This is a genomic window from Helicobacter salomonis, from assembly GCF_900197775.1.
In the GTDB taxonomy this organism is placed as follows: domain Bacteria; phylum Campylobacterota; class Campylobacteria; order Campylobacterales; family Helicobacteraceae; genus Helicobacter; species Helicobacter salomonis.
This window is the reverse complement of the sequence record NZ_FZMA01000005.1, coordinates 1-42,117: the sequence shown is the minus strand read 5'-3', so window position 1 is coordinate 42,117 and position 42,117 is coordinate 1. Positions and strand designations below refer to the sequence as shown.

35 protein-coding genes and 1 pseudogene are annotated in these 42,117 nt (G+C 46.2%); 18 read left to right on the top strand and 18 right to left on the bottom strand.

The annotated features are described in order from the left end of the window. Positions 1–199, top strand: a 199-nt coding sequence (locus C6H04_RS08070) for a hypothetical protein (RefSeq protein ID WP_233711812.1), incomplete at its 5' end; no start/stop codon positions are given. Here C6H04_RS08070 and C6H04_RS01505 read toward each other — a convergent pair. The 10 genes from C6H04_RS01505 to C6H04_RS01460 form a co-directional block, all read right to left on the bottom strand. Then, positions 172–1,854 carry a hypothetical protein gene (locus tag C6H04_RS01505; RefSeq protein WP_104732138.1) on the bottom strand — a complete coding sequence of 561 codons (1,683 nt, stop codon included), beginning with the start codon at positions 1,852–1,854 and terminating at the stop codon, positions 172–174. The two genes, C6H04_RS08070 and C6H04_RS01505, sit on opposite strands and share 28 nt — an antisense overlap. Before the next feature lie 285 nt (positions 1,855–2,139). Further along, a complete protein-coding gene (locus tag C6H04_RS01500) occupies positions 2,140–3,468 on the bottom strand; it encodes a tetratricopeptide repeat protein (protein ID WP_158653801.1) in 1,329 nt (442 codons plus the stop codon). Positions 3,469–3,554: 86 nt separating this feature from the next. Next, positions 3,555–4,283, bottom strand: coding sequence for a hypothetical protein (locus C6H04_RS01495; protein ID WP_104696195.1), 729 nt, complete (start codon positions 4,281–4,283; stop codon positions 3,555–3,557). After that, positions 4,283–5,317, bottom strand: a complete 1,035-nt coding sequence (locus tag C6H04_RS01490; RefSeq protein ID WP_199766206.1) for an N-acetylmuramoyl-L-alanine amidase family protein — start codon at positions 5,315–5,317, stop codon at positions 4,283–4,285. Before C6H04_RS01490 ends, C6H04_RS01495 begins: the two co-directional genes overlap by 1 nt. A gap of 28 nt (positions 5,318–5,345) precedes the next feature. After that, a complete protein-coding gene (locus C6H04_RS01485; protein ID WP_104696197.1) occupies positions 5,346–6,437 on the bottom strand; it encodes a nitronate monooxygenase in 1,092 nt (363 codons plus the stop codon). An 11-nt stretch (positions 6,438–6,448) separates the two neighbouring features. Beyond that, positions 6,449–7,651 carry a tyrosine--tRNA ligase gene (gene tyrS / locus C6H04_RS01480; RefSeq protein ID WP_104696198.1) on the bottom strand — a complete coding sequence of 401 codons (1,203 nt, stop codon included), beginning with the start codon at positions 7,649–7,651 and terminating at the stop codon, positions 6,449–6,451. 9 nt (positions 7,652–7,660) lie between these two features. Continuing rightward, the gene (locus C6H04_RS01475) at positions 7,661–9,997 is read right to left on the bottom strand and encodes a RelA/SpoT family protein (protein ID WP_104696199.1); all 2,337 of its coding nucleotides are present in this window, start codon (positions 9,995–9,997) and stop codon (positions 7,661–7,663) included. Beyond that, positions 9,972–10,187 carry a DNA-directed RNA polymerase subunit omega gene (locus C6H04_RS01470; RefSeq protein ID WP_104696200.1) on the bottom strand — a complete coding sequence of 72 codons (216 nt, stop codon included), beginning with the start codon at positions 10,185–10,187 and terminating at the stop codon, positions 9,972–9,974. Before C6H04_RS01470 ends, C6H04_RS01475 begins: the two co-directional genes overlap by 26 nt. Before the next feature lie 25 nt (positions 10,188–10,212). Beyond that, the gene (pyrH, locus tag C6H04_RS01465; RefSeq protein WP_104696201.1) at positions 10,213–10,938 is read right to left on the bottom strand and encodes a UMP kinase; all 726 of its coding nucleotides are present in this window, start codon (positions 10,936–10,938) and stop codon (positions 10,213–10,215) included. Positions 10,939–10,983: 45 nt separating this feature from the next. Next, on the bottom strand, positions 10,984–12,282 hold the full coding sequence (locus C6H04_RS01460; protein WP_104732136.1) for an adenosylmethionine--8-amino-7-oxononanoate transaminase: 1,299 nt from the start codon (positions 12,280–12,282) through the stop codon (positions 10,984–10,986). A 117-nt stretch (positions 12,283–12,399) separates the two neighbouring features. Between C6H04_RS01460 and C6H04_RS01455 the strand changes: the two genes are divergently transcribed. The 3 genes from C6H04_RS01455 to ftsZ are packed head-to-tail and all read left to right on the top strand — an operon-like array spanning position 12,400 to position 16,402. Further along, entirely contained in the window at positions 12,400–13,860 is a 1,461-nt protein-coding gene (locus C6H04_RS01455) for a peptidylprolyl isomerase (protein WP_104732135.1), read from the top strand. 3 nt (positions 13,861–13,863) lie between these two features. Next, complete coding sequence (ftsA, locus tag C6H04_RS01450) at positions 13,864–15,252, top strand: cell division protein FtsA (RefSeq protein ID WP_104696204.1); 1,389 nt, start codon at positions 13,864–13,866, stop codon at positions 15,250–15,252. A gap of 10 nt (positions 15,253–15,262) precedes the next feature. Beyond that, positions 15,263–16,402 carry a cell division protein FtsZ gene (gene ftsZ, locus C6H04_RS01445; protein WP_104696223.1) on the top strand — a complete coding sequence of 380 codons (1,140 nt, stop codon included), beginning with the start codon at positions 15,263–15,265 and terminating at the stop codon, positions 16,400–16,402. On the opposite strand, the gene tgt is transcribed toward ftsZ, so the two are convergent. Beyond that, on the bottom strand, positions 16,399–17,502 hold the full coding sequence (gene tgt / locus C6H04_RS01440; RefSeq protein WP_104732134.1) for a tRNA guanosine(34) transglycosylase Tgt: 1,104 nt from the start codon (positions 17,500–17,502) through the stop codon (positions 16,399–16,401). The two genes, ftsZ and tgt, sit on opposite strands and share 4 nt — an antisense overlap. 51 nt (positions 17,503–17,553) lie before the next feature. On the opposite strand from tgt, the gene C6H04_RS01435 reads away from it, so the two are divergent. From C6H04_RS01435 to bioV, 7 genes are read left to right on the top strand one after another with little or no spacing between them, the layout of a single operon-like run. Then, positions 17,554–18,969 carry a COG3400 family protein gene (locus C6H04_RS01435; protein WP_199766204.1) on the top strand — a complete coding sequence of 472 codons (1,416 nt, stop codon included), beginning with the start codon at positions 17,554–17,556 and terminating at the stop codon, positions 18,967–18,969. After that, a complete protein-coding gene (aroB, locus tag C6H04_RS01430) occupies positions 18,966–19,994 on the top strand; it encodes a 3-dehydroquinate synthase (RefSeq protein WP_104732133.1) in 1,029 nt (342 codons plus the stop codon). The genes C6H04_RS01435 and aroB overlap by 4 nt, the downstream gene beginning before the upstream one ends. Beyond that, entirely contained in the window at positions 19,985–21,487 is a 1,503-nt protein-coding gene (locus tag C6H04_RS01425; protein ID WP_104732132.1) for a mechanosensitive ion channel domain-containing protein, read from the top strand. The genes aroB and C6H04_RS01425 overlap by 10 nt, the downstream gene beginning before the upstream one ends. Beyond that, positions 21,484–23,085 (top strand): mechanosensitive ion channel domain-containing protein, encoded by a 1,602-nt coding sequence (locus C6H04_RS01420; protein ID WP_104732131.1) that lies wholly within the window; start codon positions 21,484–21,486, stop codon positions 23,083–23,085. Before C6H04_RS01425 ends, C6H04_RS01420 begins: the two co-directional genes overlap by 4 nt. After that, positions 23,063–24,310 (top strand): tRNA (N(6)-L-threonylcarbamoyladenosine(37)-C(2))-methylthiotransferase MtaB, encoded by a 1,248-nt coding sequence (mtaB, locus tag C6H04_RS01415; protein WP_104732130.1) that lies wholly within the window; start codon positions 23,063–23,065, stop codon positions 24,308–24,310. Before C6H04_RS01420 ends, mtaB begins: the two co-directional genes overlap by 23 nt. Further along, the gene (locus C6H04_RS01410) at positions 24,297–25,955 is read left to right on the top strand and encodes an AAA family ATPase (RefSeq protein WP_104732129.1); all 1,659 of its coding nucleotides are present in this window, start codon (positions 24,297–24,299) and stop codon (positions 25,953–25,955) included. The genes mtaB and C6H04_RS01410 overlap by 14 nt, the downstream gene beginning before the upstream one ends. Next, positions 25,955–26,512 carry a pimelyl-ACP methyl ester esterase BioV gene (gene bioV / locus C6H04_RS01405; RefSeq protein ID WP_104732128.1) on the top strand — a complete coding sequence of 186 codons (558 nt, stop codon included), beginning with the start codon at positions 25,955–25,957 and terminating at the stop codon, positions 26,510–26,512. Before C6H04_RS01410 ends, bioV begins: the two co-directional genes overlap by 1 nt. Before the next feature lie 219 nt (positions 26,513–26,731). On the opposite strand, the gene murA is transcribed toward bioV, so the two are convergent. Genes murA through gltX form a run of 6 tightly spaced genes read right to left on the bottom strand, consistent with a single transcriptional unit; the run spans position 26,732 to position 32,516 of the window. Further along, on the bottom strand, positions 26,732–28,009 hold the full coding sequence (gene murA / locus C6H04_RS01400) for a UDP-N-acetylglucosamine 1-carboxyvinyltransferase (protein ID WP_104732127.1): 1,278 nt from the start codon (positions 28,007–28,009) through the stop codon (positions 26,732–26,734). A 9-nt stretch (positions 28,010–28,018) separates the two neighbouring features. Continuing rightward, complete coding sequence (locus tag C6H04_RS01395) at positions 28,019–28,417, bottom strand: hypothetical protein (protein ID WP_104732126.1); 399 nt, start codon at positions 28,415–28,417, stop codon at positions 28,019–28,021. After that, complete coding sequence (gene galU / locus C6H04_RS01390) at positions 28,417–29,241, bottom strand: UTP--glucose-1-phosphate uridylyltransferase GalU (RefSeq protein WP_104732125.1); 825 nt, start codon at positions 29,239–29,241, stop codon at positions 28,417–28,419. The genes C6H04_RS01395 and galU overlap by 1 nt, the downstream gene beginning before the upstream one ends. A 1-nt stretch (position 29,242) precedes the next feature. Beyond that, the gene (locus C6H04_RS01385) at positions 29,243–30,883 is read right to left on the bottom strand and encodes a lytic transglycosylase domain-containing protein (RefSeq protein ID WP_233710903.1); all 1,641 of its coding nucleotides are present in this window, start codon (positions 30,881–30,883) and stop codon (positions 29,243–29,245) included. A gap of 3 nt (positions 30,884–30,886) precedes the next feature. Beyond that, positions 30,887–31,180, bottom strand: coding sequence for a YggT family protein (locus C6H04_RS01380; protein ID WP_104696216.1), 294 nt, complete (start codon positions 31,178–31,180; stop codon positions 30,887–30,889). Continuing rightward, the gene (gltX, locus tag C6H04_RS01375; protein WP_104732139.1) at positions 31,170–32,516 is read right to left on the bottom strand and encodes a glutamate--tRNA ligase; all 1,347 of its coding nucleotides are present in this window, start codon (positions 32,514–32,516) and stop codon (positions 31,170–31,172) included. Before gltX ends, C6H04_RS01380 begins: the two co-directional genes overlap by 11 nt. Positions 32,517–32,679: 163 nt before the next feature. On the opposite strand from gltX, the gene C6H04_RS01370 reads away from it, so the two are divergent. Then, positions 32,680–34,326 carry an alpha-keto acid decarboxylase family protein gene (locus C6H04_RS01370; RefSeq protein ID WP_104732124.1) on the top strand — a complete coding sequence of 549 codons (1,647 nt, stop codon included), beginning with the start codon at positions 32,680–32,682 and terminating at the stop codon, positions 34,324–34,326. A gap of 93 nt (positions 34,327–34,419) precedes the next feature. Here C6H04_RS01370 and C6H04_RS01365 read toward each other — a convergent pair whose 3' ends face one another. Continuing rightward, positions 34,420–35,304, bottom strand: coding sequence for an aspartate carbamoyltransferase catalytic subunit (locus tag C6H04_RS01365; protein WP_104732123.1), 885 nt, complete (start codon positions 35,302–35,304; stop codon positions 34,420–34,422). A 15-nt stretch (positions 35,305–35,319) separates the two neighbouring features. Here C6H04_RS01365 and C6H04_RS01360 point away from each other — a divergent pair, with 15 nt between their 5' ends. From C6H04_RS01360 to C6H04_RS01335, 6 genes and pseudogenes are all read left to right on the top strand, one after another. After that, complete coding sequence (locus C6H04_RS01360; RefSeq protein WP_199766205.1) at positions 35,320–35,820, top strand: hypothetical protein; 501 nt, start codon at positions 35,320–35,322, stop codon at positions 35,818–35,820. Next, positions 35,821–36,522, top strand: a complete 702-nt coding sequence (tlyA, locus tag C6H04_RS01355) for a 23S rRNA (cytidine-2'-O)-methyltransferase TlyA (RefSeq protein WP_104696219.1) — start codon at positions 35,821–35,823, stop codon at positions 36,520–36,522. Beyond that, complete coding sequence (locus C6H04_RS01350; RefSeq protein ID WP_104696220.1) at positions 36,491–37,351, top strand: bifunctional riboflavin kinase/FAD synthetase; 861 nt, start codon at positions 36,491–36,493, stop codon at positions 37,349–37,351. The genes tlyA and C6H04_RS01350 overlap by 32 nt, the downstream gene beginning before the upstream one ends. 45 nt (positions 37,352–37,396) lie before the next feature. Further along, positions 37,397–39,340, top strand: coding sequence for a transketolase (tkt, locus tag C6H04_RS01345; RefSeq protein WP_104732122.1), 1,944 nt, complete (start codon positions 37,397–37,399; stop codon positions 39,338–39,340). After that, positions 39,334–41,631: a PD-(D/E)XK nuclease family protein gene (locus C6H04_RS01340; RefSeq protein ID WP_104732121.1), complete on the top strand. Its 2,298-nt coding sequence runs from the start codon at positions 39,334–39,336 to the stop codon at positions 41,629–41,631. The genes tkt and C6H04_RS01340 overlap by 7 nt, the downstream gene beginning before the upstream one ends. After that, positions 41,628–42,117: pseudogene (locus C6H04_RS01335) on the top strand (hypothetical protein); the annotation flags it as partial. The gene C6H04_RS01340 and the pseudogene C6H04_RS01335, both read left to right, overlap by 4 nt.

The following is a 42,117-nucleotide window of genomic DNA, read 5'->3' as shown; positions in this document are numbered from 1 at the left end:
CCATGGTGTAACAGCTAAATACCTCTTGGCCCTCTTGGGTGCACACGCGCAAACGCCCCAGCGTGCCCGCCTCTTTTTTGCCTTTTTTAAAGACCTCACAATGGAGGGAGGTTTTGATCTAGGTTATCGAGTTTTTATCATACCACCGTATCTGAATCACCCATGTTTAAATCAGAATAAGTATTCTAGCATGAAATAAACACTGAGATCAGAAGGTTTGTTGTCTAAGAAATAGTGGGCATCTCGCCAGTCTATCATGAATGTCTTAGTCCCTGCAAAGGGGCTTCTAACCCCTAATTTGTAAACCCATCTAGCATGCTGGTATCTTAAACCGATATCAAACATAGTTTGATCCCAAAGAAATCTCTTGGAGCCATAGTCTGAAAACTGTAGCTTTTCGGCAAAACCCGCGTAGACACCAAAGAAGTTGGTTTTGCCTACAAGTAGATCTACGAGCAAATTAGCCGAAAAGAGCACATAAGCCGCATTCAGCTTTTTTAGTACTTGATCTGCGCTAGCGGGGTCATAAAAAGTGTAGCCCCCTAGAGCGCTAGCATCTATCCCCAGGTGTTTTAAAAAGAAGTATTGTCCACCGAACCCAGCTCCGACACTATAACTCTTATCTTGCCAAAATGAGCTAGTGTGGTGAGATAGAGAATTGATAAAAGTTTTAGCAGCAACACCCACAGAAGCAGGGAGGGGATTAAAAAATGGACTGGGGGGTGTTGTAGGAGTGCTCCAGCTAGGAGGGGCCGGTTTGGTAGGTGAAGGGAAATTAGTCTCTGGAGTGCCTAACACTCCCTTCAGACTGCTACCCTGTGTGGCATTGAGTACAGTTAATTGCGTGTCATACACAGCTTGAAGTCCTGCCAGGGCTATCTGGGCGACTCCTGGCCCAAGTTTCCCGGCATTTGCGAGTTGTTGAATAGTGAGAAGTTCGCGTTGAAACCACGCAAAAGCGGCGACCACCTCTTGGTTATTAACACCCCCATTAGGATCAAACGGGCTGGGTCCTCCAAAATTAAAACTTCTTTGGAAACACGCTTCAAAAGTGGTAGTCCGTGGGTCACACACGCTATTTTGGCCATACTTCACAGCATTCTCGTACTCACGAGGTGTCAGTATTCTATAGTTGTTACCATTATTAGCCATCTCTTCAAAGTTTTGCAACACCGCATTCATCTGGTTTAGCAAGGCTTGCATACTGACATTGTTATTAAAAGTCCCGTCTGGATTTACACCAACGGGATTTGTCAATTCATTTTTGATATTGTCTGCTACTGCCTGATACTGCTGGCGATCTCGGTCTACCTTAGCGACCTCTTGGTCATAATTTTGCGTGTCTTGATTCATAGTCGCATTATATTGTTTAACTGCCTCCAAAAAACTCGCGGTAGTTTTTTCATAGTTTTGGAGGGCTTGTTCCATATTTTGCAGGGTAGCTTTCTCGGGCACTCCCTTTAATTTTTGTAAATCTTGTTGCGCTCCCGCCAAGAAAGATTGGAGTCTTTTTAGCTGATCTGGGTTGATAGCCAGAGGAGATCCCGTTTTTTGTTGCGCATCTACGCTGGCTATCAATTGATCCAAGGCATTTTTAGCCTTACCTAGTTGAGCGCTGAAAGATTGCTGGAGTGCCTTAGCGGGAATTTGATTAAAAGTGGTAACTGGAGTGGGGTCCTTTTGGCGATTTGCCTCTATATTAGTGACGGCTAACTCTCCGGCTACGAAGAACCCATTTCTGATGTCTGCTCTTAATGAGGCGGTGGAAGCCAGAGTGAGAACTAGGAAGAACCCGCCACAAGGTAACGCCGAGTACCATTTTGATATCTTAGGTATTTGAGAATTTGCTAGCATTTCAATTCTCTTTGAAAAAGTTAAGGTCCATTAAAGGAAGCCTTTTTAGAGCCCCGCATTATAGTGGAATTTCGCTGAAGTCCTGCTGTCGTTAAGAAAAAACACCACCCTATCGGAATGACAAGACGGCCTTAGGGGAGCTCGAACAATCCATCTGGATAAACTGAAGAGCAAAACCTCGCAGGCATACGCCTTTAAGGTTCATTTGAGCCTGAGTGAAGTCCCCGCCCCCTGTGCCACGAAACTCCTAACTTTAGCTATGGGGAGTATGCCAATCTTTGGAGGTTAGCGCACTTTACCACATGCCTCTTCAAAGCCCATTTTGCAAGCAATTTTGTAATGTTCTTGTGCCTTTTCCCAGTTATAGTCAACTCCCTGCGCATTGTTGTACATCCGCCCGATTTCGTAGTAACTGGCTCCATTGCCCATCTCTGCGCCCTTTTGGTAGTATTCTAAAGCCTGCCCGTAATTTCTGTTAACAAACCACCCATGTACATAGACCCCGTTTTTGTAAATACTACCCAACATGGCATAAGCATTGGCATCTCCATTTTTCCCCTCTTCTTGGTAAAATCTAATAGCTTTTTGGTAATGTGCCGTGATTGCCTCTCTATCTCCAACCACCTCTTTAAGCTTACCACGCGCCAACATGGTTGCCAGGCGGTATTCCCCATCGCCACTTTTCAACTTAGAAGCCTCTTGATAATATTCCATAGCCTTTTGGTAATCTTGAGGCACGCCATCGCCCTCGTAGTACATATTGCCTAAGCGCACATACGCGCTCGCATCACCCTTATTGCCAGCTTCCAAATAGTGTTTCAAGGCTTGCTGGTAGTATTCGCGTGCCTTTTGATAATTTAAGGGTGCACCCTTGCCATTCTGGTAGATAAACGCTAAAAAATGGTAAGCCTGCCCGTCTCCTTTTTTAGCTGCCGCTTCGTAGTGTTCTAAAGCTTGGTTGTAGTCCTGATCTACCCCCCTGCCATAGTAATACATCACTCCCAGTCTATAATCTTTGGCTTGCCCCATCTTGGCAGCCTTTTGGTAATAACTAAAAGCCTTAGCATAATCCTGCTCGACCCCCTTGCCATTGTTGTAATACAAATCTCCGATGGCATTATATCCTCGCGCATCCCCCATTTCGCCCGCTTTTTCAAAGGCTTCTATGGCCTTTTTAAAGTCCAAAGTCACACCTTGCCCGTTGGCATGGTTTTCTCCTAAGCGCATATAGGCCTCAGCCCCTGCAGGCGCAGTTGCGTTTTTTGTCTCTGTGACTTTGGGTTGCTGCACCTGTGGCTGTGTTTTTATGCCAGATTGCGGATTCTCGCGTTGGGCATGGGCAATGTCCATCGCCTTTCGAAAGTACGCGCTAGCTTTTTGGCTGTCCTTGGGTACACCTGCACCAATTAAATACATATTTGCTAAGCCCCGGTAAGCATCTGCGCTCCCCAATTCCGCAGCTTGTTGATAATTTTCTAGAGCCTTGGCATAGTCTTTATGTCTATAAGCTTCCTTAGCTGCAGAGAGATATTCGTCTACCTTTTGATCAGCAAGAGCCACAGAAAAACCTAGCAACACGCCTAAAGTTACACGGCATGCACCACTCTTTGTCATGCTCATACCATCCTCCGCCATTGACAAAATTAAAACATTCTAGCATAAAATGCTACACTGTGTGGATTGTATCTGTACCAAATCAGCTAATGAAGCTTTGTGCTATGATCTGTGTTGCGCATGCTCTCATGCATCCACTCCCCCATCCATGCTAAAATCCCTAGCCAGAAAAAAGCCTGCCGTGCGTTTTCCTGATCCACGATTACGGGGGCACAGAGCATGAACACAACCAAGCCTGCGCTTAATACCAACAAATTCGCGTATTCATAAACTCCCAAATACTCTTTATGGCGGGCTATCAACCCCACAAGACCCACAAGCATAGCTACAAAGAAAACAAAATCCAGTGTATTACACTGGGGATATAAATAAGTTTGAAATCCACAAGCAAATACCCAGATGATACAAGTGTTGAGTGAGGGCGCGAAATTTAGCAAGATGGGAATACGGGCATAATGTGTCCACAATCCGCCCAAAGTTATAAGGACTAGTGCATAGGCTCCCCAAATAAAAAAAACATGCCCATCTAGTAAGGCTAAGTATAGAAATCCCACACAGCTCCCCAGTGCGATCAGTTTAGGCGTTAAGGCATTGTGTTTGGAAGCGCGTATAAAATAGAAAAGTGAGCCCAATGATCCTAGAAAATGGAGTGAATACACGAATTTAGGATAAAAGCGTTCGTTCAAGAGACTGAATAGCTGGACGAAGTTGTGGTTAAAATGCGAGAATAGCAAGGCTAGAGCATTGCACACTACCAGCACAAAGAACACAGAGGCAACGAAGACTTTATAAGGTGTAGCCTTTTTGGAAAACATCAAAAATTCTTGCTTACAAAGCTATCAATGCCATTGGCAATTCCCTTGGCCAATCCTTGCTGGTAGGTTTTATTCTGAATGCGCTTGGCCTCAAAGGGATTAGAATTATAGCCAATTTCAATGAGTACGGAGGGCATGAGCGCGCCGGCTAACACCCAAAATGGTCCCTCGCGCACCCCGCCGTCTACCACATTCTTATAGGTACGACGCAACTGACTCAAAATTCCAAATTGGATATCGATGGCAAGCTTATTGGAGGTAATTAGTCTTTGAGAATTTAGCGAATTTAAAAAGGAGAGTTTAGAAAAATAATCCATGACCTTGACATCATCTTGATTTTCTTGTTCAGCCACCTTGCGTGCGCGCTCACTGCGTGCTGTGGAGAGAAAATAGGTCTCTACCCCTTGAGGGTTAGTGGGGAAGTTTTTAGGGATGGAGTTAGCATGGATTGAGATAAAGAGATCAGCGCCTTTGGCATTGGCAAAGTCGGTGCGATCCTTGAGGCTAATGTATGTGTCGTTGTTGCGAGTCATAAAAACGATGTAGTTACGCCTTTGTAGTTCTTGTTGTAGATATTTAGCCACAGAAAGCACAATCCACTTTTCGCATGCGCCATTTACCCCCCTAGCACCACAATCATGTCCACCATGCCCGGCATCGACAACCACCTTGAAGCGTTTAGGAGAGTTGGAAGTCTGCGAGGGTGACGCGCTTTTAGTATGGAGTGTCGTAATAATAATGTAGAGATGACGACCCGTATGTTTGAGCTTGTAAGTGCCTTCTGGATAAAGAATGAGCACCCTAGTCATGCCCATCTTTTCATGAGAGATGCTGATTGAGGTTTGGTTCTCGAAGCGATAGTGTTTGGGGGGGACTTTAAGGTGTGCTTTGATTTCTAAAGCGCTTTTAAATTTACCTAAATGGATCTTTTTAAAGTGATGCTTATCAATATTCTGATCGAAACTCAAACGCACACTGCTCGTACCAAAGGGCACAACCTGCGTGATACTCAGGGCATGGGCATAGATTCCCATGAGCAAACAAAGTATAAAGCGCACCCATTCAACCCCTGATCAATTCTTGCACGAGTTCGTGCACACTTAAGATGCGTTCAACCCGATAACCATTCGCCCCTGTAAAATAGAGACCCTCTTCGCGATTGCCTTGATAACTGCGCCCTAAGCCATCTGCAATACAATAACCCACTTTCTTAGCTTCTACTCCGCGATGGCAAGGTGCGACGCAGTTACTCACACAGGCGATTTTTGGGGCATTACCCTCTTGGATACGTTTAAGCACTCCTGTATTGATAGCACGGGCAGGATAGCCCACGGGGGATTTGATGAGTAAAATATCTTCTTTTTGCAAAGAGGGCAAAATATCAGCGTAAACCTTGGCATCGCATTCCTTTGTGCCTAAAAAGCGAGTTGCCATCTGCACTCCACTAGCCCCTAGGCTTAACATGGTGTCAATATCTCTGCGATCCCAAATACCCCCTGCAGCAATGATAGGGATATTGCCCCACTCTTTGGAGGCCTCTACAATACCCGGAACTAAGTTTTCTAGTTGGAACTCTTCTTTGAAACAATCTTCGTATTTAAAACCCTGATGCCCCCCGCTCAAAGGACCTTCTACAATCACTGCATCAGGCACACGTTTATAGCGTGCACTCCAGCGTTTACAGATGATGTGTAGAGCCTTAATAGAAGAGATAATAGGCACAAGGGCAACATTGGGAAAGTCCTTGGTAAATTCGGGCATGTTGGTGGGTAAGCCTGCTCCTGTGATGATCACATTAGCTCCCGCTTCGCACGCGTCACGCACCACTCGTCCGTATTCGTTGATTGCATGTAGAATATTAGCACCCAGGGGATTGTTTCCACAAATCTTACGGGCATTTTTAAAAATCTCATTTAAAGCTTGTTTAGAGTAGAAATTCAAGGCTTCAAAGGGTTTTTTGGCGACGATTTTCTCGACAAAACGCATATTTTTATAGTAGCCTGTGCCAACTGCCGAGATCACGCCCAAAATACCCTCTTTGGCGGCACTGCCAGCTAATTCGTCCCAACTAATTCCCACCCCCATACCCCCTTGAAAAATGGGATATCTGAGGGTGTGTTTGCCGATCTTAAGGGGTTTGAGTGTGGACAGCATGCATGACCCTTTTAATGGATGTGAACTAAGGCGAATTTTCTTTTTCCCACTTGCACAATATAAGACCCTTGGCTAAATTGGTAGTGGGCATCTGTGAGCACCTCGTGGTTGAGACGCACTCCTCCTCCAGCGATGTCTCTGCGCGCCTGCGAGCTAGAGGGGCAAAGTTGACTCTCCTTGAGCACATTGCCAATCCATACTCCTTTTTCGAAATGCCATTCTGGCATCTTGCTAGGGGTCTGTTTTTGGCTAAAGACTTTGTCAAATTCGGCCTTAGCGCCTTGGGCTTCTTGAGCAGAATGCCATCTCGTGGTGATCTCTAGGGCTAACTCTTCTTTGACTGCTTTGGGGTGAAGGCGTTGATCTTGCACACCCTGCTGTAGGGAGGCAATTTGAGTGAGGGTCTTGGTGCTTAAGAGCTCATAGTAACGCCACATCAAGGTGTCGCTAATACTTAAAAGCTTGGCATACATACTAGCAGGTTCTTGCGTGATACCAATGTAATTATCTAAACTCTTGCTCATCTTGTGTGTCCCATCCAAACCCTCTAGCAAGGGCATGGTGAGCACACTCTGTTCTTTGTTGAGCCCATAGGCGCGTTGCAAAAAGCGTCCCACCATCAGATTAAACTTTTGATCTGTGCCACCCAATTCTAAATCGCACTCTAGGGCGACTGAGTCGTAGCCTTGTAAAAGCGGATAGAGAAACTCTACAATACTAATGGGTTGGTTGTTTTGATAGCGTTTTTCAAAATCATCGCGCTCGAGCATGCGCGCCACGGAGAATTTGGAAGTGAGGGCGAGAATCCCAGAAGCCCCTAGAGGGTTAAGCCAAGCAGAGTTAAAACACACCTCTGTGAGGGCTGGATCGAGCGCTTTAAACACTTGTTTTGCATAGGTTTTCGCATTTTTTTGCACTTCCTCTTCGCTCAAGGGTTTTCTAGTTTCACTCTTACCACTAGGGTCGCCAATGCGTGCGGTAAAGTCCCCGATGAGAAATTTCACAAACCCGCCATGCTTTTGCAGAGTAGCCAGCTTTTCTAAGAGCACAGCATGCCCTAGATGTAAATCAGGGGCAGTGGGATCAAAACCCGCCTTGACAATAAAGCGTTGCCCGGTTTGGTAAAAATGCGCTACACGACTCTGAAGATATTCAAGACCAATACACTCCCCCATGCCTTGGGTGATAGCACTCATCGCTTTCTCTACTTCCATGCTTGTCCTTTAGGCTTGATAGGCGTCTTTAAGACTAGAAAAGCTGACTAATCTTTCCTGGTATTTTTGCGAGAGGATCTCTCTGAGCGCACTCGCCTCTTTGGCTGTGTATTCTAGCAATACTTCGCAATGTGAAGAAAATTCATCACGGTAGCCACAATAATCCACGCCTGTGATCGTGCAATCATTTTTAGTTAAAAAATCTAACAAATGCATCAGCGCGCTCTTTTTATCCTCCAGATAGAAAATTCCCTTGTAAATTTCCCTTTTCTTCTTACTCCATTGCACAAAGACCATGGGCAAGCCCAAATCGATCTCTGCACCAATTGCCTTACATAGCTTATGGTGCACAATGACCTTGTGTTCCTTATAGCTACGCATGATAGCCACAATTTCATCGCCGTATTTAGGATGGCAACAATCATTAAAAAGCACCTGCTTGACATGCACATAAGGGTTTGTGTAGACAATGAAATTGTCTAAATAGGACTTTTTCAAACCAATATGAGGGTTGATGAGGTTAAGCATTTTGTGGGTCAGACGGAATTGCAACAAATTCTTCATGAGAAAACCAAATTCGTGGTACTGCACTTTTTTCTTCATGTGCTTAGGCGTTTCTCTGACTTTCTCTTGGATTTCTTCAACCAGTTTCTTTAGACTGCCAATATTTCTATTGGCTTCACTTAAGGAAATTTCCACCCCGCATTCAACCAGCTTTTTTTCAAACAGCGTGTAGTCTTTTGGTTCAATTTCCTCGGCGAAAATGGGAGCTTCAAAAATACAAGTTAAAATATTGATCATACTTTTAGCATCAATCTCTTTGAGCTGGTTTTTGCGTTGGAGCTTGAGATGGTTTTTAGCACGCGAAGTTTTGAGCTGATCCATCCAAATGTAGCGCGGAATCGATCGCTCCCCTTTGACAATCTTGACAACATCCCCGCTCCTGAGCTCTTGATTAAGACTAGCTTTTTTATTATTGACAAAGGCCTTTTTAGCCCGATCGCCTAGATCGCTGTGGATCATATAGGCAAAGTCCAGCACGATCGCCCCCGCAGGCAATGTGTAGGTATCCCCATCGGGGGAAAAAACCGTGATGTCTTCGCGATAGAGGTCGTTTTGCACCAGCGCGTAGAACTCTTTGGGATTGGATTTGGAATCGTGTCCTTGATACTTGAAGTTATGCAACCATTTGAGTGCCTCTGGTTCCGCACCCCCGGCTTTGTACTTCCAGTGTGCCGAGTTGCCATATTCAGCTCCCTCATGCATCTCAAAGGTGCGCACTTGAATTTCGTAGATGGAAGATTGATCAAAAATCGTGGTGTGGATAGTCTGGTAGCCATTTTCTTTGGGCAACGCAACATAGTCTTTAAAGCGTGAGATAATGGGCTTGAAGCGTAGATGCACAATCCCTAAAATGCGGTAACAATCCAGGGGGTTTTTAACTAAAACCCGCACAGCCATCAGATCCAAAATCTCATCCATGCTCACTGCCCCCTTGCGTTGCATCTTGAGATAGATGGAGTAGGGCCGTTTAATGCGCGTGGTGAGCTGGAAATCCCCTTCTCCAAATCCAGCTTCAAAAAACATTTTCTCCAATTTGCCCGCAAAACGATTGAGTTTCAAGGAAAGAGATTGGCGATTCTGATCCAAGTAAAGTTGGATTTTTTGATACTCTTGGGGATAAATATAATAAAAACTTTTGTCCTCGAGCTCGTTTTTGATGGAAGCCATCCCTAGACGGCTGGCAATGGGCGCGTACACCGCTAAAGTCTCTTTAGAGATACGGATTTGCTTATCTCTAGGGAGAGCATCTAGGGTCAAAATATTGTGCAGACGATCGCTGATCTTGACGATGAGAGCGCGTGGATCGTTGATTGCGCCCACTAAAATTTTTCTAAAAGTCAGAGCGGAAGCCAATAACTTAGAGTCTTGGGCTTCCATGGGAAACTCTTCTTTTCTAATCTCAGTAATTTTAGTCAGAGCATCGACGAGATTGGCCACATCTTCGCCAAATTCACGCGCCACATACTCGATGCTGCACTCGGTGTCTTCCACTACATCGTGTAAAAGGGCCGCACACAGCATCGCCTCGTCTCCATCACAAAAGGCGACAATACACGCAACGCAAATAGGGTGAGTAACATAAGGACCTCCCCCTTTGCGAGTCTGGCCTGCGTGAAAACGATGCGCCACCTCTAAAGCTTGCGCAACCCTTGGAGTGATTTCTGCGACATTTTCCAAGACATGCGTGGCCTCATGTGGCCCACAAACCTCCTTGAGCGCTCCTAGAATTTCAAGCAAATCCTCATAACTTTTTCTTTTAATATCTTGCGTCAATGCACTCAAGACTGATTTTTCCTTGTGCGATCTCCACGATCGCGATGTCTGTGAGCTTGTAATTCTTAGTGTCCATGGCCACCAGCGGTTTTGCTCCCGCGCCCAGCTGTTTTACTCTTGTAAAAACCAAGTTGGAAAGAATGTAACGATCGTTGTCTACTTTAGCAAGGGCTTGGGCTACAATTTCTTCTGTTCTCAATTGAATCCTTTTCTAGGTTAACTCCCTATTTTACCACAGAAAATATACCTTGATTATGTTTTACCACTTGCAGGAGATTATCTTTTTTAAACATATTGCACACGACAATGGGGAGTTTATTGTCTTTAGCTAGCGAAATAGCTGTGTCATCCATCACTTCGATATTCCCAATCAGGGCATCATTATAACTCATGGTATCAATTTTCTTAGCATCTTCAAACTTATTCGGGTCCTTATCGTAAATCCCATCTACCTTAGTGGCCTTCACGATCACATCGGCCCCAATCTCAATGGCGCGCAAGGTGGCAGCTGTGTCCGTAGTGAAAAAGGGATTCCCTGTCCCCGCTCCAAAAATCACAATGCGCCCCTTTTCTAAATGGCGAATAGCCTTCCTGTAGATGTAGGTTTCACAGATTTCTTTAACCTCAATGGCACTTTGCACGCGCACATCTAAGCCTAGATGTTCCAAGGCCTCTTGCATGGCCACTGCATTAATTACTGTGGCCAGCATTCCCATATAATCCCCACTGGTGCGCCGAATAATCCCTCCTTTAGCTGCACTTACCCCTCTGATAATATTTCCACCACCAATGACAATGCCCACTTCAATCCCATGATCTGCAAGCGTCTTGATCTCTTTGGCAATGTAGCTTAAAATTTGGATGTCGATTCCAAAATGACTCTCCCCTGCCAAAGCCTCGCCGGAAAATTTGACCAATGCCCGCTTGTTCTTATGCCCTTTGGTTTGCATGGACTCCCTTCAGTGATTGAAGGACGCATTCTATAGCAAAAAGACTTAAGATTGCGTCAATTCTACGACAATCTCTTTAAAAGTATAGGCAATGTGTCGGATTTGGGCTTCATCAATGCAGTAGGGGGGCATGCAGTAGATAGTGTTGTGTAGGGGACGCAAGAGCACACCTTTGCAAAGAGCCTTCTCAAAGACGCACAAACTCACGCGCTGGCTACCTGCATACCCTACCAGCTCAAAGGCAAAGATCATGCCAAGCGCGCGTAAATTCGCCACTCCTTTTACATCCCCCAAAAACTCCTGCAAACAAGCCTGCATGTGTGCACTCAACATCCGATTATGTTCTAACACTTGATTTTGTTCTAAAACATCTAGAGTAGCATTAGCACAGGCACAGGCTAAGGCATTGCCCGTATAACTATGTGAATGCAAGAAATTTTTATTTTCAGAATAGGGGGCGTAGAATTGATCATAAATGCGATTAGAAGTGAGCACTACTGCCAAGGGTAGGTATCCTCCGCTAATCCCTTTGGACAAGCAGAGAAAATCGGGCATTACACCACACTGCTCATAAGCAAAGAGAGTCCCCGTGCGTCCAAAACCAACCGCAATTTCATCAAAGATCACATGCACACCATGCTCTTGGCACAAACGCACGGCTTGGCGCACATATTCTGCGCTGTAAAAATGCATGCCCCCAGCACATTGAATCAAAGGCTCCAAGATAAAGGCACTGATCTCTAAGCTATGTTTGTCCAAAATTTGCTCTAACTTGGCTAGGGCATTAGGAATGTCCTCATCTCCCTGAGGCACAGGGGTGCTCAAATTTTCTAAAAATAAAGGCGTATAGGTATCCTTATAGAGTCCGACATGGCTAATGGAGAGCGCACCTAGGGTTTCGCCATGATAGCTATTACTCAAAGATAGGAACTTAGGTCTTTTGTGTCCTGCTAGGAGGTGGGAGTGGAAACTCATTTTAAGGGCAACTTCAATGCACGAAGAGCCATTGTCGGCATAAAAGCACTTATCAAACCCGCTTAGGGCACAGAGCCTCTCAGAGAGACGGATGATCTGAGGATGGGTGAAACCTGCTAATAGGACATGCTCAAGGGTGTCGATTTGGTGTTTGAGTTGCTGGCTGATGTAGGGGTGGTTGTGCCCCAAGAGATTCACCCACCAGCTACTAATCGCATCGATGTAGGCCTTGTCTTCAAAATCGTAGAGATAGATACCCTGCGCGCGCTTGATAGGCACCAAGGGGAGCTGCGCATGGTCATACATCTGGGAACAAGGGTGCCAAATGTAGCGCATATCCCAATCATGGTAGTGGGCATTGGTGTGCATTTGAATCTTTCTACATCGTCAATTTAGCTAAAAATCAAAATCTTAAAGCAAATTTTAGTCAGCTTTCACTAAAATAAGCCTTTATTTTGGAACATCTTTAAAAAACGCGGGGCTTTCGTGATCACTTGGATGCAGAAGCATAAAAAATACCTCGTTGTTACCATTTGGATTAGCACGATCGCTTTCGTGGCTGCGGGCATGATCGGCTGGGGGCAATATAACTTTTCTTTGGGAAATGACAGTGTGGCCAAAGTGGGGCAGGTGCTGATCACCCAAGAGGAATTGGAGATGGAGTACAAGCGGCTTGTAGACGCTTATAGCGAGTCTATTCCTGACTTCAAAGACCTGGATGCCAAACAGCTACAGGCCATGGGACTTGAAAAGAGTGCGCTCAATCTTCTTATTAACCAAGCCTATCTCAAGAATCTTGCGTTAGATTTGGGAGTGGGTGTGAGCAATGCCGAAATTATCGCTGAAATCCAAAAGAGTAAGATGTTCCAAAAAGACGGGCGTTTTGACGAATCTCTCTACAAGCAGCTCTTGCAACAAAATCACTACCGGCCGAGTGCCTTTGAAGACAATGTACGCAACGCTCTGCTGGTGCAGAAAATTTCTGCTCTCTTCCCTAAGGCCACTACGCCCTTAGAAAGGAATGCTTTTGCCTATCCTTTGAAGATCCAAGATCGCGCGGTGATTAAGATTTTGCATGCTAAAGACGCGCCCATCAAAATTGAGGAGAGTGCCCTTAAAAGCTATTATGAGCAACATAAGGATACTTACAAATTGCCCACCAGTTACACTTTGGCGGTACTACAAGTAGAACCAGATAAGACTACTCCCGATGTGGCTGTGTTGCGCGCACACTACCAATCTCATAAGAGCGCCTACATAAGTGCAGAGGGCAAGCTAGAGGATTTTGAGCATGTCAAGTCTAGGGTGACCCATGACTATCTGCAAGCTCAGGCTAAAGAGCGCGCTTTGGAACAGTATCTCGCCTTAAAAAAAGGTAAATTGACCCTTGCAGAACAGACTGTTACAGACTTGCCTTATACTGAACAAATCAATGCCCAGATAGAAAAGATGCGCCCTGGAGAGGTACTCAAACCCTTAGAATACCAGGAGGGCTACATGGTCCTCAAGCTGGTTAAAAAATCTAGTAATGCGCTCAAGAGCTTTGAGCAGGCAAGGCCTGAAGTGTTAGCAACTCTCACCCATACAGAACAGCAGGCATGGCTTAAGGAACAGGCACGCAAGGAACTTAAAAATTTCAAAGGGAGTGATATTGGTGCAATTTCACCCGAATTTCAGGGGAGTATCCAGGAACTAGACCCTCCACAAGCCAAAGAACTTGTTACTTACATTTTCAAAAGACCCGATTTAGAAGGTTTTCTTGTTTTGAAGGATAAGGCTGTGCTCTATCGAATTTATAAGCAGGATTTTGCGCATGTCTTGCACAACGAGCCTTACTTAGAAGAAATGGCGAGCAATCTCAAAACTCAGGACTTCGATCAGGCGTTGGTGGCTATGCTTAGAAGCAAGTATCCCATTACAATCTATGCCAAGAGTTTGCAGGAGTAAAGCGTGAATCCGATCATACTTGGTGTGGATATTGGCTCTAGCAAGATTTGCGCCATCATTGCTGAACTCAAAGAGGGAACTCCTCAGATCATCGGGGCGAGCACACAAAAATCTGAGGGAGTGCGCAAGGGGAGTGTGAGCAATATTTCCCAAGCGGGTGAAATCGTCAAAAAAGCCATCGAAGATGCCAAGCGTATGGCAGGTTTGGACTTTGTAGAAAAAGCGATCGTTTCCATATCGGGGGCTTATACCCAGAGTGTAAATAGCTCTGGAATTATCAATGTGCCTAATAATGAGATCACGCTCAAAGAGATCAACCGCGGGTTAGATACCGCCCTGCACAATGCCTCTATCCCGGCTGGGCATGAAGTGATCCACATTCTGCCCTACCAATTCAAGTTGGACAATCAGGACAATATCGAAGACCCGATGGGGATGAGTGGTTCGCGCCTAGAGGTCTTTACCCACATCGTTACCGTGCAACACAGTAGTTTAGAAAATCTGCGTCGGGTGATTCAAATCGCTGGGGTGAAGATTGAAAATATCGTTTTGAGTGCTTATGCGGCTTCCATTGCGGTCTTAAGTGAAGATGAGAAGACCTTGGGCGTGGCCTGCATTGACATTGGGGGGAGCACCTGCAATATCATGGTCTATGAGGGCAATTCTATGCGCTTTAATGGCTATGTGCCTGTGGGATCGGAGCATATTAGAGATGACTTGGCCATTGGTCTGCACACTCCTTTGGGCGCGGCCGAATTTGTCAAACGCGAGTATGGGAATTTGCTGGCCGAAGAGAGCGATCAAGAGATCGAAGTGCCTGCCGTGGGAGCGGAAAATAAGAAAAACCGCTTTCCTCTGAAGTTTGTACATGAAATCATCAACACCCGTGTGTTAGAGGTCTTTAATTTACTCAACAACGCGCTGATTAGTAGCAAGCTCAAGGATAGTTTAGGGCGGGGTGTGGTGCTTACAGGAGGGATGACCCACATGCAGGGAATCCAAAATGTCGCTGGTGCGATCTTTGGAAACATGCCCGTGCGCATCGCTAAACCTATGGAGATTAGTGGGCTGTTTGAAGAGCTCAAAGACCCCACTTACGCGGTAGCAATCGGTTTGATCCTCTATGGGGCAGGAGGGCACACTAATTACGAAAAGGATTCTGAGAAGACGATTCGCTACAAGGAGAGTCGCCATAACGCCCAACCCACTTTCACTTATGCGCCTGAGCGTAACTATATTGAAACCGATCTCACCAATCTCAAGCATAATAGTGAACCTCTTAAAGAGAGTGGAAAAGAGCGGAAAAAAGATATAATGTACCCCTACAGCAACGCGCCTAAGGAAGCGGGCTTTTTTGAGCGGATCAAAGAGTGGGGATCAAAGTTATTTTAAAGGACAATGGGTGGCGGTATTGAATGAAACGGGCGTAGAAGTAGAAGAAATCTTTGAAACCAATGGGGCGAAGATCGTCGTTATTGGCGTAGGCGGTGGTGGGTCCAATATGATAGCACATCTCATCGCTACGGGTACTTATAAAGACATCACTCTCATCGTTGCCAATACGGATGGGCAGGCCCTTAAATCTTCTAATGCTAAGAATAAAATCCGTTTGGGAGAAAAAGTTACCGGAGGCAGGGGAGCGGGCATGAAACCTGAAATTGGCAAACAGGCTGCTCAGGAATGTGTCGAAGTCATTAAAGAGATGGTTTCAGGGGCAGATATCGTCTTTATTTCAGCTGGTTTAGGGGGAGGAACGGGGACGGGGGCTGCCCCTGTGATTGCTCAAATCGCTAAAGATGCAGGGGCCTTAACTGTTTCTGTAGTGACAAAACCCTTTAGTTTTGAGGGGCGTAAGCGGGCTAAAATCGCCGAGGAAGGTCTGCAAGAGCTAAAAGCTGTGAGCGATTCAATCGTGGTGATCCCCAATGAAAAACTGATTGGTTTTATCGATAAAAATGCGGGCATCAAGGAGAGCTTCAAGGAAGTGGATAATGTATTGGCCAAGGCTGTTAATGGCATTTCTAGCATGATTATCAATTATGGGGAAAACGACATTAATGTAGACTTTGCCGACCTGAAAACTGTCATGAATCATCGCGGATTAGCCTTAATGGGCATTGGTGAGGCCACAGGGGTCAATGCCGCCACAGTAGCAGTAGAGAACGCCATTGCCTCACCTTTGTTTGACAATGTTTCCATTAATGGTGCCATGGGGGTTTTAATCAATTTTGAGTGCCATCCGGATTATCCCCTCTTAGAGATCACCACTTCAGTGGGCATTGTAGAGTCGATGGCCGATGAGGACGCGGACATTATCTTTGGAAAGTGCACCTCCACCAACACCCCTACCGATCATGTGAAAGTGACTATCGTGGCAACTGGTTTTGAAAAGCCCACTGCCCCTAAAGAAGAGCTTAAATCTGAATCTTCTTTTAGCCTTTCTAAAAGCGCTTTGGAGGATATTAGACTGGTGAGTAGTGGGGAGACCTACCAGGGCATCGATTTAGACAAGCCAGCCTTTTTGCGCCACCAAAAAGACTAACCCATTCTCTCAAGCATGCAGGTTTTGTAACTTGCATAGCGTCCTTGTAAAATCGCCTCTCTAGCCCCGCGCACCAATTCCAAATAAAAATGCAGATTGTGTAAACTCGCCAAACGAAAATAGCTCAATTCTCGCGTCCTAAAAAGGTGGTGTAAATACGCTCTGGAGTAATGCGTGCAGGTATGGCAGATGCAAGTACAATCCAAGGGTATGTCGCTGTCCTTATGGTGGGCATTTTTAATACTGATCTTGCCCTGCATGGTAAAGAGTGTGCCATTTCTAGCGTTGCGCGTAGGCATGACACAATCAAACATGTCCACGCCCCGATCGATGGCTTCTAGCAAATCTCGGGGCGTACCCACTCCCATTAGGTAGCGGGGTTTATTAGCAGGTAATAAGGGCGCAGTATGGCTGATCGTATCGTACATCTCTTGCGCGCTCTCTCCCACTGCTAACCCACCGATAGCAAACCCATCAAAATCCAATGCGCTTAATTCCAACGCGCTTTGCGTGCGTAGAGCTAGATGTGTGCCTCCCTGCACAATGGCAAAAATACGATTATAAGGGTGGGCATGGCGGATATGGTGTTCCAAGCTTGCTTGTGCCCACGCTGTAGTGTTTTGCACCCCCTTTAAGAGGCGATTATAGGAAGCTGGCAGACCCACTAAATCGTCTAAAACCATGCAAATATCACTATTGAGGGCATATTGAATATCTAAGACCTTAGAGGGTGTGAAAAGATGGCTACTCCCATCAATATGAGATTTAAACACAATGCCCTCAGGGTGTTCTTTAGTGTTGTGGCGCAAAGAGAACGCTTGAAAGCCCCCACTATCGGTTAAAAAATTCCCTTTAAACCCACTAAAGTTATGCAAACCACCCAGCTGGGCAATGCGCTCATGGGTAGGACGTAAATAGAGATGGTAAGTGTTAGCTAAAATAATAGGGGCTTTAAGCGCATGGAGGTCTTGGGTATCCAGGCTTTTAACGCTAGCTTGTGTACCCACAGGCATGAAAACCGGGGTTTGCACTACACCATGCGCTAGTTTTAAAGTCAATGCTCGCGCATTTACATCCTGAGCGTCTAACCTCACTTCCATCAATGACCTTAATATTTTTACTATATAATAACCAAAAACAATGGGAAGTGCTTGAAAAGGGTTATGTTGATCTTGGAGGGGACTGTTGCCAAAAAATGTATCGAGGTGGTAGCCACCAAGTATTTTAGCAATAATTTTTACCTCATTATCACCAAAGACCCCAGTTGTTTACCCGCTAGCTTGCCCAGCACCTTTGCTGTGCACCATTTTGACCCCACCTCTGCCTACCATCTACACCCCCTCTTAGACGCACAAGTCAGTGATGTTTTCCTCATCATGGGGAATACCAAAGAGCAACAAGCCGTCTATGAGATCATCCGCCAAAAAAATAAAGAAGTGCGTTTAGTGGTAACTTTGAAGAGTGGAGCAGAGTGGGAGGGAGGCAAAGATGATAAACTAGTATTGATGGATAATGCCCAAATCATTGCCAACAAGTGCATCGCCAAAATTCCCAATGTGCCCAATGTGCCTCAAGGGTTTGGATTGGAACAAGGGGAAGTGATGGAAATTGGTGTGCCCTTTGGGAGTGTTTTTGCCTACCGCCACATCGGGGCTTTGCGCCAAAAAGATTATAAAATCGTGGGGATTTATCGCAAAAATAAGTTTTTCTTAAGTAGCCCATCTACCATTATTCAACCCCGCGATCAACTCTTGGTAGTGGGTAATCCAGAAGTGCTCAATAATGTCTATTTGCAGGTAAAAAGCAATGTAGGGCAGTTTCCAGTGCCCTTTGGACGCGACATTTACCTATACATAGACATGCACTTACAGAGTCCTCAGGCCATCGAGCGTGATCTCAAGCAAGCCCTCTTTTTGCATGAGAATCTCAAAAGTTTGGTTCTGTATATCTACATCCTCAATCCCAAACTCAGCGCTTCGAAAATACGCGCTATTGAAAGAGAAGATATCCATGTGCATTTAGATTTTAGCGGGAGCACTTTTCATGAAAGATTGAGCTTGGATAGCCAAAAAAAGATTGGCCTAGTGGTAGTAGGCAAGGAAATCTTTAGCTCTGCTCAAAATCGCCAAACCCTTTTTGAAATCACCACTCCCATTTTTAAAACCAATGCTAGGGGACTGGACGACATCAAAAAAGGCATGGTAGTGCTCAATGAAAGCATGCAACAGAGTGAGGATATCTCCTCTGTAATGTTCGATGTTTGCGCACAAATGAGCTTAGACATGCTATTATATGACTTTGACCCGGACAAGCGTTACAAGGTGGAAGTCATTGACAATTACAAACACCTTTCTCATATCTATAATCGTAAGATCAAGATCATCCGCACCTCTATGAAAAACCCTATCTTATTTTTAAGAAAACTCGAAACCTCCATCATGCAATTTTTGCCCTTTGAATCCTGTATCACCCAGAGCGAGCTCTTTTGGATGTTTTCGACCAAAGTCGAAAAGATTGCTTTCTTAAGCGATATTCATCCTCAACTCTTTATCCCTGTGGTAGAATGATGCACCTGGAGATTCAAGCAGGGCAAGGGGCTTATGCCGTGCATATCGGGGCATTGCCCCAGATCAAACTGCCTTGTAAAGTGTTGATCGTGAGCGACATGCCAGTTGGGGAGCTGTATTTAGCCCCCTTGCTAGAGCGTATAGAGGCAGCGCACATAGCAACCCACTTAGTGCCCACAGGCGAATCCTTTAAAACTTGGGACACCTTAGAGGGTATCTTAGAGAGTGCCTTTAGCGCGCATTTGAGTCGCTCAGATTGCATGATCGCCTTGGGGGGTGGAGTGGTGAGCGATATGGTGGGTTTTGCCAGCGCGATTTATAAACGGGGCGTTGATTTTTACAATATCCCCACGACCTTGCTCGCCCAAGTGGACGCAAGCGTGGGGGGCAAGACCGGCATCAACAACGCGCATGGGAAAAATCTCATCGGGGCTTTTCATCCCCCCAAAGCCGTTTATATTGATCCAAATTTTTTAAAAACCTTACCCCAACGCGAGTTTAGGGCGGGTGTGGCAGAAATGGTTAAGAAAGCAATCTGTTTGGACGCGCCCTATTTTGAGTGGCTACACAACCACCCCATAGAGGCGCACCTAGAAGAGGCGATCTTTAAGAGTGTGCAGATTAAAGCTAGAGTGGTGCAAGCAGATGAGAGAGAGAGTGGGGCGCGCATGGCACTCAATTACGGACACACTTTCGCGCATGCTATTGAAAAGGAGGGTAACTACACGGAATTATTGCACGGGGAGGCAGTAGGGGTAGGTATGCGCATGGCTAACGCACTCGCCCTGCAATTAGGCTTGCTTGGGCATGAGAGTTATGTGCGCATAGAGGCATTGTTGCACGCCTATGACTTAGACTTGCCCTATAAAATCAAAAACATGGAGAATTTCTACGCCACCATGCAACAAGACAAGAAAAATAGCACCGGTGTGCGCTTCATTTTGCCTACAGACATCGGGAGTTTTAAGATATGTGATGGCGTGCCTCAAAGTGTGGTATACGAAGTATTGGATGCATGGGCTTGAGAATCCTTGTCTTACTATGGATATTGTGCGCAGGGTTATATGCCCAGCCAGACCCTAGCGTGCTCAAAGTCCAGCTAGAGAGTTTAGATAAACAACTCGAACCCAATGCATGGGTGCAAAAATTCAAGAATTTTGAACATTACCAACAGCTCTCCTCGCAGATTCGCCACTTGCAAGCACAACTCAAAGCTCTCAAGACCAAAGGAGGGCATAACCTAGAAACAAGCACCTTGGAGCACAATTTACAGAGCCTCCAACACCAGCAAAAACTTTTGGAATCTTACAAAAATCCTCCCTTTAAAGAGTTGGTAGAAAAGCCTGCTGTTCTCAATATCCCCACAATCACAAACCCATTTGCTATTATCGGGGGGCTCTCTTTCTTAAAAACCCTACAAGCGCGCTACAAAAGTATGCAGAGCAATTTAGAGAGTTTAAAGCACGCTTTAACCCTAATCCAAGAAAAACGTGCTCTCTTAGAGCAACTCAATACTCTCAGCCCTAATCCACAACTGAGCGTGCAAACCTCCCAAGAGCAAGTTAAAATTCTTGAGTTTCAAAGCGCACAAAACCTCTTGAGCGCAAGTTTAGAAAGCTACGCTAAGGATGTGCAAGCCACGCGCGCGCTTATCCAAGATCAAATCAAGGATCAGCTCTTTAAATTGGCATGGGTGATGCTTGCCGCACTAGGAAGCGTGTTTTTGGCATGGTTGTTCAAACGCTTGAGTCATAAGTACCTAGCCGGAGATGAGCGCGCTTACACTATCAACAAAGCGATCAACTTTGTAAATGTGAATCTCATCGTCTTGATCTTTCTCTTTGCCTATTTGGAAAATGTTTCTTACCTGATCACCTTTTTAGGTTTTGCTAGCGCAGGGTTTGCCATTGCGATGCGCGATCTGTTCATGAGCGCGCTAGGATGGCTCTCTATTGTTCTCAAGGGGAGCGTGCATGTGGGCGATCGTGTCAAAATTACCAAAGACGGGAACACCTATGTGGGCGATGTGCTCGATATTTCCATGCTCAACCTCACTATTTTAGAAGAAGTAACCCTCACCACCTACACCAAAAATAACGGGCGCGCGGGGCGCATCATCTTTGTGCCTAATAACTACATTTTTACAGGGCTTTTTTCTAATTACACCCATTTGGGCTTAAATGCTGTGTGGGATAGCTTAGACTTCTTACTTCCCTTTGGCTCTAATTACCAGCGTGCCATAGATGTCGCTCTACAGATCGCTACAAGGCATTCTCAGTCTATTAGCCAAATTACCCGCACACAGCTCGATAAAATGCGTGCCAAATACGCGTTGCGTACTCTGGATTCTGAACCTAAAATAGCTCTCATGCCCGAAAAGGAGGGTATGCGCCTATATATTTCCTACTTGGTGAGTGCCTACGACACGCTAGGACTGCGCACTCAGATTGCCCTAGAGATCATCAAGGCCTTTGAACAGGCGGAAGATATTTTTATCACTCCTAAGTCTGCTTCATGAGATGGTGGTTTCTGTGCTTATGTGTTGGTGTGTTGATGGGTTCTCAGGATTCCATACCTAGCAGGGAAGCGTTGGCGCAACTTGAGATAGAATTGCTACACTTAGAGAAACGCCTAGAAGCCAGCAATAATATTTGGCTTAAGAAATTTAACAATGTGGAAAGTTACGATCAAATCTATGAGGAGATTCAGAGAATCCAGAGCCAAATCAATGTGCTCAAACATGCAAAAGGGGAGGATACGCTGCAAATCAGCACTCTAAACCATACTCTGCAAGCTCTCAAGCACCAAGAGGAGCTCTTGGAGCAATACAAAGTCAACCCCTTTAAAGAGCTCATAGAAAAACCCCAAATTGGCACGATTCCCTTCATCAGTAACCCTTTGGCCATTGTAACGGGGATTTCCTTTATTAAAACCATCAAAGCACAATACGCGACAATGCAGCGCAATCATAGACTCTTGATACAGGCCTTAGAGCTTTTAGAGCAAGAAGTGGGTGTGCTCACCCAACTAAAAGCCCTGCAAGAGAATAATAATACAGCTAAAAAACTCTATCAGGAACAAATTAAAAAGATCGAATTACAAGGGGCACAAAAACTCTTAAAAACTAGCATGGACTTGTATGCTAAAGACATTGAAGAAGTGAGCGCGAACATCCAAACCCAAATTAAAGCCCAGCTTTTCAAGCTTCTGTATGTCATGCTCATTGTGCTGGTAAGCATTGTCTTGGCGTGGGCTTTAAAAGTTATTAGCCATAAATATGTCCAAAGCAATGAGCGCGCTTACACGATTAACAAGGCGATCAATTTCATCAACGCCAACATCATCCTGTTGATTTTCTTATTTGCTTACCTGGAAAATGTCTCTTACCTAGTTACCGTGCTAGGTTTTGCCAGCGCAGGGCTTGCCATTGCCATGCGCGATCTGTTTATGAGTGTGCTTGGATGGTTCACCATTATTGTGGGAGGGAATGTGCATGTGGGAGATCGCATCAAAGTTTCTAAGGATGGAAATACTTATGTGGGCGATGTGTTGGATATTTCCATGCTCTACATCACTATCTTAGAGGATGTAACTCTCACCAGCTACACAGAAAACGACTGCCGCGCGGGGCGCATCATTTTTATCCCCAACAATTATGTCTTTACAAATCTCTTCGCCAATTACAGCCACTTTGGCATGAAGAGTGTTTGGGATGGGATAACTTTTTGCATCACCTTTGACTCCAACCACAAGAGGGCGATGGAAATCGCGCTAGATGTCGCCAACATGCATGCCAAGCAGTATACTGAGATGACCTATAAACAGCTGGGCAAGATGCGCACCAAATATTCTCTGCGCAACACCAGCGTGAATCCTAGGGTTTTCATGGCTCTACAAAAGGATGGGATTCAAATTTCTGTGTGGTATCAAACTAACTCTTATGCTACCCTTGCGCTCAAGTCTAAGATTTCTAGTGATATTATCGAGACTCTCTTACAAGAGCCCGATATTTGGATTGCCTACAACACCACCAAGTTTGTACACGATGTGGGCGATGGATTTGGCAATAAGGACTACTTAGATAGGAAAAAACATGAAACAGAAAGTCTACTTTAAAACCTTTGGTTGCCGCACTAATCTCTTTGACACACAGGTGATGTTAGCGCACTTGAGAGATTTTGAATACACTCAAAGGGAGGATCAAGCCGATATTGTGGTGCTCAATTCTTGCACGGTTACCAATGACGCAGACTATAGCGCGCGCGCTTATGCCAAAAAAATGAGTACTTTGGGCAAAAAAGTCTATTTCACGGGGTGTGGGGCGGGCACGCAGGGTTTAAAACTCTTTGAGCAAGGGCATGCCTTTGGGGTTTTTGGGCACGATCGCAAGGAGCAGATCAACACCCTATTGCAGGCTAAAGAGGGATTTTTTCATGCAGATAGCCTCGCGCATGTGGATTCTAGCATCGTGCCTCTCTTTGTGGGCAAAACCCGCGCCTTTGTGAAAATCCAAGAGGGCTGTGATTTTAAATGCAGTTATTGCGTAATCCCTCTAGTGCGGGGCAAATCCCGCTCTTTGCTTGAGAGTCAGATTTTAGAGCAATGCCAAGTATTAGCTCAAAGCGGAGTGTTGGAGATCGTACTCACAGGGACCAATGTAGGGAGTTATGGCAAGGAAACCCGTAGCAATATCGCGCGCTTGATTAAAAGAATCGCGCGCATTGAGGGGATTAAGCGCGTGCGCATTGGGAGCTTAGAACCTAGTCAAATTGATGCAGAGTTTTTAGAACTGCTCGATCACCCCATTTTAGAAAAGCATTTACATGTTGCCTTACAGCACAGCCATGACACCATGCTCAAACACATGCGGCGGCGCAACCGCACACACAGCGATCTCCAGCTATTAGAAAAGATCGCTTCTAAGGGCTTTGCACTGGGCACAGATTTTATTGTAGGGCACCCTTATGAGAGTGAGGAAATTTGGCAAAGCGCGTTAGAAAACTTCAAAAAGTTACCCTTAACTCACCTACACCCCTTTATTTATAGCGCGCGTGCGGGCACGCTCTCTAGCACCATGCCAGAGCGCGTGCGGGGTGATGTAGCCAAAAAGCGTTTGCAAAGCCTTAGCGCGTGCGTGCAAACAAATAACCACACTTTCCGTGTGCGCACCCAAGACACCCCCCTAGAGGTATTGGTGGAGAGTTACAAAGAGGGACATTATTGCGGGAGTGATCAGTATTTTAACCCCGTTAAAATTGCCTCTACACAGGATTTGCGGGGAAAATGGGTGCGCTTAGATACTTATCATGTGCAAAAAGACATCACTTATGCGACGCTTTAATAAAAAGGTGATCTTGGGGGGCTTAGGAGTGCTGCTAGGTGCGATTGTCGTGGCGTTTTTGTTCTTTAGAGATCAAGTTAAACTGGTGAGTATCAAGGACTTTAACGCTCTCTTGCATTCGGATAAAATCCAAAGCATCCAAATGGACGATCGCTACATCTATTTGAAGGTGAATTTTAAGATTTACAAGACCGCGCGCGTAGGCTGGAAAGAGAATTTACAATTCCCCAGCAATATCCCCATTGAGATTCTCAAGGAAGAAAACACCACCCAACAGCTCTTAGACATGGTGATCATTTTCTTTTTCCTCATCGTATTGGCCTTGCTCCTGCGCTTTGCATGGACGCGCAAAAATCTCCCCTTGCAAACCAGTTATGAGGGCGCGCTCAAAGCCCAAAGCCCGCCCATGCCCTCTTTGCACGCCACTCTGCCCAGCGTGCGTTTTGAAGATGTAGCCGGCACTAAGGAAGTCAAAGAAGAGCTTTATGAGATCGTAGACTATCTCAAAAACCCTAAGAAATACCAAGATTTAAAAATCAAATTGCCTAAGGGTGTGCTCTTGGTAGGACCCCCGGGGGTGGGTAAAACAATGATTGCTAAAGCCCTAGCCTCTGAAGCCAAAGTGCCTTTCTTTTATCATAGCGGGAGCGCATTCGTGCAAATTTATGTGGGCGTGGGGGCCAAGAGGGTGCGCGAACTCTTTGCTAAGGCTAAAGCCTTTAGCCCTTCAATCGTTTTCATCGATGAGATTGACGCGGTGGGTAAGGCTAGAGGCCACCAGCGCAATGACGAGAGAGAAGCTACGCTCAATCAACTTTTAACGGAGATGGACGGCTTTGAGGAAAGCTCTCAAGTGATTGTGATTGGGGCGACCAATAAAATTGATGTGATGGATGAAGCCTTGCTACGCAGTGGGCGTTTTGATCGGCGCATTTTTATCTCTCTACCCGATTTAGAAGAACGCATACAGATTTTGGATTCCTATCTCAAGGACAAGCAGCATAGTTTAGATTGTAAAGAAGTGGCTAAAATCTGCGTGGGCTTTAGCGGGGCGATGCTAGCATCTTTAGTCAATGAGAGCGCGCTCAATGCTCTGCGCCACAACGCCCAAATCATCACCATGAAGGACATTTTAGAGGTCAAGGACAAGATCGCCTTTGGCAAGAAGAAAAATGTCGCCCTGAGTGAGCAAGAAAAAAATCTCTATGCTCTGTATCAAAGCGCGAAAGCATTTAGTGCCTACTGGCTAGAAGTGGAATTTGACAAGGTCTTGTTGATGGGGGATTTTTTGATTGCTAGCGATCAAAAGGTGCGTAGCCAAAGTGAGATGAACAATAGTATCAAGGTGTATCTAAGTGGGATGATCATCCTAGAATTGTTTTTTCAAGAGCACTACACCTTAGCCAAAGACGATCTCAAACACGCCTTTGAAATTGCCAAGCGCATGTGTGAGGATTACGCGATGGGACATAAATTCATCGGGGATCGCTCCGACATGGAGGCGTTGCTAGGCACATTGTATAAGGAGCAAAAGGAATTTTTGAGCAATTCTAAAGTGCAGGTACAGACGATGGCTAAAATCTTGCTAGAGAAAGAAAAGCTTAGTAAGCCCCAGATCCAAGAGATTTTACATTCCTTTGTGTGATGGTGGGTGCTTACTTTAGTGGTTTTGGCTTTGCTAATGAGAGCTGGCTTTTTGGCTGGATTTTAGAAAAATGCACGCGCTACGATGTGGCCGGTTTTAGCTATGGGGCGATACGCGCGCTAGAGTATGCTTATGAGCAAGTTAAGCAGGAAAAACGCGTGCAACACCTCGTCTTAATCGCCCCCTGCATGCTCGCCCACAAAAGCCAAGCCTTTAAAAATTTACAACTCAAAGCCTACCAACAAAACCCCCAAGCTTACATGCAAGCTTTCTTTGAGAAAATCGGTTGGAGCGCGCTCTTAGCACAAGACCCCGGCCTCGCGCGCTACACGCATTTAGGTAGTTTAGAGGATTTGCAAACCTTGCTCAACTACCACTATGCCCCTGAAAAGCTAGAGTTTTTATGCGCTAGGGGAGTGCGCTTGGAGGTCTTTATCGGGTTAGAAGATGCGATTATGGACGCTAAGGCGTTGTGCGCCTTCTTTAGAAATTACGGCTGTGTGTGGCAGTTTAAGGGGGCTAATCATTTGCTTAGAACACAATGTATAAAACCCTAACGCGCCCCCCTAAATACTCCAATCATATTACAGCTACCACTATCTCTTAGATTGCACCCTTTTCTATATTGACATACTCCCCATAGCTAAAGCTAGGGAATTCTGGTATCATCAAAGTCCGCCCACAAAGCGGCGTGGTAAGCGTCTGTGGGTGTGAAAGCTATCCACAGCGCACCACCAATGCAGATCGTCAATAGGATTTTTTGAAACCAAAATGCATTATTCTTGCAAGCGTTTAACATGCGCGCCTAAGGCAGACATCTTAGATTCTAGGGTTTCATAACCGCGATCTAAGTGGTAGATGCGGTGCACACGACTCTTCCCCTTAGCCACTAGAGCAGCCAGCACAAGCGCAGAAGAAGCGCGCAAATCTGTTGCCATTACATCTGCGCCTATGAGCGCACTCTGCCCCTTGATGCGCGCTAATGACCCCTTAAGACTGATCTGTGCCCCCATGCGCTGTAATTCACTCACATGCATGAAGCGGTTTTCAAAGAGGCGCTCTTCAATCAAGCTCTCGCCCGCGCACTGGGTGGCTAGAGCCATGAATTGGGCTTGTAAATCGGTGGGAAAACCGGGGTATTCAGTGGTGATGATCTCAAAGGGTGTACGCGTGGGGGCGGGGTGAATGTAAATGGTATGCTCATGGGGGGCTAATTCTTCGATTTCTAGGCCAAAACCAATTTCACTGAGTTTGCCCAAGATGGCTTCTAAATGGTGAGCATTGGCATGGGTAATAGAGAGACTGGAATTGGTGATAGCAGCTGCGCACAGATAAGTCCCTCCCTCAATGCGATCGGGAATAATTTTTATGGGCTGGAATGTTAAGGTTTCTTGCTGTGTGCCTTGAATATGGATTTCACTACTGCCCACACCGCTTATTTCCACGCCCGCCTCTTGTAAAAACTCACAGAGTTGCACCACTTCGGGTTCTTGGGCGGCGTGCACGATCTTACTCTCCCCCTTAGCCAGTGCGGCAGCCATAATGACATTCTCCGTGCCCGTCACACTAATCTTGTCAAAGACAATATCGCACCCGCGCAATCCCTTTTTAGCTTTAGCAACAATGTAACCCTGTTCGATATGAATCTGTGCCCCCATTTTTTCTAAGGCTTTGAGATGTAGATCCACTGGGCGCGCGCCAATAGCACAACCCCCCGGTAAACTCACCTTGCACTTGCCAAAACGCGTTAAAAGTGGACCCAAGACCAAAATAGAGGCGCGCATTTTGCGCACAATATCATAAGGCGCATCTAGGCTAGTGATATGTGTGGCATCGAGTTTGAGAGCATGGGGGCTATCCCAGGTCAATTGCACCCCCAAATGTTGCAACAGAGTTGCCATGGCATGCACATCGGCCACAGCAGGTAAACCTGCGATCTGTGTCGCACTTCCCAAGAGCGTGCATGCCAAGATGGGTAGAGCCGCATTCTTAGCCCCTGAAATCGCCACACTTCCAGATAGGGATTGCTTTCCCTTGATTTCCAAATAATCCACAATTTCCCTTTAATCTTTCTTTTTATGTTTGAGTGCGAGCCCCACGGTGTTAGCGATGGATTTAGAGAGTTTGGGATTAGCCCCTTCTAGATCATGCCCAAATTTAATTGTGGAATCGATGTCCATGTATTCGCTCTCAGCGATACTCTCAATGAGTCCTAACCAATCGCCCTCTTTGGCATCTTTAGGGAGGATGTTGTAATAGCGGATGAAGTTGTCCACAAGGGTGTCAAACTCCTCTTTGGTCTTGAGCATGGCGGAATTGCTGATGAGTTCTTTGAGAGCGGGGGGTTTTTTAGCAGGAGGAGGGGGTTGGAAGTAGGTGTAAATCAGACCGATAATGAAAATGGGAAAGGCTAGGAAGAAACCCGCACTCCAGTAAATCGCGTAAAACCACAGATCGGTCATTAGCCCCTCACCAGTTCGTAAAAATCATTAGTGGCTTGCACAAACCCATGCATGCTCCCACAATCATAACGCTTGCCCTGAAATTTATAGGCCAAAACCTGTTTACGCTGGGCTTGCTCTAAGAGCGCATCTGTGATTTGGATCTCTTGGTTCTTGCCCGGCTTGGTGGTGGCAAGCACGGCAAAAATATCAGGGGTGAGGATATAACGCCCGATAATCGCTAGATTACTGGGGGCTTCCTGGGCCTTGGGTTTTTCGACCATATCCATCACTTGATACACCCCATGGGCAATCTCCTGTCCTTTGATCACTCCGTATTTATGCACCTCCTCCATGGGCACCTCTTCAATGGCTACAATGCAGCATTGGTATTTAGCATAAAGGGCGACCATTTGGGAGAGCACTCCGGGTCCTTGAGGGTTAATACAAAGATCGTCTGCTAACACAACACAGAAAGGCTCATTGCCAATTAAAGTTTGGGCGGTGTAAATGGCATGCCCTAGCCCTTTCATCTCATTTTGGCGAGTATAAGAGAATTTACAGGCTTGCATGATAGTGCGGATACTTTCTAAAAATTGCTCCTTATTAGTCCCATTGATTTGGTGCTCGAGTTCATAGCTGATGTCAAAATGATCTTCAATGGCGCGCTTTCCCCGCCCTGTTACGATGGCCATGGTATCGCATTGGGCTTCCATGGCCTCTTCTACACCATATTGAATCAGGGGTTTATTCACGATAGGCAACATCTCTTTGGGCATCGCCTTAGTGGCAGGCAAAAAGCGCGTGCCATAGCCCGCCGCGGGAAACAGACATTTTTTAATCATATTATCTCCTAGACTTAAGTGTGTCGTTAAAAAAGGCGTTGATGTCCATGGGTTTGGCATGCGGGGCAAAAATGCGCTGGTAGATAATGTAGTTAGCCATGACCTTCTGCCCGTAGATGCGGGTTTCTTCATAGGGAACAAGCTCCATGCTCAACCATGGCTCAAATTTACCAGGTCTAAAAAAATGCCGCTGAGTCAAGAGGCGTTTAAAAAATCCCGGGCCTGCATTGTAGCTATAGGCGACAAAGAGAGGGTGTTCAAATTCAGCTTTGAGATAGTTGAGGTAGTAGTTGCCAAAGGGCAGGGCAATTTTGGGATTAAACATGTCTGTAAGTTTAGTGGGTCCTACTCCCATTTGTTGGGCAAAATGAGGCACATTGAAAGGCATAATTTGCATTAGGCCTAGCGCGTAAGAGCGCGAAATGAGAGCGGGTAAAAGGAGGCTTTCCTGACGCGCAATGGCATAAGCTAAAGCTTTCTCTGGTAGAGAACTCCATGTAATGATGTGTTCATAGGGGGCTAGAAAATAATGCTTTTGCTTATTGTAACGGGATAAAAAATAGGCTAAATGGGGAAGGGTTTGGGGAGTCTTAAGACTCTCAAGTCTCTTGGCACGCACATTTTCATCTTTGAGCGCAAGAGTCTGATCACGAAAGAGTTGCCATGCAAAGGGGTCTGTAATGTCAAAAGGGGGTTTTTTATGGCGCGCCTGCAAGGTGGTAACAAGTTGATAGGGTGGGGTTTTATGGAGATTGAAGTTGGCGTAAAGACTGAAAAGATTGGGGTTATTGCTCTCACTTAAGCTCTCTAAAATGGCTCGATCCTGGGTGATGAGGTATTGCCAAAAGAGGGCCTTGTCTTTGAGGAATGGTGTGCTAGCTTGGTAGGCTGTACGCTTGAAATAATCTAGGGCTCTGTCCTCTTGCTTTTCTACTAAGGCGTTGATCCCTAGCAGGAAAAAAGTCTTGTCGTCCGTGTTGGTGATATTGGCCTTGGCTAGGGATTTCTTAAAATGCAAGAAACGCGCGTCAACTATAATGCGTTGGATAATCTGGTTGAGTTTGGGGTTATTTTGGTTAATAAAGGATTCAAGGAGTTTGGGCTCGATAGAGTGATCTAAGAGTTGGAGGCGTTGCTTGTAGGGCAGGGCATTGTAGAGATAGACAAGCGTGGTAACACTGCTGGCAAAGAGGGCTTGTGGGATATCATGGTGGAGTAAAATTCCAATGGAGGCGCTGAGCTTGGGGTAGTCCTTGAGCAATTGATTCTGCATGCGCTGCAAAAGAGGGCGTTCTGAAGCGCGTTTGACACTGGCAAATACTTTGGAGAGGGTAAGACCCAGCGCAATGCACTGGGAATCTTTGAGAACAAGCTCTTGAAGAGAGAGGCTGGTGCACAGATTGGTGATATCCATGCCCAAAGCGTTCTTGGCGCGCATGGCCTCCTGGATAGCGGCACTCTTGTAGGTGACTAATTGATAAGCGCTTTTGGCTTCCTGTGTGGTGGTGTCTGCTTCTTTGAGAAACATCCAAATGTAAAAATCACGCGCAATACCCGCAGGTTTGCTTTTTAAAAAATCCAAAGTCAGGGGTTCAGCCCCCAAGAGGCAGAGCAACAACGAAAAGCACAACAATCGCAACACGCTTTAGCCTTGTGCGTAGACGAATAAAAGTTTGACCACAGTCATGTCCACGAATTGCAGGAGAATGATGACAGCCAGAGGAGAGAGATCAAGGCCATTAAAGACCAAAAAGGGCAAAAGCGATCTAACTTTTGCAAAAACGGGTTCTGTAAGGCGGTAGAGAATTTGCACCAAGGGATTATTGGGGTCGGGTTTGATAAAGCTCAAAATCGACGCGATGATAATCACCCATGTGTAGATCGTGATTAGGCTATGCAAAATCGTGGCAAATGCGCCTAGAATAGTGCTAACAACCATGGGGGTCCTTTAGAGTGAGGATTTCAGACGCGAAGGTGCGCACAAAGGGATAGAGCAGACCCAACTCAATGCCGTGGGCTTGTCCGGTGAGCAAGATGCGCAAGGACTTAAAAAAGTCCTTGCCCTTGAGTTGACTAGCTTGCATAGCAGCTTGTTTGAAAGCCTGAAAATCTGCTAATTCTTCTAGGCATAGGGTTTGTAGGGCCTGGTAGAGAGTTGCGCAACGATCGTAGAAATTTTCTCCCTCATAATCACAGGTGATATCTTTGGGGCTGAACATCAAGGTCAATTTGCTTTGTAATTCACACAAAGTGCTCGAATCTTCTAAGAAGAGTTTAGCGAGCTGGGCTTTTTGGGGATGGTCGAGCTTTAGGAGTGTTTGGAGTTCTGAGAGTTCTAAATTTTGCAGGTGCCTATGGTTGAGGTGGCGCAAGTAGGCTAGATCAAAGCGCGCGCTAGAGGCACTCAGTTTATTTATATCAAACCAAGCACAACTTTCCTGCAGGCTAAAAATCTCCTTAGGGGGGCTATAGCCTAGAGTGATGAGATAATTGGCGACACTTTGGGGTAAAAAACCCTGTTGCAAGAGCCACGACACGCTCGAGGCAGCATCGCGTTTGCTCATTTTCTTACCGGTTTCGTGGTTTAAAATCAAGGGTAAATGCGCATAGGTAATCTCAGGGCATTTGACTTCTAAGACCTTAGCCAGTGCTTGCTGGATAAGAATTTGCTTGGGGGTGTTGCTCACATGGTCTTCGCCCCGAATGATGTAACTGATTTGGTAAGTAAAATCATCGCATGCACAGGCAAAATTGTAAGTAGGGGCTTTGTTAGCACGCAAGATCACAAAACTATCAAGCTCATGGGGCTCGAAGCGAATCGTACCCTTGATCTGATCTGCAAATTGCAGGGCATGCGCGCTTCCCCTCAGGCGCACTACAGGGTGGGGGTTGCTTTGTTTTTGCAGGAGAGCCCATGTATCGTGGTATCTAAAGGGGCGTTTTTCCTGCAAGGCGCGTTGCTTTTGTTCTTCTAAAAATTCTGGAGTGCAGTGGCAGTAAAAGGCTAGGCCATGATCTAAGAGTTTTTGAGCGTATTCTAAATGTGTAGGTAAATTAGCGCTTTGATAGACTAGCTGATCCCAAGAAACGCCTATTGCGCTCAAGAGCTCCAAGATTTCCTGATCCTTGTGCGGGATGTTGCGCGCCTCGTCTGTATCCTCAATGCGCACCATCAGGGGGCGTTGGAGTTGCCGCGCTATGATAAAATTGAGCAGGGCTGCACGCACATTCCCAATGTGCATGTTCCCGGTGGGTGAGGGCGCAAAACGGAGCATTAAAAAGCCTTTTTGCATAGAATTATAGCCTATTCTTCTAAAACAATGCCCATTGAAGTTGTGTTATAATTCTCTTTAGAGCAGGGGTTTCTAGCCGTAACTGCGCTGGTGGTGTTGCTCTCCCATGAATGAAATTGGCGATTAGATTACGAAAGGTGTTTGCATGACATGTAGCATTGGACAATATCTTTTGGATAGATTAAAGGATTATGAAATTAAACACCTCTTTGGGGTGCCGGGGGATTATAATCTAGGCTTTTTGGATTTGATAGAAGACGATCCGCATTTAGATTGGGTAGGTAATTGCAATGAACTCAACGCTTCCTACGCTGCAGATGGGTATGGTCGTATCAAGCCTATGGGAGCTTTGGTAACGACCTTTGGCGTGGGCGAATTGAGCGCGATCAATGGCATTGCTGGGGCCTATGCAGAAAGCGTGCCCGTGGTTAAAATCGTGGGAATGCCCTCTAGGAATGTATCGGGAAATAAGCGCTTTGTCCACCACACTTTGGGCGATGGCGAGTTCTTGAAATTTTATCGCATGTACGAAGAAGTAACGGTAGCCCAAACCATTTTAAACAAGCAGAACGCCCAACATGAGATCGATCGCGTGCTTGGAGAGTGTTATTTGCAAAAAAAGCCCGTTTATATTGGAATGCCCGTAGATGTGCCCAATCTGCAAATTGAAGTGTCTGCCTCCATCCAATATAAACCCAAGAGTGATCAGAATATTTTAAACGCCTTTATTGAGGCGGTAACACAGGAAATTGAACGCTCTAAGGCGCAAATTGTGCTAGCCGATTACGAAGTTAACCGCTACTCTCTCAACCAAGCCCTTTATGATTTTATCCACAAGACTCATTTGCCCATTGCCTCACTTTCTATGGGTAAGGGGGTGTTTCCAGAAAATCATCCCAATTTCATAGGGATTTACAATGGCATTTTGAGCGATGAAAAAGTCACTTCGGCCATCAAGCATGCTGATCTTGCCCTCTTAATCGGAGTGAAGTTAACCGATTCGCTCACTGCCGGCTTTAACTACATCTGCCAAGACCCTACACCTACCATTGAAATCCACCCACTCTATAGTAAGATTGGCGAGAAAATTTACAGTGATATTTTGATGGAAGATGTGCTTAAACAGTTATCCACTCTAAAATTTAACACGCATTTCTCCCACACATCCCTTCCTAAGGAAGATGTGCCCTTATCTGGTAAACTCACCCAGCAAAAATTTTTCCAAGTAGTTGCCCAACATCTGCAACCCCATGATATTTTGATTGCCGAACAAGGTACTTCTTTTTTTGGGGCAGTGGCCGTCAATTTGCCCGATGGAGTAACTTTTGTGGGACAACCTCTCTGGGGATCGATTGGATACACTTTTGGAGCTCTGCTGGGGACTTGTTTGGCTAATAGGGATCGCAGAAATATTCTTTTGATAGGGGATGGCTCTTTGCAACTCACCGCACAAGAACTCTCCACTATGCTCAGAGAAAATATTAACCCCATTATCATTGTGATCAATAATGATGGTTACACGGTAGAACGATGCATCCATGGCCCTCAGCGCCAATACAATGATATCAATATGTGGCACTACACGCAGCTCATCGACATGTTTGATGTAAGCTTGAATCGCAAAGCTCTACAATTTAAAGCTTCCTGCGTGGAGGAGCTGGTCCAAGCCTTAGAGTATGCGCGCATACATACCGACAAACTAGCTCTGATTGAAGTGATAATGGATAGAGACGACGCACCCGTGCTTCTCAAAAAATTGGGGGAACTTTTCTCGGCCCAAAACAGCTATTAAGTGAATGTAAAGCCCCCCCGTTGACTTCCCGGCTAGAAATCCCTTTAGGGGGACCTAGACCTTTAGTGTCTTTTGGGATGCATTTTCTCTGGATTAAGTGTTCCCAAGCATCCACTCCATCAATGCCATGCGCAAAAATACGCCTAATTTGACCTGCTCTAATACCTGGCAACGCGGATCGTCCAAAAGTGCGTCCTCAATGTCGATATTGCGGTGCACAGGGCCCGGATGCAAGATGGGGATGGAGCGATTTTTCAAGCGCGCGCGCGTCAAGCAGAAATCTTTGGCGTAGTCCTTGAGCGATCCATAGGTTTGCAGGCTATGCCTCTCGGTTTGGGTGCGCAACCCCATCACCACATCTGCTACCTCTAGTGCCTCTGCTAAAGAATGCGTGCTAGGGTAAGAAGTGGGGGGTAAGAAGTGGGGGGGAGCAACCAAAATAACTTTTATCCCAAAGCGGGGCAATAATTCGAGATTACTATTAGCCACGCGGGAGTTTTTAATATCTCCCACAATGGCGATGGTCTTGCCTTCTAGTGCGCCCTCAAAGTGGTTATAGATCGTGAGCAAATCTAGCAGGGCTTGGGTGGGGTGAGAGAGTGTGCCACTCCCAGCATTGATAAAGGCGCATTTTAGATGTTTAGCAAAATAGCGCGCAGAGCTAGAATGATGGTGGCGTGTGATGATCAAATCCACACCCATCGCCTCGATATTGTGCAAGGTGTCTAGGAGGGTTTCCCCCTTGCTAGTGGAACTTTTTTGAACATTGAAGACACTAAAATGGGCTTGCAAGCGCGCAGCGGCATTTTGAAAGCTGGCGATCGTGCGGGTAGAGTTTTCAAAGAAAAGGGCGAGGATATGTTTATGCGCTAAGTTAATTGGGACGGCTTCTTGGCGCGAAAAAGCATTGGCACGATGTAGAAGGGCCAAAATTTCGCTATGATTCAAATCTCGAGTGTGCACAAGTTGGGTTAACATGGGTGGGATTATAGCATGGCTAGGTTTCTTTTATCTCTCTTAATGCTGGGCTTAGTGGCGTGCAGCGATAATTTTGCAGAGGCTTACAAACCAGATTTTTTGGCCGAAAAGCGCACGCAAGCCACCCGTAAGGGCGAAGTCATCGTAAATCTGCGACCCGTATTAAGCGCGCTAGCCACGCATTTGAACGATGTCGACCCCGTGCTCTACCATGCGCGTGAATTTTTCTTTGTGGAGATTTTTACCGAGGATCAAAGCTTTTTGGATAACGATGCGATCTCTTATAAACTCTATGGCTTGCGTGGGTTTGAAACCCCCGCTTGGGTGCGCGAGATTAGTAAAGACGAGTTCGACAGCGTACTACATACTACCAATAAATATGCGCGTGGCTTTCTAGTTGCCTTTGACAAGCTTAATCATATTGCACAAGAGGAAGCCAAGTTAGAAATGGACATCGCGGGTTTGGGCACAATCACCTTTAACTTTGCCTACAAAGTGCCCGCCCCCACCTTTTAGATGCGCTTAGATCAGTTTTTGGTGCACAAAGGGCTAGCCCAAAGCCGATCACAGGCTAAAGATTTAATTTTGCAGGGCAAGGTAGCCAGTGGGGGACGACTTTTGAGCAAACCTAGCCTAGATGTATCTGCTTGCCTAGAGGTGCAATTACTCCAAAGGGTGTTTGTGAGTCGCGCGGGAGAAAAATTATGGCATTACTTGGCGTGTCACCCTTTAGATTGTAAGGGTAAGGTGATTTTAGATGTGGGATCGAGCAAAGGGGGTTTTGCACAGGTCTTGCTAGAAAAGGGGGCCAAAAAGGTGGTCTGTGTAGATGTGGGCACAAACCAATTAGATGCACGCTTAATGGAGAATAGCCGTATACAAGTCATCGAGCAATGCGACATTCGCCACTTCACTCCCCAAGAGCACTACGATTTGCTCACTTGTGATGTGAGTTTTATTTCTTTGAGTAAAATTTTAAAAGCGTTATGCGCTTTGAGTGAAGAGGCGTTGTTGCTTTTCAAACCTCAATTTGAAGTGGGAATCAAGGCTAAACGCGATAAGCGGGGCGTGGTGTGCGACGAAAATGCTATTAGCGCGCGTTTGGAAGAGTTTCTCACAGAGATTGGGCTCTTGGGCTGGCGTGTGTGTGCGCTGGAGACTTCACAGATCAAAGGTAAAGCTGGGAATGCAGAAATTTTTATCCATATCCAAAGATGAGACAAGTTTAAGTCTGGCAATCGGAAAATTTGACGGGGTGCACTTAGCACACCAGCACCTACTGAGCGCACTAGGTTCTCAAGGTGCGGTCTTAGTTGTGGAGCGTACCCATCCCTTAATGGCTTTGAGCCCCCTGGAGGAGCGCGCGCGCTTGTTAGAGCGTTACGCCCGGCACATCTACTTTTTGCCCCTAGAGGAAGCACGGGGCATTAGCGCATCCGAGTTTATTGCCCTCTTAGAGGCCAAATTTCCCAATCTGCAAAAAATTGTGGTGGGCTATGATTTTAAATGCGCGCAGGGACGATCCATGGGTGTAGAGCAAATGCGCGCCCTTTTGCCCCCTAAAATTCAGCTTCAAGTCATGGAAGCCATCAAGATCAAGGGGATCGCTTTGCACTCTTATCATATTAAGGAGTGTATCCAGCGGGGTGATGTGCGCCTAGCCCACCAATTTTTAGGTCGTCCCTTTAGTTTGCAAGGGCATATCATCGCCGATCAAAACTTAGGTAGTTCACATCTCTACCCTACCCTAAACCTCAACACCCAAGCTCTCCAAACCGAATTATTGCCTCACCCTGGGGTCTATATCACCAATGTGCCTCTTGCCAAACAATGCAGCCGCGCGGTGAGTTTTTTAGGACATCGTTTGAGCACGGATGGAAAAATGGCATTTGAAACCTACATTTTAGATCGCCATATCCAAATCCCCCCCTCTGTGTTGCGCGTTTGTTTTTTAAAGAAAATCCGCGACAACCGCCACTTTGGCGATTTAGCTGACCTCAAAGCTCAGATTAGCCAAGACATCGCTTTAGCGCGCACCCTAGATTAAGAGCAAGTTTGTTAACATGAGGGCATTCTTCTAAAGGTTTCTTGTATGGACAACAGGCTGACAGAGCAGGATTTGCCCCTCTTGCGGGAGTGCGCCCAAACCCTGCGCTTTTTAGGCGCGGACATGGTGCAAAGGGCTAATAGCGGGCATCCGGGCGTGGCGATGGGCTTGGCTGAGGTGGGGGTGGTGTTGGGGCGGCATGTGCGCCTCAACCCTAACAACCCGCATTGGCTCAATCGGGATCGCCTGGTCTTTAGCGGAGGGCATGCCAGTGCGTTGGTATATGCGCTCCTGCATCTATGGGGTTTTGATCTGAACTTGGACGATTTAAAAGCCTTTAGACAGCTTGACTCCAAAACCCCCGGGCATTTAGAGTTTAGGCACACCCCGGGCGTGGAGATCACCACCGGACCACTAGGACAGGGTTTTGCTAACGCGGTAGGTTTTGCTTTGGGAGCTAAGATCGCCCAAAACTTACTAGATAGTACAAGCATTAGCCATAAAGTTTATTGCCTCTGTGGAGATGGGGATTTGCAAGAGGGGATCAGCTATGAGAGCGCATCCTTAGCCGGGCATCTACAGCTAGATAATTTGATTGTGATCTATGATAGTAATGCGATCACCATTGAGGGAGACACCAATCTAGCCTTTGGTGAGAATGTGCGCGAACGCTTTAAGGCGCAAAATTGGGAGGTGTTGGAGGGCGATGGACACGACTTTTTAGAGATCGATCGCTTGTTAACGCGCGCCCAAGTTACCACCAAGCCTACTTTAATCATCGCTAAAACCACCATTGGCAAGGGAGCTTTAGGTTTGGAGGGGAGTGCAAAAGTGCATGGCGCGCCTTTAGGGGTTGAGGTGCTGGCGCGCTCTAAGGAGGCTTTGGGTTTGAGCGGGGATTTTGTGATCCCTGCACAAGTGGCGCGCGCACTCAACATGCAAGAGAGGGGCCAGCTCTTAGAGTCAAAGTGGCAAACTTATATAGAGAGTCAACCCGATCTCAAGGCGCGCATCGCCCACTTGCAGGCTAAAGACTTCTCTAAAGTCCAATACCCCACTTTTGAGGTGGGCAAAATGCTCGCCACACGCGCGAGCAATGGAGCGATCTTAAACGCCTTGAGTGAGGCGTATTTGGGCTTTTTGGGCGGGAGTGCCGATCTTGCTCCCTCCAATAACACCCATTTGAGAGATCAAGCCGACTGCCTGCCCCCCCACTTTGGGCGTAATCTGCATTTTGGCATTCGTGAGCACGCTATGGGAGCTATCAGTAACGCCCTAGCTAATTACGGCTTGTTTGTGCCCTTTTGTGCGACCTTTTTTGTCTTTAGCGACTATGTGGCCCCTAGCTTGCGCTTGAGCGCGCTGATGGGCAATCAAATTTTCTATATTTTTACCCATGATAGTATCGGGGTGGGCGAGGATGGTCCTACCCACCAGCCTATCGAACAATTAAGCCACTTAAGGGCTCTGCCAAATTTCTATGTCTTTAGACCCATGGACGCGCATGAAAATGTGCGTTGTTGGCAGGTGGCCCTCTCTTTAAATAAACCCTGTGCCTTTGTGCTCTCACGCCAAAACTTGCCCGTGCACCCTAATATGCCTTTAGAGAGTGTGCAAAAGGGGGGGTATGTGGTGCATGCCCACCCTAACCCTCAAATCACTTTAGTTAGCAGTGGGAGCGAGGTTAGCCCCTGCTTAGAGGCGGTGCAGATTTTGCAAAATCAAGGTGTGGGGGCACAGGTGGTCAGCGTGCCCTGCTTTGATCTGCTCTTAGAGCAGGATAAAACCTATTTAAAAAGCCTGTTTAAAGGTAAGGTGTTGGCAGTAGAGGCGGGGCGGGGGTTGGAGTGGGGGCGTTTTGCGCACAGCGTGCTGAGCATGGAGAGTTTTGGTAAATCTGCCCCCGGGGGCGTGCTCTTTGATCACTTTGGCTTTAGCGCGCAAAATATCGCTAAGAGGGCGTGCACGCTCGTAGAAGAGTCATGTTAGATTTAAATACCCCCCCTGTTTTGTATGTCTTTAGCAGCCGCCGTGCTTGTAATGCCTTTTATGCCAAACAATCCGAAGGGTTTTTGCCCATCGCTTGGAGTGTGCAGGAGTTTTATAGCCAAATTAGTTTTGTAGAAGGACTGGTAAAAATCCCTGAGAGTGTGCGTCAAGTGCTCTTGATGGAGGCGATTAAAGAGGTGGCTAAAGACGCAGAGGAGAGAGAAGCGCATCTTATCGTTTTTGAGAAAAGCTTTTTGGGTTATTTGGATGGAAGTAACTTTGTGGCGCGCTTTTTTAACGAGCTCGCCAAGTTTGACATTGACATCGCCCAAATCCCCACTAAGGATATTTATGGGGATTACCAACACCACTTAGAAGTGCTAGAGCGCATCCACAGCCATTATAAGGCCTCTTTGCAAGCACAGGGCTACTACGATCCTATTTTGGGCATACGCCCCGCTCTTATACCTGAAGTGTTACGCAAATTTGAGCGCATTGAATTTTATTTAGAGGGCTTTTTGAGCAAGTTTGAGCAAGAGATGCTGCTAGAAATTGCCTCCCATGCGCCCTTGTTTGTGCACATCACCAGCGATCGCTATAACCAGTCTTGTTTGCGCTTTTTAGGGGTTAATTTAAAAGAGGAGCATAGCTATATCTTAGACATGCAGGCTTTAAGCAGAGGTGAAAATCCCATTGTGCAAGCCACCCCTCAAGCCCCTCTTTGTGCAGATCATATCTCCATTTATGCCTTTAACCAACGCTTAGATCAAGTCGGATTAGCCTTACAAAGGGTGCAAGAGTGGTTAAGCGAAGGGTTGGACCCCAGCACTCTGGCCATCATCACCCCCAGCGCGGAGATTCTCAGTGCTCTTAAATTGTTAGATTTGGGTTATAACCTCAACTTTGCACGAGGAGAAAATATCCAAGAAGTGTTTGCACCCCTTTTTAAAGATTTAGAAGCACTCAAAACTACTCTAAAGACCTGCCAAACCTCCAACCCTCTTACCACCCTTCAAGAACACACCCAAGCCCTCTTAGAAAAACACACTGCCCATAAGCTCCAAGATTTTCATCAGGAATTTTTTGAAACCTATAATGCCATTGCTTCTAACTTGCAACAATACAGCGTAGTGGATTTACTAGAACTCTATATGCGCAATTTGCAAGAGGTGCGCCTCGATCACACCACCGGAGGCAAGGTGAAAGTTTTGGATGTCCTAGAGTGTCGTGGTTTGCACTTTGAGCGTATTGTGATTTTAGATTTTAACGATCGTTTAGTTCCCAATGTGCAGGATAGTGATCTCTTCTTAAATACATTCACTCGCACCGCTTTAGGCATTCCCACTCTAAAGGATAAAGAAAATCTCCAAAAACACTACTATTACCAACTTCTCAAAAACACCGCCCATGTGGACATCGCTTATAGCAGCGCGCAAAATGCCATCCCCTCTAAAATGCTCGCAGAGCTAGGACTAGAAACACCGCTGCTTGAGAATGAAAAGAAAGAATTTGTGATTTTCCCTGAAGCACGCACTTGGGAATGTGTGCAAGACAAGATCACGGGTTGCATTCCGCCAAGTTTTAGATTCAGCGCCACAAAAATTAAAGATTTTATGGCATGCAAACGGCGTTTTTATCTACAATATTTGGCTAAACTTGCCCCTGCTCCACAAGAGAGTTTCAATATGGGGTCTTTGTTGCATGCCATCTTAGAGGCCTATTACAGCGGATCGTCTTATCAAAGCACGCATGCCCCCATCACTCTAAGTCACTTTTTAAAAACCGCCCAAAGTTTGAAGAGCTATGCAGACTTAAATGCGCTCCAACGCTTAGAACTAGAAGTGGTCGCCCAAAAACTTGCCCCTTTCTTTGCTCGCGAAGCAGAGCAACTCGCCCAAGCGCAAGTAGTGGCGTGCGAACAACGCTTTGAAACTTCTATTGGAGGGTTTGTCTTTAGTGGGATCATCGATCGCATCGATCAAAACAGCGCGGGCGGCTACGAGTTGTTAGACTATAAATTCAAAAGCACGCTTAAGCCCCAAGAAGAGGGTTACCAACTGGCAATCTACGCTCTGGGCGCGCAATCTCTAGGCTATGCCTGCGAGCATGCCTATTTTTATGACCTTAAAAAGGGGTCTTTGCCAAAGAGGCTCTCCTCTGATTTGCAAGAGGATCAAAGGAGACTACTAGAAATTTTAGAGAGTTGTAAACGGGAAATCGCATTTGATCAAACAGAGGATCGAAGTGCTTGCACCTATTGTGCCTATGTAGACATGTGCGGGAGGGAATGATCAAACTAATTCTTGGACTAGTCTATGCCCTCTTAGGCCTGCTATTTTTAGCAATCGTCTTTGGGTCTAGCGGACTGGCTGGAGTGTGGGGGGGTGTGGTGGCGCGTGGGAGTGTCGCTTTTTTTGGTGTATTCGCCTATATCTTTCCCTTCTATCTAGCTTCTGTGATATTCTTAATTCGTAAAGCCACTCTGAGAGCTTTAGAGCTTTTGTTTGCTAGCGTGTTGGGGTTTTTAGCCCTACTGCTCGGGCAGGCTTTAGTGGGGGCGCAAGGTTTGGTGGGCAAAGCTCTTTTAGAAGTGCTTGAAACCTATGTAGGGGTGGTGGGGGCGTGGCTTCTCACACTAGGGCTAATTCTTTACACGCTTTTTATTGCCACACCCACGCAATTTAAAGCCACTGCTAAAAGTCTCTATGCCTATCTTTTGCAAATCCCCCCAAGTTTACGCGCTTGGGCGCACAAAAAAGTCCAATCCTACCCAACTC

Excerpts from the sequence above, each read along its gene's own strand:
- C6H04_RS01505 (WP_104732138.1), bottom strand. The coding sequence starts at position 1,854 with ATGCTAGCAAATTCTCAAATACCTAAGATATCAAAATGGTACTCGGCG.
- C6H04_RS01500 (WP_158653801.1), bottom strand. The coding sequence starts at position 3,468 with ATGACAAAGAGTGGTGCATGCCGTGTAACTTTAGGCGTGTTGCTAGGT.
- C6H04_RS01495 (WP_104696195.1), bottom strand. The coding sequence starts at position 4,283 with ATGTTTTCCAAAAAGGCTACACCTTATAAAGTCTTCGTTGCCTCTGTG.
- C6H04_RS01490 (WP_199766206.1), bottom strand. The coding sequence starts at position 5,317 with ATGGGAATCTATGCCCATGCCCTGAGTATCACGCAGGTTGTGCCCTTT.
- C6H04_RS01485 (WP_104696197.1), bottom strand. The coding sequence starts at position 6,437 with ATGCTGTCCACACTCAAACCCCTTAAGATCGGCAAACACACCCTCAGA.
- tyrS (WP_104696198.1), bottom strand. The coding sequence starts at position 7,651 with ATGGAAGTAGAGAAAGCGATGAGTGCTATCACCCAAGGCATGGGGGAG.
- pyrH (WP_104696201.1), bottom strand. The coding sequence starts at position 10,938 with ATGCAAACCAAAGGGCATAAGAACAAGCGGGCATTGGTCAAATTTTCC.
- C6H04_RS01460 (WP_104732136.1), bottom strand. The coding sequence starts at position 12,282 with ATGCACACCAATGCCCACTACCATGATTGGGATATGCGCTACATTTGG.
- tgt (WP_104732134.1), bottom strand. The coding sequence starts at position 17,502 with ATGGAAGTGAGGTTAGACGCTCAGGATGTAAATGCGCGAGCATTGACT.
- aroB (WP_104732133.1), top strand. The coding sequence starts at position 18,966 with ATGATGCACCTGGAGATTCAAGCAGGGCAAGGGGCTTATGCCGTGCAT.
- C6H04_RS01425 (WP_104732132.1), top strand. The coding sequence starts at position 19,985 with ATGGGCTTGAGAATCCTTGTCTTACTATGGATATTGTGCGCAGGGTTA.
- C6H04_RS01420 (WP_104732131.1), top strand. The coding sequence starts at position 21,484 with ATGAGATGGTGGTTTCTGTGCTTATGTGTTGGTGTGTTGATGGGTTCT.
- mtaB (WP_104732130.1), top strand. The coding sequence starts at position 23,063 with ATGAAACAGAAAGTCTACTTTAAAACCTTTGGTTGCCGCACTAATCTC.
- C6H04_RS01410 (WP_104732129.1), top strand. The coding sequence starts at position 24,297 with ATGCGACGCTTTAATAAAAAGGTGATCTTGGGGGGCTTAGGAGTGCTG.
- bioV (WP_104732128.1), top strand. The coding sequence starts at position 25,955 with ATGGTGGGTGCTTACTTTAGTGGTTTTGGCTTTGCTAATGAGAGCTGG.
- C6H04_RS01395 (WP_104732126.1), bottom strand. The coding sequence starts at position 28,417 with ATGACCGATCTGTGGTTTTACGCGATTTACTGGAGTGCGGGTTTCTTC.
- galU (WP_104732125.1), bottom strand. The coding sequence starts at position 29,241 with ATGATTAAAAAATGTCTGTTTCCCGCGGCGGGCTATGGCACGCGCTTT.
- C6H04_RS01380 (WP_104696216.1), bottom strand. The coding sequence starts at position 31,180 with ATGGTTGTTAGCACTATTCTAGGCGCATTTGCCACGATTTTGCATAGC.
- gltX (WP_104732139.1), bottom strand. The coding sequence starts at position 32,516 with ATGCTCCGTTTTGCGCCCTCACCCACCGGGAACATGCACATTGGGAAT.
- C6H04_RS01370 (WP_104732124.1), top strand. The coding sequence starts at position 32,680 with ATGACATGTAGCATTGGACAATATCTTTTGGATAGATTAAAGGATTAT.
- C6H04_RS01365 (WP_104732123.1), bottom strand. The coding sequence starts at position 35,304 with ATGTTAACCCAACTTGTGCACACTCGAGATTTGAATCATAGCGAAATT.
- C6H04_RS01360 (WP_199766205.1), top strand. The coding sequence starts at position 35,320 with ATGGCTAGGTTTCTTTTATCTCTCTTAATGCTGGGCTTAGTGGCGTGC.
- tlyA (WP_104696219.1), top strand. The coding sequence starts at position 35,821 with ATGCGCTTAGATCAGTTTTTGGTGCACAAAGGGCTAGCCCAAAGCCGA.
- C6H04_RS01350 (WP_104696220.1), top strand. The coding sequence starts at position 36,491 with ATGCAGAAATTTTTATCCATATCCAAAGATGAGACAAGTTTAAGTCTG.
- tkt (WP_104732122.1), top strand. The coding sequence starts at position 37,397 with ATGGACAACAGGCTGACAGAGCAGGATTTGCCCCTCTTGCGGGAGTGC.
- C6H04_RS01340 (WP_104732121.1), top strand. The coding sequence starts at position 39,334 with ATGTTAGATTTAAATACCCCCCCTGTTTTGTATGTCTTTAGCAGCCGC.